At 73.9% G+C, this 55595-nt stretch carries 52 protein-coding genes, 3 pseudogenes and 1 riboswitch (1 of these 56 only partly in view); of the genes and pseudogenes, 17 read left to right on the top strand and 38 right to left on the bottom strand.

The genetic code is table 11. From position 1 onward, the window contains the following. Nucleotides 1–405: 405 nt before the first annotated feature. From ACFF45_RS11915 to ACFF45_RS11905, 3 genes are all read right to left on the bottom strand, one after another. Nucleotides 406–1032, bottom strand: coding sequence for a YigZ family protein (locus tag ACFF45_RS11915; RefSeq protein ID WP_381345513.1), 627 nt, complete (start codon nucleotides 1030–1032; stop codon nucleotides 406–408). Nucleotides 1033–1129: 97 nt separating this feature from the next. Then, nucleotides 1130–1672 carry a SixA phosphatase family protein gene (locus ACFF45_RS11910; protein WP_381345511.1) on the bottom strand — a complete coding sequence of 181 codons (543 nt, stop codon included), beginning with the start codon at nucleotides 1670–1672 and terminating at the stop codon, nucleotides 1130–1132. Further along, nucleotides 1669–2397 carry a hypothetical protein gene (locus ACFF45_RS11905; protein WP_381345509.1) on the bottom strand — a complete coding sequence of 243 codons (729 nt, stop codon included), beginning with the start codon at nucleotides 2395–2397 and terminating at the stop codon, nucleotides 1669–1671. Before ACFF45_RS11905 ends, ACFF45_RS11910 begins: the two co-directional genes overlap by 4 nt. A 123-nt stretch (nucleotides 2398–2520) precedes the next feature. Between ACFF45_RS11905 and ACFF45_RS11900 the strand changes: the two genes are divergently transcribed. Both ACFF45_RS11900 and ACFF45_RS11895 read left to right on the top strand, forming a co-directional pair. Beyond that, nucleotides 2521–2928, top strand: coding sequence for a CoA-binding protein (locus ACFF45_RS11900; RefSeq protein ID WP_381345507.1), 408 nt, complete (start codon nucleotides 2521–2523; stop codon nucleotides 2926–2928). A 38-nt stretch (nucleotides 2929–2966) separates the two neighbouring features. Continuing rightward, nucleotides 2967–4190 (top strand): 4-hydroxybenzoate 3-monooxygenase, encoded by a 1224-nt coding sequence (locus tag ACFF45_RS11895; protein ID WP_381345505.1) that lies wholly within the window; start codon nucleotides 2967–2969, stop codon nucleotides 4188–4190. 13 nt (nucleotides 4191–4203) lie between these two features. On the opposite strand, the gene ACFF45_RS11890 is transcribed toward ACFF45_RS11895, so the two are convergent. Then, the gene (locus ACFF45_RS11890) at nucleotides 4204–4563 is read right to left on the bottom strand and encodes an ArsR/SmtB family transcription factor (protein ID WP_381345503.1); all 360 of its coding nucleotides are present in this window, start codon (nucleotides 4561–4563) and stop codon (nucleotides 4204–4206) included. A 78-nt stretch (nucleotides 4564–4641) separates the two neighbouring features. Between ACFF45_RS11890 and ACFF45_RS11885 the strand changes: the two genes are divergently transcribed. Beyond that, nucleotides 4642–5895, top strand: coding sequence for a cation diffusion facilitator family transporter (locus ACFF45_RS11885; RefSeq protein ID WP_381345501.1), 1254 nt, complete (start codon nucleotides 4642–4644; stop codon nucleotides 5893–5895). Between the two features lie 8 nt (nucleotides 5896–5903). Here ACFF45_RS11885 and ACFF45_RS11880 read toward each other — a convergent pair whose 3' ends face one another. Together ACFF45_RS11880 and ACFF45_RS11875 are read right to left on the bottom strand one after the other, a co-directional pair. After that, nucleotides 5904–6461 carry a YbaK/EbsC family protein gene (locus ACFF45_RS11880; protein ID WP_381345499.1) on the bottom strand — a complete coding sequence of 186 codons (558 nt, stop codon included), beginning with the start codon at nucleotides 6459–6461 and terminating at the stop codon, nucleotides 5904–5906. Between the two features lie 43 nt (nucleotides 6462–6504). After that, complete coding sequence (locus ACFF45_RS11875; protein ID WP_381345497.1) at nucleotides 6505–7077, bottom strand: helix-turn-helix domain-containing protein; 573 nt, start codon at nucleotides 7075–7077, stop codon at nucleotides 6505–6507. A gap of 112 nt (nucleotides 7078–7189) precedes the next feature. Between ACFF45_RS11875 and ACFF45_RS11870 the strand changes: the two genes are divergently transcribed. Beyond that, complete coding sequence (locus ACFF45_RS11870; protein ID WP_381345495.1) at nucleotides 7190–8047, top strand: EamA family transporter; 858 nt, start codon at nucleotides 7190–7192, stop codon at nucleotides 8045–8047. A 2-nt stretch (nucleotides 8048–8049) separates the two neighbouring features. Here ACFF45_RS11870 and ACFF45_RS11865 read toward each other — a convergent pair whose 3' ends face one another. Then, a complete protein-coding gene (locus ACFF45_RS11865) occupies nucleotides 8050–8814 on the bottom strand; it encodes an acyltransferase (protein WP_381345493.1) in 765 nt (254 codons plus the stop codon). A 109-nt stretch (nucleotides 8815–8923) separates the two neighbouring features. Between ACFF45_RS11865 and ACFF45_RS11860 the strand changes: the two genes are divergently transcribed. Continuing rightward, the gene (locus tag ACFF45_RS11860) at nucleotides 8924–9484 is read left to right on the top strand and encodes a gamma carbonic anhydrase family protein (protein ID WP_381345491.1); all 561 of its coding nucleotides are present in this window, start codon (nucleotides 8924–8926) and stop codon (nucleotides 9482–9484) included. Between the two features lie 91 nt (nucleotides 9485–9575). On the opposite strand, the gene ACFF45_RS11855 is transcribed toward ACFF45_RS11860, so the two are convergent. Together ACFF45_RS11855 and ACFF45_RS11850 are read right to left on the bottom strand one after the other, a co-directional pair. After that, the gene (locus tag ACFF45_RS11855; RefSeq protein ID WP_381345489.1) at nucleotides 9576–10226 is read right to left on the bottom strand and encodes a DedA family protein; all 651 of its coding nucleotides are present in this window, start codon (nucleotides 10224–10226) and stop codon (nucleotides 9576–9578) included. A gap of 817 nt (nucleotides 10227–11043) precedes the next feature. Further along, nucleotides 11044–12240 (bottom strand): MBL fold metallo-hydrolase, encoded by a 1197-nt coding sequence (locus ACFF45_RS11850; protein ID WP_381345487.1) that lies wholly within the window; start codon nucleotides 12238–12240, stop codon nucleotides 11044–11046. A gap of 200 nt (nucleotides 12241–12440) precedes the next feature. On the opposite strand from ACFF45_RS11850, the pseudogene ACFF45_RS11845 reads away from it, so the two are divergent. Beyond that, a pseudogene (locus ACFF45_RS11845) lies at nucleotides 12441–13575 on the top strand (Glu/Leu/Phe/Val dehydrogenase dimerization domain-containing protein). A gap of 52 nt (nucleotides 13576–13627) precedes the next feature. Further along, nucleotides 13628–14251 (top strand): TetR/AcrR family transcriptional regulator, encoded by a 624-nt coding sequence (locus ACFF45_RS11840; protein WP_381345486.1) that lies wholly within the window; start codon nucleotides 13628–13630, stop codon nucleotides 14249–14251. A 115-nt stretch (nucleotides 14252–14366) separates the two neighbouring features. On the opposite strand, the gene ACFF45_RS11835 is transcribed toward ACFF45_RS11840, so the two are convergent. Together ACFF45_RS11835 and ACFF45_RS11830 are read right to left on the bottom strand one after the other, a co-directional pair. Continuing rightward, nucleotides 14367–15152, bottom strand: coding sequence for an SGNH/GDSL hydrolase family protein (locus ACFF45_RS11835; RefSeq protein WP_381345535.1), 786 nt, complete (start codon nucleotides 15150–15152; stop codon nucleotides 14367–14369). 214 nt (nucleotides 15153–15366) lie between these two features. Continuing rightward, nucleotides 15367–16365, bottom strand: a complete 999-nt coding sequence (locus ACFF45_RS11830; RefSeq protein ID WP_381345484.1) for a M23 family metallopeptidase — start codon at nucleotides 16363–16365, stop codon at nucleotides 15367–15369. A gap of 4 nt (nucleotides 16366–16369) precedes the next feature. Beyond that, nucleotides 16370–16535, bottom strand: a riboswitch (cyclic di-AMP (ydaO/yuaA leader). Nucleotides 16536–17088: 553 nt separating this feature from the next. Here ACFF45_RS11830 and ACFF45_RS11825 point away from each other — a divergent pair. Further along, nucleotides 17089–17886: a tyrosine-protein phosphatase gene (locus ACFF45_RS11825; RefSeq protein WP_381345481.1), complete on the top strand. Its 798-nt coding sequence runs from the start codon at nucleotides 17089–17091 to the stop codon at nucleotides 17884–17886. A gap of 31 nt (nucleotides 17887–17917) precedes the next feature. Here ACFF45_RS11825 and ACFF45_RS11820 read toward each other — a convergent pair whose 3' ends face one another. From ACFF45_RS11820 to ACFF45_RS11730, 19 genes are all read right to left on the bottom strand, one after another. Next, nucleotides 17918–18037 (bottom strand): DUF6126 family protein, encoded by a 120-nt coding sequence (locus ACFF45_RS11820; protein ID WP_381345479.1) that lies wholly within the window; start codon nucleotides 18035–18037, stop codon nucleotides 17918–17920. Then, nucleotides 18034–18657 (bottom strand): helix-turn-helix domain-containing protein, encoded by a 624-nt coding sequence (locus ACFF45_RS11815; protein WP_381345477.1) that lies wholly within the window; start codon nucleotides 18655–18657, stop codon nucleotides 18034–18036. The genes ACFF45_RS11820 and ACFF45_RS11815 overlap by 4 nt, the downstream gene beginning before the upstream one ends. A 77-nt stretch (nucleotides 18658–18734) precedes the next feature. Further along, entirely contained in the window at nucleotides 18735–20162 is a 1428-nt protein-coding gene (locus ACFF45_RS11810; RefSeq protein ID WP_381345475.1) for an aspartate aminotransferase family protein, read from the bottom strand. Further along, the gene (locus tag ACFF45_RS11805; protein ID WP_381345474.1) at nucleotides 20159–20353 is read right to left on the bottom strand and encodes a hypothetical protein; all 195 of its coding nucleotides are present in this window, start codon (nucleotides 20351–20353) and stop codon (nucleotides 20159–20161) included. Before ACFF45_RS11805 ends, ACFF45_RS11810 begins: the two co-directional genes overlap by 4 nt. 42 nt (nucleotides 20354–20395) lie before the next feature. Further along, complete coding sequence (gene hpnH, locus ACFF45_RS11800; RefSeq protein ID WP_381345472.1) at nucleotides 20396–21418, bottom strand: adenosyl-hopene transferase HpnH; 1023 nt, start codon at nucleotides 21416–21418, stop codon at nucleotides 20396–20398. Nucleotides 21419–21423: 5 nt separating this feature from the next. Continuing rightward, complete coding sequence (locus ACFF45_RS11795; RefSeq protein WP_381345470.1) at nucleotides 21424–22065, bottom strand: phosphorylase family protein; 642 nt, start codon at nucleotides 22063–22065, stop codon at nucleotides 21424–21426. Continuing rightward, on the bottom strand, nucleotides 22062–24245 hold the full coding sequence (gene shc, locus ACFF45_RS11790) for a squalene--hopene cyclase (RefSeq protein ID WP_381345468.1): 2184 nt from the start codon (nucleotides 24243–24245) through the stop codon (nucleotides 22062–22064). Before shc ends, ACFF45_RS11795 begins: the two co-directional genes overlap by 4 nt. 119 nt (nucleotides 24246–24364) lie before the next feature. Further along, nucleotides 24365–25429, bottom strand: a complete 1065-nt coding sequence (locus tag ACFF45_RS11785; protein WP_381345533.1) for a polyprenyl synthetase family protein — start codon at nucleotides 25427–25429, stop codon at nucleotides 24365–24367. Between the two features lie 68 nt (nucleotides 25430–25497). After that, nucleotides 25498–26898 carry a hydroxysqualene dehydroxylase HpnE gene (hpnE, locus tag ACFF45_RS11780; RefSeq protein WP_381345467.1) on the bottom strand — a complete coding sequence of 467 codons (1401 nt, stop codon included), beginning with the start codon at nucleotides 26896–26898 and terminating at the stop codon, nucleotides 25498–25500. Beyond that, nucleotides 26895–27032, bottom strand: a complete 138-nt coding sequence (locus ACFF45_RS11775) for a DUF6380 family protein (RefSeq protein WP_381345465.1) — start codon at nucleotides 27030–27032, stop codon at nucleotides 26895–26897. The genes hpnE and ACFF45_RS11775 overlap by 4 nt, the downstream gene beginning before the upstream one ends. Beyond that, nucleotides 27032–27982 carry a presqualene diphosphate synthase HpnD gene (gene hpnD / locus ACFF45_RS11770; protein ID WP_381345463.1) on the bottom strand — a complete coding sequence of 317 codons (951 nt, stop codon included), beginning with the start codon at nucleotides 27980–27982 and terminating at the stop codon, nucleotides 27032–27034. Before hpnD ends, ACFF45_RS11775 begins: the two co-directional genes overlap by 1 nt. Then, on the bottom strand, nucleotides 27979–28911 hold the full coding sequence (gene hpnC, locus ACFF45_RS11765; RefSeq protein ID WP_381345461.1) for a squalene synthase HpnC: 933 nt from the start codon (nucleotides 28909–28911) through the stop codon (nucleotides 27979–27981). Before hpnC ends, hpnD begins: the two co-directional genes overlap by 4 nt. Nucleotides 28912–29262: 351 nt before the next feature. Beyond that, entirely contained in the window at nucleotides 29263–30042 is a 780-nt protein-coding gene (locus ACFF45_RS11760) for an ABC transporter ATP-binding protein (RefSeq protein ID WP_381345459.1), read from the bottom strand. Next, nucleotides 30035–30964 (bottom strand): ABC transporter permease, encoded by a 930-nt coding sequence (locus ACFF45_RS11755; protein WP_381345457.1) that lies wholly within the window; start codon nucleotides 30962–30964, stop codon nucleotides 30035–30037. Before ACFF45_RS11755 ends, ACFF45_RS11760 begins: the two co-directional genes overlap by 8 nt. 99 nt (nucleotides 30965–31063) lie before the next feature. After that, nucleotides 31064–31936, bottom strand: coding sequence for a glycosyltransferase family 2 protein (locus tag ACFF45_RS11750; protein WP_381345531.1), 873 nt, complete (start codon nucleotides 31934–31936; stop codon nucleotides 31064–31066). An 8-nt stretch (nucleotides 31937–31944) separates the two neighbouring features. Beyond that, on the bottom strand, nucleotides 31945–32724 hold the full coding sequence (locus ACFF45_RS11745; protein ID WP_381345456.1) for a CDP-alcohol phosphatidyltransferase family protein: 780 nt from the start codon (nucleotides 32722–32724) through the stop codon (nucleotides 31945–31947). Then, the gene (locus tag ACFF45_RS11740; RefSeq protein ID WP_381345454.1) at nucleotides 32702–33763 is read right to left on the bottom strand and encodes an iron-containing alcohol dehydrogenase family protein; all 1062 of its coding nucleotides are present in this window, start codon (nucleotides 33761–33763) and stop codon (nucleotides 32702–32704) included. Before ACFF45_RS11740 ends, ACFF45_RS11745 begins: the two co-directional genes overlap by 23 nt. Next, on the bottom strand, nucleotides 33751–34503 hold the full coding sequence (locus ACFF45_RS11735) for a phosphocholine cytidylyltransferase family protein (RefSeq protein ID WP_381345453.1): 753 nt from the start codon (nucleotides 34501–34503) through the stop codon (nucleotides 33751–33753). The genes ACFF45_RS11740 and ACFF45_RS11735 overlap by 13 nt, the downstream gene beginning before the upstream one ends. Then, nucleotides 34500–36275, bottom strand: coding sequence for a DUF5941 domain-containing protein (locus ACFF45_RS11730; protein ID WP_381345452.1), 1776 nt, complete (start codon nucleotides 36273–36275; stop codon nucleotides 34500–34502). The genes ACFF45_RS11735 and ACFF45_RS11730 overlap by 4 nt, the downstream gene beginning before the upstream one ends. 302 nt (nucleotides 36276–36577) lie before the next feature. Here ACFF45_RS11730 and galE point away from each other — a divergent pair, with 302 nt between their 5' ends. The 3 genes from galE to idi all read left to right on the top strand — a co-directional run bounded on the left by galE (nucleotide 36578) and on the right by idi (nucleotide 39440). After that, nucleotides 36578–37549: a UDP-glucose 4-epimerase GalE gene (galE, locus tag ACFF45_RS11725; protein ID WP_381345451.1), complete on the top strand. Its 972-nt coding sequence runs from the start codon at nucleotides 36578–36580 to the stop codon at nucleotides 37547–37549. Between the two features lie 147 nt (nucleotides 37550–37696). Then, the gene (locus tag ACFF45_RS11720; RefSeq protein WP_381345449.1) at nucleotides 37697–38635 is read left to right on the top strand and encodes a cation diffusion facilitator family transporter; all 939 of its coding nucleotides are present in this window, start codon (nucleotides 37697–37699) and stop codon (nucleotides 38633–38635) included. Nucleotides 38636–38846: 211 nt separating this feature from the next. Further along, nucleotides 38847–39440, top strand: a complete 594-nt coding sequence (idi, locus tag ACFF45_RS11715) for an isopentenyl-diphosphate Delta-isomerase (protein WP_381345447.1) — start codon at nucleotides 38847–38849, stop codon at nucleotides 39438–39440. A 3-nt stretch (nucleotides 39441–39443) separates the two neighbouring features. Here idi and ACFF45_RS11710 read toward each other — a convergent pair whose 3' ends face one another. Both ACFF45_RS11710 and ACFF45_RS11705 read right to left on the bottom strand, forming a co-directional pair. Next, nucleotides 39444–39953, bottom strand: a complete 510-nt coding sequence (locus ACFF45_RS11710) for an ATP-binding protein (protein ID WP_381345529.1) — start codon at nucleotides 39951–39953, stop codon at nucleotides 39444–39446. A 175-nt stretch (nucleotides 39954–40128) separates the two neighbouring features. Beyond that, nucleotides 40129–40712 (bottom strand): annotated as a pseudogene (locus tag ACFF45_RS11705) (HdeD family acid-resistance protein). Nucleotides 40713–40778: 66 nt separating this feature from the next. Here ACFF45_RS11705 and ACFF45_RS11700 point away from each other — a divergent pair. The 3 genes from ACFF45_RS11700 (at nucleotide 40779) to ACFF45_RS11690 (ending at nucleotide 44358) form a co-directional block, all read left to right on the top strand. Beyond that, nucleotides 40779–41555 (top strand): enoyl-CoA hydratase/isomerase family protein, encoded by a 777-nt coding sequence (locus tag ACFF45_RS11700; RefSeq protein ID WP_381345445.1) that lies wholly within the window; start codon nucleotides 40779–40781, stop codon nucleotides 41553–41555. 179 nt (nucleotides 41556–41734) lie between these two features. Beyond that, entirely contained in the window at nucleotides 41735–41872 is a 138-nt protein-coding gene (locus ACFF45_RS11695; RefSeq protein WP_167529501.1) for an LPFR motif small protein, read from the top strand. Between the two features lie 98 nt (nucleotides 41873–41970). Then, nucleotides 41971–44358: a Tex family protein gene (locus tag ACFF45_RS11690; RefSeq protein WP_381345444.1), complete on the top strand. Its 2388-nt coding sequence runs from the start codon at nucleotides 41971–41973 to the stop codon at nucleotides 44356–44358. 96 nt (nucleotides 44359–44454) lie between these two features. On the opposite strand, the gene ACFF45_RS11685 is transcribed toward ACFF45_RS11690, so the two are convergent. Both ACFF45_RS11685 and ACFF45_RS11680 read right to left on the bottom strand, forming a co-directional pair. Beyond that, nucleotides 44455–46095, bottom strand: a complete 1641-nt coding sequence (locus ACFF45_RS11685) for an ABC-F family ATP-binding cassette domain-containing protein (protein ID WP_381345443.1) — start codon at nucleotides 46093–46095, stop codon at nucleotides 44455–44457. Between the two features lie 48 nt (nucleotides 46096–46143). Next, a pseudogene (locus ACFF45_RS11680) lies at nucleotides 46144–47157 on the bottom strand (oxidoreductase). Nucleotides 47158–47221: 64 nt separating this feature from the next. Between ACFF45_RS11680 and ACFF45_RS11675 the strand changes: the two are divergent. Beyond that, on the top strand, nucleotides 47222–48190 hold the full coding sequence (locus ACFF45_RS11675; protein ID WP_381345441.1) for an FAD-dependent oxidoreductase: 969 nt from the start codon (nucleotides 47222–47224) through the stop codon (nucleotides 48188–48190). A gap of 81 nt (nucleotides 48191–48271) precedes the next feature. Here the strand turns inward: ACFF45_RS11675 and ACFF45_RS11670 are convergent, their stop codons facing one another. Then, nucleotides 48272–50143, bottom strand: coding sequence for a Xaa-Pro dipeptidyl-peptidase (locus tag ACFF45_RS11670; protein ID WP_381345439.1), 1872 nt, complete (start codon nucleotides 50141–50143; stop codon nucleotides 48272–48274). A gap of 235 nt (nucleotides 50144–50378) precedes the next feature. On the opposite strand from ACFF45_RS11670, the gene ACFF45_RS11665 reads away from it, so the two are divergent. Beyond that, the gene (locus ACFF45_RS11665) at nucleotides 50379–51908 is read left to right on the top strand and encodes a M1 family metallopeptidase (RefSeq protein ID WP_381345437.1); all 1530 of its coding nucleotides are present in this window, start codon (nucleotides 50379–50381) and stop codon (nucleotides 51906–51908) included. A gap of 98 nt (nucleotides 51909–52006) precedes the next feature. On the opposite strand, the gene ACFF45_RS11660 is transcribed toward ACFF45_RS11665, so the two are convergent. Continuing rightward, nucleotides 52007–52915 carry a PfkB family carbohydrate kinase gene (locus ACFF45_RS11660; protein ID WP_381345527.1) on the bottom strand — a complete coding sequence of 303 codons (909 nt, stop codon included), beginning with the start codon at nucleotides 52913–52915 and terminating at the stop codon, nucleotides 52007–52009. A gap of 159 nt (nucleotides 52916–53074) precedes the next feature. Next, nucleotides 53075–54541, bottom strand: coding sequence for an amino acid permease (locus ACFF45_RS11655; RefSeq protein ID WP_381345435.1), 1467 nt, complete (start codon nucleotides 54539–54541; stop codon nucleotides 53075–53077). A 258-nt stretch (nucleotides 54542–54799) separates the two neighbouring features. On the opposite strand from ACFF45_RS11655, the gene ACFF45_RS11650 reads away from it, so the two are divergent. Further along, entirely contained in the window at nucleotides 54800–55507 is a 708-nt protein-coding gene (locus ACFF45_RS11650) for a MerR family transcriptional regulator (protein WP_381345434.1), read from the top strand. Here the strand turns inward: ACFF45_RS11650 and ACFF45_RS11645 are convergent. Continuing rightward, nucleotides 55493–55595, bottom strand: the 3' end of a protein-coding gene (locus ACFF45_RS11645; protein WP_381345432.1) for a 3-hydroxyacyl-CoA dehydrogenase NAD-binding domain-containing protein. It continues 2096 nt past the right edge of the window; 103 of the gene's 2199 nt are visible here — the last part of the coding sequence; the start codon falls outside the window, past its right edge; its stop codon occupies nucleotides 55493–55495. The two genes, ACFF45_RS11650 and ACFF45_RS11645, sit on opposite strands and share 15 nt — an antisense overlap.

Below are 55595 nucleotides of genomic sequence, written 5' to 3'. Positions count from 1 at the left end.
CGACCTGTGGGGCACGGGCACGGTCCGGTGCCGGGCCGCGAGCCGCAGAACCTCATCGGTGCCGGCGATGTCGGCGGGACGCAGCGCCTCGTACGGGTGGAGCAGGCGTCGGAACGAAGAGCGAGGTTCGCTGACTCGGAACCGTGAACGACTGGGTCGGCCAGGGAACCTCCAGCAGCTGCTCGCGCGGCACGGCGTCGGTCCTGCCCTCCTGGCGACGTCGTACGACCGGTTGTCGATCACGCCGCCCTCGGCACTTCCCGCTGCCACCGGGTCCACCGGCCGCGGTGAGGCACGGGGCTCGCTGCTGTGCCGGCACGCCGCCACGCTCCCCAGCGGCGGACGTGACATCGACCGGGTGCGCGACTGCGCCGATCCGTCCTGAACGCCACTCGCCGAGTGGCGTCAGACGTCTCCGTACGCCTCCCCGCCCAGTTCGCACCCCGCGGTGCCGGCCGTGGCGTCGGCGAGCCACGCCCGAAAGGCGTCCACGTCGGCGTCCGGCAGCCCGATCTCGATCGTGACCGCCTCCCCGTAGCGCACGTCCCGCACGTCGCGCCCGGTGGCGCGCAGGTCGTTCTGGACCTTGCCCGCGCGCTGGTGGTCGACGGTCACCGTGGCCAGCCGGAAGCGGCGCCGGGTGCGGGTGCCGAGGGCGTCGAGGGCCTCGCCGACCGCCCCGCCGTACGCCCGGACGAGCCCGCCCGCGCCGAGCTTGACCCCGCCGTAGTAGCGGGTGACGACGGCGACGACGTACCGCATGTCGCGGCGCAGCAGCATCCGGAGCATCGGGACACCGGCGGTGCCGCCCGGCTCGCCGTCGTCGCTCGCCTTCTGGACGGCGGCGTCGGCGCCGATGACGTACGCCCAGCAGTTGTGCGTGGCGTCGGCGTGCTCCTTGCGCACGGCCGCGACGAAGTCCTGCGCCTCCTGCTCGGTGGCGGCCGGGGCGAGGGCGCACAGGAAGCGCGAGCGGCTGACCTCGGTTTCGTGCACGCCCGCGCGGGCGACCGTGCGGTACTCGTCCTGCATCCGGCCAGCCTAGGCGCTCCCCGCGCGTTCCCCTCGACGGGTGAGGCCGCCCGTCGGAGCGGCGGCCCCCGTCGCCGCTCCCTCCCGGAGGGCCTCCCTACGGCTTCCTGCCCCGGGGCACCAGCACCTCCGTCAGCAGCGCCTCGCCGGGCCGCAGCGCGTGCCATCCGCTCCCGTGCCAGGCCAGTACGGCGATCGCCGAGGTGGGGAACTTCGCGCGGACCCGGTCCAGGGTGTCACCGAGGCCGTCCCCGGCAAGCGCCAGGACCAGGTCCTCCAGGCCGGGGTTGTGCCCGACGAGGAGCAGGGTCCGGATCTCGGGCGCGACCGCGTGCACGACGGCGAGGAGGTCGTCGGCGCCGGCCGCGTACAGCCGTGCGTCGTGCCGTACCGGTGGCGGGGTGCCCCACTGGGCGGACGCCAGTTGCCAGGTCTGGCGGGCCCGCACCGCGGTGGAGCACAGGGCGAGGTCCGGCAGGAAGTCGGCTGCGGCGAGCGCGCGTCCGGCGGCCGGCGCGTCCCGGCGGCCCCGGGGCGCGAGCGGGCGCTCGTGGTCGGCGACGTCCGGCGGCCGCGCGGACTTGGCGTGCCGCAGCACGACCAGGCGGCGCAGCGGGCCCGCTCCCGCGCGCGGGATCATTCCGGGGCTCCCAGGTCGCGTGCCAGGTCGACCCCGAGCAGCCGGTCCGCGTAGGCGTACGTCTCGAAGCGGGCGCCGTCCGGCAGGTCCGGCCCGGTCTCCACCTGACGCAGGACGCGCAGGACCGAGGGCAGGTCCAGGTCGTCCTCCCAGGCGGTGCGGAGCCGGCCGCGGACCTCCTCGGGGACCGGCCGCGACGGGTGCCGCGCCCAGCCGGCGACGGCCCGCCGCCAGCGGGCGAGCGTGTCGCGCGCCTCACCCAGGGCCGCGTCGTCGAGCCGGGCGGGCAGGTTCCGGGGCCGGGACAGCAGGGCCAGACGCAGCACGGCCGGATCGTCGTCCGGCACGTCGTCCGGCAGGCCGCGCCCGTGCACGGGGGCCACCGCCACGCGCACCCCGTCGGGACGCGCGCCGCCCTCCTGCACCACATGGACGACCTGCCGCTCCCCGAGCCCGGCCGCCGCCTCGTGGCGGTCCTCGAAGGGCCGGATGCCGAGGGCCGCGGCGGCCGCCCCGAGTTCCGCCCGCTCGCGGTCGCCGGAGAGCAGCCCCCATACGGGCGTACCGCCCAGTTCCAGGGCCCGGACCAGCACGTCGGCGACCAGCAGGACGCGCAGGGCGGTGGCGTCGAGGGCGGGCGCGTGGGCCTCGACACAGGTCAGTCCCCGGCCGGTCGTGGTCGCGTCGACGGGTTCACCGGTCCGGGCGTCGATGATGCGCAGCACGCGTCGAGCCTAGAGCCTGACTCCGGATCACGCCGCCCGCGCGGGACCGGGACGGGAATCCTGGCGCGTGCCCGTCCGTTGCAGTACGTGACGACGAGACGACCCGGCCGAAGGAGGCCTCTGGTGTACGGCGACGACGCGACGGTCCGCAGGATTCTCACCGAGCTGGGCGACACCTGGGCGGTGGTGGGCCTGTCGTCGAACCGGTCCCGCGCGGCGTACGGCGTCGCCCGGGTGCTCCAGCGGTTCGGCAAGCGGATCGTGCCGGTGCACCCCAAGGCGGAGACGGTGCACGGCGAGCGGGGTTACGCGTCCCTGGCGGACATCCCCTTCCCCGTGGACGTGGTCGACGTCTTCGTCAACGGCGACCTCGCGGGCGGGGTCGCGGACGAGGCGGTGGCCAAGGGTGCCCAGGCGGTCTGGTTCCAGCTGGACGTCGTCGACGAGGCCGCCTACGCGCGCACCCGGGCCGCCGGCCTCGACATGGTGATGGACCGCTGCCCCGCCATCGAGATACCGCGCCTCGGCTGACGCACCCCCTGTTGTCCGGCCACCGTCATAATGCTGGCGTGGCCACACCTTCCCCCCGTCCCGGCTCCCCCGCCGCCCTGCGGTCTCCGGTCGTCGTCCTGGGCGCCGGGCCCGCCGGACTGACGCTCGGCAACGTCCTGCGGGCCGCGTCCGTCGACTGCGTCGTCCTGGAGGCGGAGAGCAGGGAGTTCATCGAACGTCGCCCGCGCGCCGGGGTGCTGGAGGAGTGGGCGGTGCGCGGCCTCCAACGGCGGGGCCTGGCCGCGAACCTGCTGGAGCGGGCCCAGCGGCACACCCGGTGCGAGTTCCGCTTCGCCCAGGAGCGGCACCGGCTGTCGTACGCCGAACTGACGGGGCGGCACCACTGGATCTACCCGCAGCCGCTGCTGGTGACCGACCTGGTGCGCGAGTACGCCGACGTACGCGGCGGCGACATCCGCTTCGGCGTGCGGGACGTCCGGCTGCACGACCTGGACACGGACCGGCCGGCGGTGTCGTACACGGACCCGCGGACCGGCGAACGCCACTTCCTGCACTGCGAGTTCGTGGCCGGCTGCGACGGGGCGCGCGGTGTGACGCGCGCCGCGCTGCCGGCGGAGCGGGTCCGCGTCGCGCGGCACGACTACGGCATCGGCTGGCTGGCGCTGCTCGCCGAGGCGCCGCCGTCCTCCGACTGCGTGGTGTTCGGCATCCACCCCAGCGGGTTCGCCGGGCACATGGCCCGCAGCCCCGAGGTGACCCGGTACTACCTCCAGTGCCCGCCCGGCGACGACCCGGACGACTGGCCGCACGAGCGTGTCTGGGCCGAGCTCCGGGAGCGGCTCGGCGCACGGGGCGCGCCGCCGCTCACCGAGGGCCGGCTGATCGAGAAGCGGGTGCTCGACATGCACAACTACGTGGTCGAGCCGATGGCGTTCGGGCGGCTGTACCTCGCCGGGGACGCGGCCCACCTCACCGCGCCGATCGCCGCCAAGGGCATGAACCTCGCGCTGCACGACGCGTTCCTGCTCGGCGACGCGCTCGTCGCCTGCCTCACGCGGGGCGACGCGAGCGGGCTGCGCGGCTACTCGGCCGACTGCCTGGAGCGGGTCTGGGACTACCAGGAGTTCTCCCAGTGGCTGTCCGACGTGTACCACGGGACGGCGTCGGGCGATCCGTACCGGGCGGGCACCGCACTGGCCCGGCTGCGCCGCCTGTTCGCCTCACCCGTCGCCGCGTCCGCGTTCGCGGAGCAGTACCTCGGCGAGGACCCCGGGCGCTGAGCGGGCACCGGCGTCAGTCGTGCTCCGGCCGCCCGGTGAGCCGGTGGTCGGCGAGGTTCAGCGCCTCGTCCACGACCCTGCGCAGATGGCCGTCGCGCAGCGCGTAGACCACCCGGCGGCCCTCCTTGCGCGTGGTCACGAGCCCGGCGAGGCGCAGCCGCGCCAGGTGCTGGCTGACCGCGGGCCGGGCCGCGCCGCAGGCCTCGGTGAGCGTCGAGACGTCCGCCTCTCCGCCGCTCAGCGCGTGCAGCAGCGTGAGCCGGGTGCGGTCGCCGAGCAGGGCGAGGAGTTCGGCGGCGAGCGCGAACTGCTCCTCGCCGGGGGTGCGCGGATGCGTATCGTGCGCAGGTGATAGGTGCATGCGTGCGCTCATACGCACATAATGATGCCGAGGACGGCCCACGTCCAGCGACGCGCACCGCAGAGCGACGCGCACCGGAAGGGGAGAACCGTGAGCGAACGGCACGACCACGGGCACCGGCACGACCACGGGCACCGGCACGAGCACCGCCACGCGCATCACCACCACGATCGCCACAGCCACGACCTCCGCGATCACGACCACCGGCACCACGACCACCGCGACCAGGATCACCACGACGACGCCCACCGGCACCACGACCACCGCGACCAGGGTCACGGCCACACGCATCCCGGCATCACCCACCCCGGCGGCCACTCCCGACCCGCCCCCTCCCGCCTCCGCCGCCTCATACATCGCCGGCTCCCCCACCGCCTCGCCCATCTCCTCACCCCGCATTCCCATGACACCGCCGACAAGGTCGACTCCGCGCTGGAGTCCTCCGCCCGCGGCATGCGCGCCCTGTGGGTCTCGCTGGCGGTGCTCGGCGTGACCGCGCTGGCGCAGGCCGTCGTGGTGGTGGCGTCCGGCTCGGTGGCGCTGCTCGGTGACACCGTGCACAACGCGGCGGACGCGCTGACGGCCGTACCGCTGGGCATCGCCTTCGTGCTGGGCCGGCGCGCGGCGACCCGCCGTTTCACGTACGGCTACGGGCGCGCGGAGGACCTCGCGGGCATCGCGATCGTGCTGACGATCGCCGCGTCGGCCGCGTTCGCGGGGTGGGCGGCGATCGACCGGCTGCTCGATCCGCGCCCGGTGCAGCACGTCCCGGCGGTCGCGGTGGCGGCCCTGGCCGGTTTCGCGGGCAACGAGTGGGTCGCCCGCTACCGGATCCGTGTCGGCCGCTCGATCGGCTCGGCGGCGCTGGTCGCCGACGGGCTGCACGCGCGGACCGACGGCTTCACCTCGCTGGCGGTGCTGCTGGGCGCGGGCGGCTCGGCGCTGGGCTGGCGACTGGCCGACCCGATCGTGGGGCTGGTGATCACCGCGGCGATCACGCTGGTGCTGCGGGACGCGGCGCGGGAGGTGTTCCGGCGGGTGCTGGACGCCGTGGACCCGGCCCTGGTGGACCGGGCCGAGCGGGCGCTGCGGGCGGTGCCCGGCGTGCGCGGGGTGGGTGAGTTGCGGCTGCGCTGGATCGGGCACCGGCTGCGGGCGGAGGTGGCGGTGGTCGTGGACGGCGAGGTGACGGTGCGTCAGGCGCACGCGATCGCCGTCGAGGCCGAACACGCCCTGCTGCACGCCGTACCGCGCCTCACCGCGGCCCTGGTGCACGCGGATCCGGCACCCACGCCGGGTGCGGCGGATCCGCATCTGCCGCTGGCCCACCACGCCACGGCGTGAGGCCGGGGTCAGGCGACCCCCAGGCCCTCCAGGACCACCGCGCCCGGCAGTTCGGCGAGGGCCTTGCCCGGCACCAGCAGCTTGCCGCGCCGCCGGCCGCTGCCGACCAGGACGTACGGCAGGTCGACCACGGCCGAGTCGACCAGCACCGGCCAGCCCTCGGGCAGTCCGACCGGGGTGATGCCGCCGTACTCCATGCCGGTCTCGCCGGTCGCCGTGTCCATCGCGGCGAAGGAGGCCTTGCGGGCGCCGAGCTGCCGGCGGACGGCGCCGTTGACGTCGACGCGGGTGGCGGAGAGCACGACACAGGCGGCCAGCGTGGTCTCGCCGCCGCGCTTGCCCGCGACGACCACGCAGTTGGCGGACTGCTCCAGCAGCTCCTGCCCGTAGTGCTCGACGAAGACGCTGGTGTCCGCCCACTGCGGGTCGGTGTCGACGTAGACGATCTGGTCGGCGGGGACGCTGCCGCGCCAGTGCCGTACGGCGTCGGCCACCGGGCCGGTCAGCTCGGTGAGGCAGTCGGGGGCGGGCATCGCCCGGTCGAAGTCTCCGATGGGTGCGCGCATGACGGCACGTTAACAGCCGCCGCGCGTCCCGTGCGGGCGCGTCTCACTGCACGGGCGGCACCGACACGGCCAGCACCATCTCCATCGGTACGGCACCGTCGTTGCCGTACGTGTGCGGCACCCCGGCGTCGAAGGAGGCGCTGGCCCCGGCCGGGACGCCGTACGGCACGCCGTCGACGGTGAGGGTCAGTTCGCCGGCGGTGACGTGCACGAGTTCCACCGTGCCGGCCGGGTGCGGGTCGGAGGAGCTGCTCTCGCCGGGCATCAGCCGCCAGTCCCACAGCTCCAGCGGTCCGGGCGCCTCGGCGCCGGCGAGCAGCCGGTTGTAGCTGCCCGCGTCGGTGTGCCACATCCGTACGGCCTGGCCGGCGGGGACGATCCGGACCTTGGGGCCCTGCTCGTAGTCGAGCAGGGTGGTGATGCTGACGCCCAGCGCGTCACCGATCTTGACGACCGTGCCGAGGCTGGGGTTGGTCCGGGCCTGTTCGATCTGGATCAGCATGCCGCGGCTGACCCCGGCACGGGCGGCGAGGGTGTCCAGGGTGAACCCGCGCTCGGCGCGCCAGCGTTTGACGTTCCGCGCCAGGGACCGGGTCAGCAGGTCGAGGTCCGACACACTCCGTCCATCCTCTCGGGGCCGTCCATTATCTTGAATGACAGTGTTCAGTTCATTGAACTATTGTGTGCTGCACTCAATCGTTCACCGCACTGTACTGCGAGGTTCCCCGATGACCGCACTGTTCGCCCTGGCCACCAGCCTGCTGTGGGGCCTGGCCGACTTCGGGGGCGGACTGCTGACCCGGCGCACGCCCGCGCTGACCGTGGTCGTCGTCTCGCAGTCGATCGCCGTGGTCGCGCTCGGCGCGGTCGTGGCCGCGACCGGCGGCTGGAGCGAGGCGGGACCGCAGCTGTGGTTCGCGGTGGCCGCCGGACTGGTCGGCCCGGTCGCGTTGCTGGCGTTCTACAAGGCGCTCGCCCTGGGCCCGATGGGGGTCGTCTCACCGCTGGGGGCGCTCGGCGTCGTGGTCCCGGTGGGCGTGGGCCTGGCGCTGGGCGAGCGTCCGGGACTGCTGCAGATCGCCGGGATCGCGGTCGCCGTCGCCGGGGTGGTGCTCGCGGGCGGGCCGCAGCTGCGGGGTGCGCCGGTGCAGCGGCAGGCCGTCCTGCTCACGCTGCTCGCGGCGTTCGGCATCGGTGCGGTGATGGTCCTGATCGCGGAGGCGTCGACGACGCTCACCGGGCTGTTCCTCGCCCTGTTCGTGCAGCGCGTCACCAATGTCGTCGCGGTCGGCACGGCGCTGTACGTCTCGGTGCGGCGCGGCTCCCCCGCCCTGTCCGCCGACGGCTTCCCCTGGAGCGCCCTCCCGGTGCTCGCCTTCGTCGGCCTGGCGGACGTGGTGGCCAACGGCGCCTACTCGATCGCCGCCCAGCGCGGCCCGGTCACCGTCGCCGCCGTCCTCGCCTCGCTCTACCCGGTGGTGACGGCGCTGGCCGCCCGCGGCTTCCTCAGCGAACGGCTGCGGGCCGTGCAGGCGGCGGGCGCGGGACTGGCCCTGGCCGGGACCCTGCTGCTGGCGACCGGCTGAGGTCAGGCCTCAGGATCCAGTGCGGCCAGGCGCGCCGCCGTCTCCGCGTCGAGATCCGCGAGCGCCGTCAGCTGCTCGGGGGTGACGCCCTCCGGTATCGGCACGGGCGCCGGCGTCCGCAGTGGCGGCTGCCAGCCCCCGGCGGGCGTCCAGCGCCGTACGACCCGCGCGGGCGCCCCCGCCACCACGGCGTGGTCGGGGACCGCCCCGCGCACCACCGCCCCGGCTGCCACCACCACGTTCCGTCCGATCCGCGCGCCCGGCAGGATCACGGCACCGGTGCCGATCCAGCAGCCCGGACCGATCTCCACCGGTTCCATCCGGGGCCACTGCTTGCCGATGGGCTGGTGCGGATCGTCATACGAGTGGTTGGTGGACGTGACGTAGACGTACGGCCCGACGTAGCAGTCGCTGCCGATGGTGACGGTCGTGTCGGCGATGACGTGACTGCCCCGGCCGAGCACGACACCGTCCCCGATGCGCAGGATGGGCTCCGGACCGAGGTCGAGGTCGGGCATCAGACCGGCCGTCAGGGTGACCTGCTCGCCGATGACGCAGTGGGCGCCGAGGTGGATCCAGGGCTCCCCGAAGACCGTGCCGAGCGGGAAGGCGAGCCTGGTACCCGTTCCCATGGCGCCGAAGCGGAACCGTCCCGGGTGCTCGGCGGTCACGGACCCCGTGCGCTGGACCCAGGCCCAGCCCGCGTGAACGGCCCGCTGCACTTGACGGCGGCGCCAGGACGAGAACGTGTTCTTGCGCTTCGGCACCCGCTCACGGTACTCAGCGCGGGGTGCCGCCATGAGGGCACGGGCCTGTGATCTTCGCCCCACGTCGTGGCGTACCGTGCCCCCGTACGGCACGACGAGGGAGACGAGGATGACGCGGCAGGCGCTGATCACCGGTATCGGCGGAAAGCAACCCCGGGTCGGCCCGGGGGCGTTCGTCGCACCGACGGCCGCGGTGATCGGGGACGTGACACTGGGGGCCGGAGCGAGTGTCTGGTACGGGGCCGTGCTGCGCGGGGACGTCGAGCGGATCTCCGTGGGGGCGAGCAGTAATGTGCAGGACAACTGCACACTGCACGCCGATCCGGGGTTCCCGGTGAGTGTCGGTGAGCGGGTGTCCATCGGGCACAACGCCGTGGTGCACGGGGCGACCGTCGAGGACGACTGCCTGATCGGGATGGGCGCGACCGTGCTCAACGGGGCGGTGGTCGGGGCGGGTTCGCTGGTCGCCGCCCAGGCGCTGGTGCCGCAGGGAATGGTGGTGCCGCCGGGGTCGCTGGTGGCGGGCGTGCCGGCGAAGGTACGGCGGGAGCTCAGCGCCGAGGAGCGGGAGGGCATCACGCTGAACGGGACGATGTACGCGGAACTCGGCGGGATGCACCGGGCGGTGTACGGCGAGCGGGAGGACGGGGAGCAGGAGGGCGCGACGTAAGGGGACAGGACCAGGGGGACGGGGACCAGGAGCAGTCAGCGGGTCCGCGGGCCGCCGGGGTCGCGCGGTGCCGCGCGGTCCCGGCGTACGTCTACTCGCATGCGGCGGCCGGCTCCCGCTCCACCGCCGGCTGTCCGGCCGCGGCCTTCTTCGCCCTGCGCTTCAGGACGAGCATCGACGTCAGGCCGATCAGGACGGCCAGCACCAGGCCCACCCAGGAGAAGCGCTTCAGCCACGCCTCGGCCACGACACCCACGTAGTAGATGACCGCCGTCGTGCCGCCCGCCCACAGGATGCCGCCGAAGACGTTGGCGATCAGGAACTTCCAGTACGGCATGTGCAGCACACCCGCGAGCGGTCCCGCGAAGATGCGGAGCAGGGCGACGAAGCGACCGAAGAAGACGGCCCACATGCCCCACTTCTCGAAGGAGCGCTCGGCGGTGGCGATGTGCGCCTCGCTGAAGTGCCTCGGGAACTTCCCGCCGAGCCAGGCGAGCAGCGGGCGGCCGCCCTTGCGGCCGATCGCGTAGCCGAGGGAGTCGCCGACGATCGCGCCGGCGCTGGCGCACGCGCCGAGCACGAACGGGTCGACGTCGCCGTGCTGCGAGGCGAGCAGCGCGGAGGAGACGAGGATGATCTCGCCCGGCAGCGGGATGCCCAGGCTCTCCAGGCCGATGACCACTCCCACCAGCGTGTACACGGTGACCGCGGGTACGGTCTCGAGCCACTCCTGGACGTGCACGCCGCTTCCTCCAGAATCGCGTCCCTGCCTGCGCACGGCGTGCGCCCGCTCCCGGGCGCACGCCGTGCAGCCTACCGGGTCACGACGACACTCCCGGGTCCTGCGGATCACCCGTGGTCCACGCGGCCGGGGCGCCGCGCGGCGCCGGAGGCACCCGGGCGCGATCCCGGCCCGGGCGGGCGGAGAAGGCCGGGCCCTCTTCCGGGCGGCGCTGACCCGGCAGGGCGAGCCCCTGGGCCCGGGCCACGCCGTGCCGTGCGCCGGCGGCACGTCGGCGACCGGCCGTTCGCGGTCCCGCTCGGCGACGACCTGATCGACCCGCGCGGGACCCTGCTCAGCCACATGCCGCCTGAAGGCCGGCTCTCACCGGCCCTCGCTTCCCATGGGGCGTACCCATCACACGCCATCCGCGCGAGCATCTGCGCGAGCACGGTATCCGGGTGGTCGTCCCCGAACGCTCCGACCGGATCGCCGGCCGGCAACGCCGAAGATCGGCCGGCGGGCGGCCGCCCGCCTCCGATCCAGAGCGGTACCAGGCCCCGCAACGTCGTCGCATGACGCTCCAGCAGGATCGAACGGTTCCAAGCCGTGGCCACCCGCTACCTCGCCGGCCTCCGACTCGCCTTGCTCACCCTCTGGCTCCCTGAACCCTGATCGTTCCGTCAGGCACGGCCCCGCTCAGCGCTCCACGGCTCTGCGCAGGGACGTGCTCCACCCTGGGCGCCCCGTCCAGGGCCCGGACGGCACCGTCGCGCTTCTCGACCGGGAGACGCTCCAGCATCCGGCCCCCTCTTCCCGAGCTCCTCCCCGACCGACGTCACCGCTCACCCGCAAGGTCGGGATCACTCCTGCTCGTCCCGACCACATCCGCCACACCCCGCGGACGCCGCCACGCATGCGCGATCGGCTGCGACACCGCCCGCCACCACGGCTCCGCCGGCAGCTCCCCGGCCGGCTCGAAGGGCCGGCCCGGCCGGGGCAGCGCCACCAGCGCTCCGGCCGCCTCGGCGGCGTCCTTGGTCCACTCGCCGGGCTCCGCCCAGGGGTGCGGCGCCAGGTTGAAGGTCGCCCAGTGGATCGGCAGCAGCACCCCCGACCCGGCCTGGCCGAGTTGCAGGTCCAGATGGGCCCGGACGCCTTCCTCGGGCGTCATGTGGATGTCCGGCCAGAAGTCGCTGTAGGCGCCGAGCTGGATCATCGTGGCGTCGAACGGACCGTGGTCGGCGCCGATGTCCCGGAAGCCCGCGAAGTACCCGGTGTCACCGCTGTGGAAGACGCGGTGCCGCTCCCCCGCGACGACCCAGGACGCCCAGAGCGTGTGCTGGGTGTTGCGCAGGCCGCGGCCGCAGAAGTGGCGGGCCGGGGTGGCGGTCAGGGTCACCGCGCCGACCTTGGCCGACTCCTGCCAGTCCAGCTCGCGCAGCCGGCCGGCGGCCACGCCCCAGTGCTCCAGGTGGGCACCCACGCCGAGCGGCACCGCGAACACCGTGTCCGTGCCGGCCAGTGCCTTGATCGTGGGCATGTCCAGGTGGTCGTAGTGGTCGTGCGAGATGACGACGGCGTCCACCGGGCCGAGCGCCGTCAGGGGCAGCGGCACCGGGTGCAGCCGCCGGGGCCCGGCGAACGCGAACGGGGAGCAGCGCTCGCCCCACACGGGGTCGAACAGCACCCGCTGTCCGTCGATCTCCGCGAGGACGCTGGAGTGCCCCAGCCAGGTCAGCCGCAGGCCGGTGGCGGGCGGCCGGGCGAGATCGGCGGCCGTGGTGGGGTGCAGCGGCACCGCGCCGTGCGGGACGCGGCGGTTGCGGGCGTCCTTGTCGACGTAGGTCCGGGCGAAACCGAGCGCCGAACCCGACGGGCGGATCCGCGAGGGCCCGCCCGGGTTCTGGAAGACACCGTCCTGGAAGTGGGGCGATCTGCGGATGCGCGCCATGCGCTCACCGCTCGGCTCCACGCCGAAGGCCGCGGGCTGCAGTGCGCGGAGCCCGGAGCTCAGGGAACGGGAACCGGCCACGGTACCTCCAGGTGGAATCGGTGGGATCTCCATTATGGTGCGCCCCACCGACAGCACCCGCCGCCCGGCCCCTGTACTGACCTGTGATTCAGCAGGGAAGGTCGCGCCCGGTGACCGCCCCCGCCCGCGAGGAGCTTCCGTGACCGTCCCCCCTCCGGTCGCTCACCTGGACCGACCACGTCACGGGCCGTCAGAACTTCCTGGTCGTGGACCGGCTGGTGCGCGGTGTCGCCGGCGGCGGCCTGCGGATGCGCCCGGGCTGCGCCCTGGAGGAGGTCGCCGGGCTGGCCCGCGGCATGACCGTGAAGAGGCCCGTCACTACGACCCCGCGGCCCGTTACGTCCCGCTCGGCGGCGCCGAGGGCGGCATCGACTGAGCGGATCGGCGCGACCCGCGCGACCCGGGGGCGTACGGACTCCTGGTGCGCTGCCTGCGGGCGGTCCGGCCGTACGTCGAGTCCTTCCGGATCACAGGCGAGGACCTCGGGCTCGGCCAGGACGTGGTGGCCTGGGCCGTCGCCGAGGCGGGGCTCGTGTCGTCGAGCCAGGCGGTGTTCCCGCTGCTGGCGGACGAGGCGGCGGCACGGCGGCGGCTCGCCGACGCGTTCGCGGTCGAGGCGGACGGCATCGGACTCGGCGAGCTGGCCGGCGGCTGCGGGGTGGCGGAGTCGGTGCTCACCGCCCTGGACCGGGCCGGCGTGCCGTACGCGGGCACGCGGGTGGCCGTGCGGGGCCTGGGCGCCATGGGCGGCGCCACCGCCCGCTTCCTCACGCGCGCGGGTCTCACGGTCGTGGCCGTCGCCGACGTCAAGGGCACGGTCGCCAACCCGGCGGGCCTGGACGTCGACGCGCTGCTCGCCGCGCGGGACGCCCACGGCACGGTGGACCGCGCCGCGCTGCGGCCCGGCGACCGCGAACTGTCCGGCGACGCCTGGCTGTCCGCCGACGCCGAGGTGCTGGTGCGCGCCGCCGTCCCGTACGCGGTCGACCTCACCAACCAGGACCTGGTCACCGCCCGCTGGATCGTGGCGGCGGCCGACATGCCCGTGGTAGCCGGGGCGGAGGCGTCGCTGACCGCCTGCGGGGTCACGGTCCTGCCCGACCCGACGTGGTGGTGAACTCGGCGACGAACGCCTGGTGGTGGTGGACGCTCTTCGGCGACGTCGGCGCGGTGGCCGACGAGGCGTTCGCGCACATCCGGCACGCGATGCGCGCCCTGACCGGTCGGGTGCCGGCGCGCGCGGAGGCGGACGGGAGCACGCCGCGTGCCGCCGCGCACGCCGTCGCCGCGGGCCGGCTGCCGCTGCTCGCGGAGCGCTTCGGGTCGTACCGCTGACGCGGGCGTCGCCGCCCGGCCACGGGCCGGACCCGGCCGTTAGGGTGACGGGGTGGCGAGAGTGCGGTTGAGCGTGGCGGAGCGGCGCGAGGAGTTGCTGCGCGCCGCCGTGGAGCAGATCGAGGCGCGGGGCGTGGCGGCGGTGCGGATCGCCGACGTGGCGTCCGCGCTCGGTGTGAGCAACGCGCTGGTGCTGTACCACTTCTCCACGAAGGAGAACCTGGTCGCCGCCGCGTTCGCGTACGCGGCCGAGGGTGACCTGGCCCGCCTGGGCCGGGTGCTCGGGCGGCGCACCACGGCCCTGCGCCGGCTGCGGTCGGCGGTGCGCTGGTACGCGCCGACCGGCCCGGCCAAGGGCTGGCGGCTGTGGATCGAGGGCTGGGCGGCGGCGCTGCGCGAGCCCGCGCTGCGGGAGGTCACCCGGGATCTCGACAGGCGGTGGAAGGCGGCCCTCGCCGAGGTCATCGCGGAGGGGGTGGCGGCCGGCGAGTTCCGCTGCGCCGACCCGACGGGCACGGCCCTGCGCCTGACCGCCCTGCTCGACGGGCTCGCCGTGCAGCTGACGTCCTACCCGGGGGCGGTGTCACGCGCGCGGGCGCAGGAGTGGGTGGACGAGGCGCTGGCCCGGGAACTGGGCCTGGTGGAGGCGGAGGTGCCGGCGGCCCGGCGGCACTGAGCCGCCGTGCCGCGTGCGGCCGGCGCTCCCGTGGTCCGCGCCGGTCGCGGACGGCCCCGCGGCGTCCGCGGGGGTCCGCTCCGGGCGCGGCGCCCCGGGGGCGCGTCGGGCGGCCTCAGGCCACCGACGCGATCCGCATCTTGATGTCGTCGGGCGACAGCGTGCCCTTGGCGATGACGTGGTCGCCCGACGACTCGCCGCGCAGCCGCCGGCCGATCCACGGCACCAGGTACTCGCGTGCCCACTGGACGTCGTCCCGCCGCACCTCGAAGGTGCCGCGCGGCGGCAGCGGCGGCCAGGGCTGCTCGGGGTCGGCGGGCACGGCGAGGCCGAGCGCCTGGCCGGCGCGCAGCGCCACGCGCGTGTGCCCCTCGGGGGACAGGTGCAGCCGGTCGCCGTCCCAGGCGCGGCGGTCCCGCACGGACTTCAGCGACCACAGGTCGAGCACCGGGCAGCCGTACCGGTCGGCGATGGCCCGCACATGCCCGTTGTAGGTGGCGATCTTGCCGCGCAGGTGCCGCAGCACGGGGACGCCCCGGGTGTCGAAGCCGGTCGTCACCAGCACGGTTCCCGCGGCTGCGGTCAGCGCGGCGACCGCCCGTTCGAAGCGCTCCGCCACGTCGTCCGGGTCGGTGCCGAGGCGCAGGATGTCGTTGCCGCCGGCGCAGAAGGAGACCAGGTCCGGCGCGAGTTCGGCGGCCCGTGGCACCTGCTCGGCCACGATCTGGTCGAGCAGCCTGCCGCGTACGGCGAGATTGGTGTACTGGAAGTCGCCCTCGGGTCGGCGGTCCGCGAGCAGTACGGCGAACCGGTCGGCCCAGCCGACGAACGCCCCGCCGGGGCCGGGGTCGCCGACGCCCTCGGTGAAGCTGTCCCCCACCGCCACGTACGACCCGATCACTGATCTGCTGTCATTCTTCGAATCGTCTGCCACGTCGGACCATCATTCCGTTTCGAATGTGACCTACGCGACCGTAGGGCGGAGTTGACGGACGGTGAGAAAGGCCACGGCCAAAGAATTGGTCAATGACGGAATAAGACCCGGTGACCGGGACGCCGAAGGCCGGCCCCGGGGATCGGGGACCGGCCTTCGGCGGTGCGTGCGGTGCGGTGGGTCAGCCGACGGAGACGCCCTTGGAGCGGAGGTAGGCGACCGGGTCGACGTCCGAGCCGTAGTCCGGCGTGGTGCGGATCTCGAAGTGCAGGTGCGGGCCGGTCGAGTTGCCGGTCGAACCCGACAGGCCGACCTGCTGGCCCGCGGTCACGCTCTGGCCGCTGGAGACGGAGAGCGCGGACAGGTGGGCGTACTGCGCGTAGTAGCCGTCGGCGAGCCTGACGACGACCTGGTTGCCGTACGCGCCGGCCCAGCCCGCGGAGACGACCGTGCCCGCGCCGACGGCCTTCAGCGGGGTGCCGCTGGGGGCGGCGAAGTCGACGCCGGTGTGGTAGCCGCTGGACCACATGCTGCCCGCGACGCGGTAGGCGGTGCCGACGCCGGCGCCCTCCACGGGGGCGGAGAAGCCGGTGGCGGCGGCCTGGGCGCCGGTCGCGGCCGGGGAGGAGCCGGCCTGCTGAGCGGCGGATTCGTCCGTGGGCTTCGAGGACTGCCGCGTCGCCGACGACTCGGCCGGGGAGGACGGGGCGGACGACGAGGAGGAAGAGGAAGAAGGGGATGAAGCGGACGAGCGCTTGTCATCGCTCGCCGCGGCCTTCTGGCCGAGGGTGAGCCTCAGGCCGGGGTGGATGAGCGACGGGTCGTCACCGACCACCTCCCGGTTGTCCTCGTACAGCCGCTGCCAGCCACCGCTGACGTGCTGCTCCTCGGCGATCTTCGCGAGGTAGTCGCCGGCCCTCACCGCGTACGTCCGTACGTCCGTCCCGGCGGCGGACGCCGACGCGGCGGCGGCCTGCCGGACGGCCGTCCGCTCGGCCGGGGCCGACCGGACGGCCTGGTCCGCGGCGGACTGGGGGGTGGCGGACTGGGGGGTGGCGGCGTGGGCGCCGGCGGCCCCCATCAGCGGCAGGGCGAGTGCGGCGCCACCGGTTCCGGCGGCGGCGATGGAACGGGTGAAGCGCTGGGTCTTCGGACGGCGGTGCTTACCCTTCGCGGGCATGGCGAATTCCTCTCCGGCGCCTGCGAGGTGAGCTGTCGGGTGCGGACTGGAGATGCCCGGCCGCGTCGGGACGCGGCTTTACCCCGAGCCGTTCCGGAGACCGGAACAGGCGTTTCTACCTGTGGGTCCCCCGCTCCTGCCGAACACGGGTGAGTTAGCGCGGGCACCGGGCGGCGGCAGGATTCGGCGTCCGTCCGGATCGGTGTGGAACGTAAGCGACCGCGACGCGGCGGGACAAGCGACGAGTTCCGCCGCAACGCCGTTTTCGTGATCCGTTCACCGGAATCCCGGTCACACTCCGTGCATTGCGGCAGGGGTGTTTCTCCTGAATACCCTTGATGAGCATGTGAATTACGTGAACATGCCGAGCCACGCTCGGTCACGGATATGACGCTGCTCACGTGACCCTGCCCCAGGTGGCCTTACATCAGACAGAGTTGGAGCAAATAGCCCAATTCGGACAGGCGGCCCAGATATGACACTTGCGAATAACAGCCACGCCGAGACCGTCTCGCCTCTCCACTCACGGCCCACGGCGCGGCGACGCGCCCCCCTGCGGCGATTTGCCCCTATTCGCACCGTTCACTCGACGGGCATGTGCCTGCCCGAACTCCCCCGCGACCGCCTGTGGACCACACAGGATGGCGGCATCTCGTGCCGTATCGTGCAGGTGGACGTGCCCGTCGACGAGCCGCGCCGACGGGGCCGAGGGAGGGAGCCCCCGTGACGCAGCAGGTGCCGTCGACCGAGCCCGAACTGGCCGGAGTGCGCAACTTCCGTGACGTGGGCGGACTGCCGACCGTGGACGGGCGCCGGGTGCGGCACGGAGTGCTGTACCGCAGCGGCCACCTCGCGCACGCCACCGCCGAGGACGCCGCGTTCCTGGCCTCGCTGGGCCTGCACACGGTCTTCGACTTCCGCAACGCCGCGGACCAGAAGCTGGAGGGCCCGGACATCGGGCTGCCGGGCGTGCGCAACGTCAACCTGCCGCTGACCGACCCGGCGGACGGCGCCGAGTTCTGGAAGATGGTCCGGGAGGGCGACGTGGAGCACCTGCGCGGGATCCTCGCCGACGGCAGGGCCGCCGGCCGGATGATCACCTCGTACCGCGCGATCATCAAGGAGCGCACCGCCGAGCACTCCCAGGTGCTGCACGCGCTCGCCGAGGACAGCGTCCCGGCGCTGATGCACTGTGCGGCGGGCAAGGACCGCGCCGGGCTGTCGATCGCGGTCACGCTGCTCGCGCTGGGTGTGGAGCGGGAGGCGATCCTCGCCGACTACCTGGAGTCCAACGCCAAGCACCGCCGCTACCAGGTGCACCGCAGCGGCAGCTCCGCCTCCGCCCACTCCCCCGAGGTCATGGAACTGCTCAGCCCGCTCTTCGACGCGCGTGCCGAGTATCTGACGGCGGCGCTGGAGACCGTCGAGGAGACCTGGGGCGGCGTCGACGCCTACCTGGAGCAGGGGCTGCGCCTCGCCCCCGAGACCCGGGAGCGGCTGCGCGGGCGCCTGCTCGACTGACCCCCGCCCGGGCCCCCGCCCGCTGACCCGGCTACTTGGCCCCCGTCTCGAACAGCAGGTAGAGGAACGCCGCGAAGAGGTGCCCCGCGACGACGTAGACCAACAACCGGACCCAGATGGCCCGGGGAAGCTTCTGCTCGATGTCGCTCATGGGGTGTCTCCCGTGGTGGGGCCGAGGCACAGCGCGGCCGTGGGGCTCTGCAGCAGGGTGTGGACGAACAGGAGGTCGACCCCGCCCGGGTCCTGGGCGGCGATGCGGTGCGGGGTCAGCGAGTCGAAGTGGGCGCTGTCGCCCGGGTCGAGCCGGTGGCCGGCGTCCCCCAGGCGCAGCCGCAGCCGTCCCTTGAGGACGTACAGCCACTCCTCACCGGGGTGCACGCGCACGATGTCGCCCTGCGAGCCGTGCGGCACGTGCACCCGCAGCGCCTGCATGCCGCGCGCGGACGCGCCGGCCTGCCAGTACGTCCAGCCGCCCGCGCCGGTCGGCTCCATCTCGGCGGCGCGCACGACGGCGTCCCGGTCGGCGACCGTCTCGCCGAGCAGCTCCGACACGGTCGTACCGTAGACCCGGGCGAGCGCCAGCAGCATCGGCAGCGAGGGCTGGCGCCGGCCGGTCTCCAGCCGGGACAGATGGGCGGGCGACAGCCCGGCGGCACGGGCGGCGGCCTCCAGCGTGAGGGACGCCCGGCGGCGCAGGTCACGCAGGTGCGGGGCGACCGCCGGCAGCGGGCCGGCCGGCTCGCTGCCGGGCCCGGGGGCGGAGGGGTTCATGCCCCCATTCAGCCCGGCTCTTGCCCGTGAGGCAAGTTTCTTGCCTCAGAGGCAAAGCCCCGCCGTCCGCCGGCCGGTCAGCGGTTGGCCACCGCCTGCTTCACCAGCGTCTTCCCGAAGTCCCACACCAGCCCGCCGCCGCTGTGCGCGTCGTCCATCACGGCCGTGAAGGCGTCCACGAACCGGTCCACCTCCCGCTCCCCGATGATCAGCGGCGGAATCAGTTTGATCACCTCCAGGTGGTCGCCGGAGACCTGGGTGAGGATCCGGTGCCGCTGCAGCAGCGGAACGACGACCATCTGGGCGAAGAGCCCCTTGCGGGCGGCCTGCAGCACGGCCCAGCGGCTGCGCAGCTTCAGCGACCGGGGCCGCCCGAACTCGATACCGATCATCAGTCCCCGGCCGCGCACGTCCGCGAGCATCTCGTAGGTGTCCGTCAGCGCGGCGAGCCGGGACCGCAGCAGCTCGCCGGTGGCCCGGGCGCGCGCGACGACCCGCTCGTCCTCCATGACGGACAGCACCGCCAGACCGGCCGCCATGGCCTGGGCGTTGGACCCGAAACTGGCCGAGTGGACCAGCACCCGGTCCATGGACGAGTAGACCTTCTTGAAGATCCAGTCCTTGCCCAGCGTGGCGCCCACCGGCACATAGCCGCCGGAGAGCGCCTTGGCCACGCAGACCAGGTCCGGCTCGACGCCGTCCTCGTGCTGGTAGGCGTAGAAGTCGCCGGTGCGGCCCAGGCCGGTCTGCACCTCGTCCGCGATGAGCAGCGCCCCGTGCCGGTGCAGCAGCTCCTGCGCGGCGCGCAGATAGCCGGGCGGCGCCTCGTGCACGCCCTTGCCCTGGATCGGCTCCACGATCAGCGCGGCGACGTCGCCTCCGGCCAGCTCCCGCGTCAGGGCGTCGAGGTCGCCCAGCGGTACGGCCGTGTCGGGCAGCAGCGGGGCGAAGCCGTCCCGGAAGCCCGCCTCGCCGTTCACGGACAGCGAGCCGGTGGTCAGGCCGTGGAAGGCGTGCGCGCAGTACAGGACCCTGGGCCTGCCGGTGGCGAACCGGGCGAACTTCAGCGCCGTCTCCACGGCCTCCGTACCGCTGTTGCCGAAGAAGACCCGGTCCAGGTGCGGGCTGTGCGCGAGCAGCCGCTCGGCCAGCAGTCCGGGCAGCGGCTGGCAGTCGAACCGGGTCAGGTCGGCGAGCCCGGCGTCCAGGACGTCGTGCAGCGCCTTGCGCACCACGGGGTGGTGGCGGCCCAGGCCCATCACCCCGAACCCGGCGAGCATGTCCAGGTACTCGTTGCCGTCCGCGTCCCAGAAGCGGGCGCCCTCGGCCCGCTCGTAGACCTTGTCGAAGCCGATGGTGTGCAGCATGCGCGGCAACTGGGGGTTCAGGTAGCGGGCGTGCAGCGCGTAGCGTTCGGCCCCGCGGCCGGCGAGCAGCGCGCCGAGGTCGAACTCCCCGCCGGGCGCCGGCTCGGCGGGCTGGGACGCGGATTCCGCGGTGGTCATGGACGGGCCTCCTCGGACGGCGCGGACAGCGATTCCCCGGCGACGGCGTCCTTCGCGGACTGTCCCGGTACGACGGTCTGTGCGGCCGGCCCGTGCGGTACGGCCGCCCCGGCGCCGGACGCGTCGCCGACCTGCGCCGCGGACGGCGCCTTCAGGTGACGTGGTGCCCGGACCTGCTCCGTGTGCGTCACGCTCGGCCCCCTCTCGGTTGCGTGCCCCGCGTCAGTTCACCGTCACTGCCGGTTCCCGGAGACCGTCTCGCGCAGGGCGCGCAGCGACTCCTTCAGCGACCCCATGGTGGCGAGGACGGCGGTGGGCTCGTAGCCGCAGTGCGCCATGCAGTTGGCGCAGCGCGGATCCTTGCCGCGGCCGTACTTGTCCCAGTCGGTCTCCTCGACCAGTTCGCGGTACGTGGGCACGTACCCGTCGCTCATCAGGTAGCAGGGGCGCTGCCAGCCGAACAGGGAGTAGTTGGGGATCGCCCACGCGGTGCACGGGAAGTCGACCCTGCCCTCCAGGAAGTCCAGGAAGAGCGGGGAGTGGTTGAGCCGCCAGCGGCGCCGGTTGCCGCCCGCGAAGGCCTTCTTGAACAGTTCGCGGGTCTGTTCCACGCCCAGGAAGTGCTCCTGGTCGGGCGCCTTCTCGTAGGCGTAGGCGGGCGAGATCATCATCTCGTCCACCTGGAGGTCGTCGTTGAGGTAGTTGAGTACCTCGATGACGGTCTGCGGCGTGTCGGTGTTGAAGAAGGTGGAATTGGTGGTGACTCTGAAGCCGCGCCGCTTGGCCTCCTTGATCGCCGCCACCGCCTCGTCGAACACCCCCTCCTTCGCGACCGACTCGTCGTGCCGCTCGCGCAGGCCGTCGATGTGCACGGCGAAGGCGAAGTAGGGGGAGGGCGTGAACCTGTCCATCTTCCTGCGCAGCAACAGGGCGTTGGTGCACAGGAAGACGTACTTCCGCCGGGCCACCAACTGCCGGACGATCTCGTCGATCTGAGGGTGCATCAGCGGCTCGCCGCCCGCGATCGACACCATCGGCGCACCGGACTCCAGCACCGCTCCGACCGCCTGCGCGACCGGCATGCGCTGCTTCAGCACCCCGGCCGGGTGCTGGATCTTGCCGCACCCCTCGCACGTGAGGTTGCAGGCGAACAACGGCTCCAGCTCGACGATGAGCGGGAACTTGTCGCGTCTGCGGAACTTCTGCTCAGCCAAGTACGTAGCGACCTTGACGGACTGGCGCAGCGGCATGGCCATCGGGCTCACCTCCTGGGGAGCAGCACATTACGGTGCCATTCGAAGAACACTGGAAGAAGGGAACGAAGGACGCGGAAGGCGGATATTCCACCGCGCACCGTGCTGATACGGACGAGTTCGTGTTCTGGAGCGTCCACGACCACCCGGACGGCCGCAACCGGGCGTGTTCCCGCACGCCCGGCGCTCAGGAGCGTCGCGGCCGACTCCATGTCGACCGCGATCGCGCCGGTGGCCAGCAGGCCGGCCCGCTCCTGGCCCCGTACGACGTGGTCGGAGCCGGTGACCGGGCCGGTGTGCACGGTGCGGCCGGGCACCGCACGCGTGAGCTCCCTGACGAGCGGGCCGGTGCCGGCGCAGGCGGTGGTGCCGCGCGGGTCCCGGGTCTCCGCGGCGACGACCAGGTCGCCGGGGTGCATGCCGGGGGCCAGCCCCGCGCAGAAGCCGGTGGCGAGCACGGCGGCGCCGGCGAGCGCCGGGTCGGCCAGCGCCCGCGCGACGGAACGCTCGGCGGCGCCGGGCCCCATCCCCGTGCGCAGCACGGCCACCGGCCCGTGGGCACCCTCGCGCTCCCCCAGCCGCAGCGCCAGGCGCTCGATGCCGAGCGCACAGGCGATCAGCAGCGGCGCCGGAGCGGAGGGGGTGCTCATCCGCTGCCCTTGGCCTCGGCGGCCGGCCGCCGGCCGACCGGCCCGGCCTGCGCGGCCGGCGCCACCTCGGCGGCCTCCGCGGCCCCCGTGATCTCCTCGATGTCCGCGCCCTCAACGATCTCAGCGATCTCCGCGATCTCGACGGCCTCCGCGACCTCGACGATCTCCGCCACCTCCGCGACCGTCGGCGCCGGTTCCCCGGCCTGCGCGAAGGGCTCGCCGTGCACGTACCGCCCCAGCGCCGTGAGCGGGAAGACCTGCCGGTAGAGGTGGTAGTTGATCGAGAAGTCCCACGGGAAGCCCGTGCCCGTGAAGTACGGCTCGTCCCAGGAGCCGTCCTCCCGCTGGGTCGCGGCCAGCCACGCGACACCGCGTTCCACCGCCCGGGAGTTGCGCTCCCCCGCCGCCAGCAGCGCCATCAGCGCCCACGCGGTCTGCGAGGCGGTCGAGGCGCCCTGGCCGCTCCACCGCGCTTCGTCCCGGTAGGAGCGCAGGTCCTCGCCCCAGCCGCCGTCGTCGTTCTGCACGCTCTCCAGCCAGGCCACCGCCCGCCGGATCGCCGGGTGCGCGCCGGGGAACCCGGCGGCGGCCAGCGCGGGCACCACCGACCCCGTGCCGTACACGTAGTTGACGCCCCAGCGCCCGAACCACGAGCCGTCCGGCTCCTGTCGGTCGAGCAGCCAGGCGATGCCGCGCCGGGTGCGCGGGTCGTGCGCGAGGCCCTCCACCGCGAGCATCTCCACGACGTGCGCGGTGACGTCCGCGGACGGCGGGTCGATGACCTCGCCGAAGTCGCAGAACGGCAGCCGGTTGGGGAACGGGCTGGTGTTGTCGACGTCGAAGGCGCCCCACGCGCCGTCCTTCGACTGCATGCCGAGGTTCCAGCGCACCCCGCGCGCGATGGCCTTCTCCACCCGCTCCGGGTCGTGGTGCCGCACCCTGCGCAGCGCGAGGACGACCTCGGCGGTGTCGTCGACGTCGGGGTAGTTGTCGTTGTGGAACTCGAACGCCCAGCCGCCCGGCGGGAGATGGGGGCGGCGTACGGACCAGTCGCCGGGCCGCACGACCTGCTCCCCGAGCATCCAGTCGGCCGCCTTCACCAGCTGCGGATGGTCGGCGGGGACCCCGGCGTCGGCGAGCGCGATGGTCGCCAGGCAGGTGTCCCACACCGGCGACTGGCAGGCCTCGATCATCCGGGCCCCGTCCTCGCGCCAGACCGCGTACCGGTCGAGGGACCGCAGCCCCTCACGCATCACCGGGTGCTGGAGGTCGTAGCCGAGCAGGTGGAGGGCGATGAGCGAGTACACGGCCGGCGGCTGGATGCCGCCCCAGCAGCCGTCGTTCTCCTGCCGTTCGACGATCCAGCGCGCGGCCGTCCGCATCGCCGCCCGGCGCAGCCTCTTCGGCACGATCCTGCGCAGGGCGTGCAGGGCCCTGTCCAGCCGCTGGAAGGCGCCGTCCCAGCTCACCGCGGGGGCGGGCGGGCGCACCGGGTTGGGGTCGGCCGGATCGGTGTGCAGCTCGTCCAGCGGGAACGGCGCGGGCCGCACCGGGCGCGTGGCGGAGACGATGCTCAGCGGGACGATCGTCTGCCGGGCCCAGCAGCCGAAGTCGTAGATGTTGAGCGGGACCCACTTGGGGAAGAAGATGAGCTCGGGCGGCAGTTCGGGCAGGTCCTCCCACTTCCACCAGCCGAACAGGGCGAGCCAGATCCGGGTGAAGACCCGGGCCGCCGCGATGCCGCCGCGGGCGCGGATCCACTCCGCCGCCCTCGCCATGTGCGGCGCCTCCGGCGCGTCGCCGGCCAGCCGCAGGGCGACGTAGGCCTCGATGGTGGCGGAGAGGTCGCCCGGGCCGTCGTGGAACGTGGCCCAGGTGCCGTCCGGGCGCTGCTCGCCGCGGACGAAGAGGGCGGCGGCGGCGGTCGTGGCCTCGTCCCGGATGCCCAGGAACTGGCGGAGCAGCAGGTCTTCGGCGTCCATGGTGACGTTGGTCTCCAGGTCGCCCTTCCACCAGCCCTCGGCGTCCTGCCGGGCGAGCAGGAAGTCGGTGGCGCGGCGGACTGCGCGCTGGGCGGCTTCCTGGACCCCGGCCGCCGGCGGGGTGGTGCTGTCTGTTTCGCTGGCCGCGGCAGCGCGGGGCGGTACGGCCCCGGTGCTTCCGTCGGTCGTCGCTGTCATGGCTTCCCCTTCGTGCAGTGCTGCAAGCGGTGCGTCTGCTGTGGGTCCGCCGTCGGCCGGTGCGCGTCCTGGCGCGGCACCGGCCGGCGACTACGCGAGGGCTATTCGACCGATAGTGATCATCTCTTTCGTACGACGACGAAGTCGGCGAGCGCCACGAACTGCCGCCGGACCGGGTCGGGCATCTCGACGGCGTTCAGGGCCTCGATGGCGACGGTGTGCTGGCGGCGTGCCTCTTCGGCGGTCCACTCGCGGCCGCCGGCCTCCTCGATCAGGGCGGCGCGGGCCGCGAACTCCTCCTCGGAGAAGTGCTCCACGTCGCTGTTCTTGGCGTCGGCGGCGAGCAGTTCGCCGAGCCGCTCGGAGGCGCTGCCCCCGGCCGCGAGGGCGGCCACCACCGGCAGCGACTTCTTGCGCTGGCGCAGGTCGCTCCAGGTCTGCTTGCCGGTGGCGACCGGGTCGCCCCAGATGCCGAGGAGGTCGTCCACGGCCTGGAAGGCCAGGCCGAGGTGGTAGCCGTACTTCTCCAGGGTGTCGGCGGTGCGGTCGTCCGCGCCGCCGAGCACGGCGCCGATGGAGCTGGCGCAGGCCAGCAGGGCGCCGGTCTTGTTGCCCTCCATCTCCAGGCACTCCCCGACGCTGACGCGGTCGCGGTGCTCGTAGGAGATGTCCTGGGCCTGGCCGTCGATCAGGGCGCGGCTGGCGGTGGTCAGCCGGCGGGTGGCGCGGCCGGCCTCGACGGTGCCCAGTTCCAGCAGGACCTCGTTGGCCAGCGCGAACAGGGCGTCGCCGACCAGGATGGCCTGGGCGGGGCCGTGCACCTTCCAGACGGTGTCGCGGTGCCGGCGCTGCTCGTCGCCGTCCATCAGGTCATCGTGCAGCAGGGAGAAGTTGTGGACCAGTTCGACGGCGACCGCGCCGGGCACGCCGGCCTCCGGCGCGGCTCCGGTGACCTCGGCGGACAGCACGGCGAGGGCGGGGCGCACGGCCTTGCCGCCGTCGCCGTCGGCGGGGTTGCCGGCGGCGTCGATCCAGCCGAAGTGGTACGCGGCGACCGTGTCCATGGGAGGCGCGAGGCGGTCGACGGCCGCCCGCAGCACCGGTGTGGCCAGGGTCCGGCCGCGCTCCAGGAGCGCGGCCACGTCCACCGCGGTCTCTCGAGCGGCCTTCGAGGCCGGGGGCACAGTGGACACAGTCTCTCCTCTTGTTGCGGTGCCGGAGGTGCGGGGCCCCGCCGCGCGCTGCTCGGTCCTCACGCCGCCTCCTCGACGTCGAAGAGATGGCGGGGGCGGGGCCGGCCCAGGGCACGCAACGCGGCGTCCGCCGCGCCGATGCCGCTGCGGACCGCACTCTCCATGGTCGCGGGCCACCCGGTGGCGGTCCACGCTCCGGCCAGGTACAGGCCGGACGCCTTGGTGCGGGCGCCGGGCCGCAGCCGTCCGACGCCGGGAGCGGGAGCGAAGGTCGCGGTGCGCTCCCTGGTCACGAAGAAGTCCCGCACCCCGGCCCCGCGGGTCCGCGGCAGCAGGCGCTCCAGCTCGGGCAGGTACCGCCCGCGCAGTACGGCCACGGGCGCGTCGATCTCGTCCTGGGCGGCCGACTGGGACAGCGCGAGGTACTGGCCGGTGCGCAGCCCCGACGCCTCGGTGCGGTCGAACACCCACTGCACGGGCGTGCCGAGGGCGGTGAGGAAGGGCACGTCGACGACCGCGCGGTCGTAGACGACGTGGATGTTGAGGATGGGGGCGGTGCCGATGCGCAGCAGCCGCCCGGGGTCGTCGAGGGCGCCCTGCGGCAGCAGGTCGTGGGCCTCGCGCTGGGGTACGGCGAGCACGACCGCGTCCGTGTCGACGACCTCGCCGGGCACCTGGACCCGCCAACGGCCGTCGTCGGTGCGGGAGAGGGAGGCGACGCGGGTACGGACCCTGGTGCGCACGCCGGCGGAGTCGAGCGCCCCGCGGGCCAGCCGGTCGTGCAGGTCGCCCAGCGGGACGCGCGCCCAGCCGATGTCGGCCGCGCCCGGCTCGGACAGCAGGCCGGTTTTGAACACCGTCGCGGCGAGCCCCAGGGAGGCGTCGCCCGCGACCGCGTTGAGGGTGGCGACCCCGACCAGGTCCCACAGGGCCTCGACGGCGCGGCGCGACTGGCCGTGCGCGGTCAGCCAGCTGCCGAAGTCCTGGGCGTCCAGCGCCGGATCGGCCGGGTCGAGCCCTTTCAGCGCGAGCGCGGCCCGGCCCACCCTGGCGCGCTCGGCGAGCGAGAGGTGCGGATACGTCGCGAGGCTGCGGCCCAGGTGCAGGGGGACCGGCAGCGGGTCGCGCCGCAGCCTGCCGAGCCGCCGGCCGGCGGGCCTGGCGACGTCGACGACGGGCACGTCGAGGCGGTCCTGGAGCGGGGCCAGCGCCGCGCCGCCGATCCGGTCCAGGAACCAGCGGTAGGCGGTGCAGCAGCGCAGGTAGACGTGCTGGCCGTTGTCGACGGTCAGGTCGCCGCGCCGGAAGGAGAAGGCCAGACCGCCCAGCCTCGGCCGGCCTTCGAGCAGGGTGACGCGCACCCCGGCGTCGGCGAGCGCGAGCGCGGCGGTGACTCCGGCGAGCCCTCCGCCGACCACCACCGCGTCCCGCGCGGGCCCGGACCGCATGCCGTCGGTCATCGTGCGCCCTCCCCCGCGCGCCCGCCGGGACGTGCCGCCGTACCCGGGCGGGCCGTCACCGTCGGGGACGCGCACCGGCCGCGGAGGGTTGCCCACCGCTCGCCGCCGGCCCCGCCCTGCGCCACGGTGTCCATCAGGCGCGCCTCCTGACGGACCGCCGGGTGATGTGCCGGGTGTCCAGGCCGGACAGGCCGCGCACGGCGACGTAGGCCTTCTCGCGGCCGGGCAGCGAGACCCGGCCGCGCAGCACGGCCTCGGGGTCGCGCTCGATGCGGTCCAGGAGGCGGCGGTAGATGCCGGCCATGGCGGCGACGCAGGCGCCGCTGCGCCGGTCGAGCATGGGCAGCAGCTGGTAACCCTCCGCGAACAGGGCGCGGGCCCGGCGCACCTCGAAGTGGACCAGGCCCACGAAGTCGGAGCCCGCCGGCGGCACCGGCCCGTCGAACCCGGCGGAACAGCCGAACTTGGCCAGGTCGTCGGCGGGCAGATAGGTGCGTCCGCCCTCGGCGTCCTCGCGGACGTCCCGCAGGATGTTGGTGAGCTGGAGTGCGAGCCCGAGCGTGTCGGCGTATTCCGGCGCGCGCTCGACGCCGCGCGCCCCCGGTTCCGTGCCGAACACGCCGAGCGAGAGCCGGCCGATGGCGCCTGCCACGCAGCGGCAGTAGGCCTTCAGGTCGTCCCAGGTCTCGTACGCCTCGCCGCGGACGTCCATCAGGACCCCGTCGATCAGCTCGTCCAGACCGCCGAGCGGGATCGGGAAGTGCCGGGCGGCGTGGGCGAGCGCGACGCCGACCGGGTCGGTGTCGTCCTCGCCGACCGCGTCCCGGCGGATCCGGTCGAGCAGCGCCCGGGTGTCCTCCAGGCGGGCGTACTTCACCTCGCCGGTGAGCGCGCCGTCGCCGATGTCGTCGACCCGCCGGGAGAAGGCGTACAGCGCCGACATCGCGCGGCGCTTGGGCGTCGGCAGCAGCCGGATGCCGTAGGCGAAGTTACGGGCCTGCTGTCCGGTGACGGCCTCGCAGTAGCTGTAGGCGGCGAGTACCGGTGCGGACACGTGCGGCGCGGACTCCACGGTCCCGGTCACCCCTCTCCTCGCAGGATCACGCCCACCTCACGCAGCAGCCGGAGCTTGCCGGGCGCGGGCGGGCCGGGAAGTACGTCGTAGTCGGCGGCGGCGATCGCCCGGACGGCCGCCCTTCCGCCCGCCACGAACCCCGCGAGCAACAGCCTCAGCCTGCCGTGCACGCTGCCCACCAGGGGCGCGCCCTCGTCCAGCAGGTCGCGGGCGCGCTGCGCCTCGTACGCGATCAGCGCGCGCACCGACGCGCCCGCGGTCGGCGCGGCGAGGTCCGCCTCCCGGACGTGGAACCGCCGCATGTCCTCGGCGGGCAGGTAGACGCGGTCGCGGCCGAGGTCCTCGGCGACGTCCTGGAGGTGTTCGACGATCTGCAGGGCCGTGCAGATCGCGTCCGAGCGGCGGATCCGCTCGGGGGTGGAGGTACCGGTGACGGCGAGGACGAGCCGGCCGACGGGGTTCGCGGACAGCTCGCAGTAGGCGAGGAGGTCGCCGTAGGTCTCGTACCGCTGGACGGACTGGTCCTGGCGGTTGGCGGCGATCAGGCCGAGGAACGGCTCGGGGGTGAGCGAGCGGCGCCGGACGGTCGGCTGCAGGCGACGCAGCAGCGGGTGGCGCGGGGTGGAGTCGAAGACGCGGCGCAGATCGGCCTCGAAGGCGTCCAGCAGGGCGAGCCGGTCCTCGGCCCGTTCGGGCGGCACGCCGAGCAGGCGGGCGTCGGCACCGCCGGGGGCGAGGTCGCCGTCGCCGATGTCGTCCACGAGGCGGGCGAACCCGTAGACGGCCGTCAGGTCGGCGCGCCAGGCCCGGGGCAGGAAGAAGGGGGCCACCGGGAAGTTCTCGGCGGTGGCCTTGTCGAGCGTCGCGCGCTCGGGGTCGTCCGTGCGCGGCGGGGCGGTTCCCGTCACCGCTCGCTGCCCGGGGCGGGGACGGCACATGTCTGGCGGAGCTGGGAGGTTTCCGTAGCCATTGCCGTCATATCTCCCGTTCTACACTGCTGACGCAATACACACTATTTCGGACACGCCGCCCGGCGGTCCGGCGGCGGTCCGGGGAGCGGGTGTCGCGCATTATCGCCCTACTTGCCGCGTTTCGGCACCGGTACAGCTTACGTTGTACAACCCGGCGCGGACCGAGGGGGTGTCCAGCGCATCACAAGAACACACCGATTGACTTCAGGATTCCTGCGCCTGACCGGAGTTGACGCTTCTTTTGCGGGCCGCGCAGGCGTTCTTTGCCGACGGGCAGGGCCCCGCCGGAGCGGTTCCGGCAGGGCCCTGAACGGCCTGCTACTTGCCCGTGAACTTCTCGTACTCCTTGAGGACCTCGCCGGTGGGTCCGTCCATGCGCAGCTCGCCGCGCTCCAGCCACAGCACGCGGTCGCAGGTGTCCCGGATCGACTTGTTGTTGTGGCTGACCAGGAAGACGGTGCCGGCCTGCTTGCGCAGTTCGCGGATGCGTTCCTCGGAGCGCCTCTGGAACTTGCGGTCACCGGTGGCCAGCGCCTCGTCGATCATGAGGACGTCGTGGTCCTTGGCGGCGGCGATGGAGAAGCGCAGCCGGGCGGCCATGCCGGAGGAGTAGGTGCGCATCGGCAGGGTGATGAAGTCGCCCTTCTCGTTGATGCCGGAGAAGTCGACGATGTCCTGGTAGCGGTCCCTGACCTGCTCGCGGGACATGCCCATGGCGAGGCCGCCCAATATGACGTTGCGTTCGCCGGTCAGGTCGTTCATCAGGGCGGCGTTCACCCCGAGCAGGGAGGGCTGGCCGTCGGTGTAGACCTTGCCGCTCTCGGCGGGCAGCAGCCCGGCGATGGCGCGCAGCAGGGTCGACTTGCCGGAGCCGTTGGAGCCGATCAGGCCGATGGCCTCGCCCCGGTAGGCGGTGAAGGAGACGCCCCGCACGGCGTGCACCGTGCGCACGCCGCGCTCCTCGCGCCGCTTGAGGATGCGGCTGAGGGCGGCGGTGGCGCTGCCCTTGCCGGTCTTGGCGCCGTTGACGCGGTAGACGATGTGCAGGTCGTCCGCGATGACGGTGGGGACGCGGTCCCCGGTGGGCCGGTCAGCCACGGCCGTACCTCTCCTCCGCCTTCCAGAAGTACACGAAGCCGCCCAGGGCGAACAGCACGGCCCAGCCGCCGGCGATCGCCCAGACGTGGTCGGGGAGGTTGGCGGAGCCGTAGCCGTCGATCAGCGCGAAACGCATCAGGTCCATGTAGACCGCGGCCGGGTTCCACTGGAGCACGTTGGCGATCCAGGACGGCTTGTCGGCCAGCATGATCGGGATGGAGTACATGACGCCGGAGGCGTACATCCAGGTGCGCATCACGAACGGCATCAGCTGCGCCAGGTCCGGGGTCTTGGCGCCGGCCCGGGCCATGATCAGCGCCAGGCCGGTGTTGAAGCAGAACTGGAGCGCCAGCACCGGCAGGATCAGTACCCAGGACAGGTCCGGATAGCTGCCGAAGGCACAGGTCACGGCGAACAGCACGATCATCGAGAACAGCAGCTGCTGGAGCTGCTGGAGCGCGAAGGAGACCGGCAGCGAGGCGCGCGGGAAGTGCAGGGCGCGCACCAGGCCGAGGTTGCCGGAGATCGCGCGGACGCCCGCCATCACCGAGCTCTGCGTGAAGGTGAACACGAACACGCCGGTGACCAGGAAGGGGATGTACACCTCCCGCGGCATGCCCCGGTCGGCCTCCAGGATCACGCCGAAGACGAAGAAGTACACGGCCGCGTTCAGCAGCGGTGTGACGACCTGCCAGAGCTGGCCGAGCTTGGCCTGGCTGTACTGGGCGGTCAGCTTCGCCCGCGAGAAGGCGAGGATGAAGTGGCGCCGGTCCCAGAGCTGGCGGACGTACTCGGCGAGGGAGGGGCGGGCGCCGCTCACGGACAGCCCGTACTTCGCGGCGAGCTCCGCCGCGGACAGTCCCTCGTCGGGTGACACGGGCGCGGTCACCGCGACTGTGCCGTCGTGTGTGGTCTCACTCACTATCGAAACTTTCGTCTTCGGGATCCGCGGCCTGTGCGGGCCGGGCGACAGCCCCCGCGGCCGAGCGTTGCGCCCCGCATGCTCTCAGGGCCGAGCTTGTCAGATGACGGGAGGTCGGCCCAGTCGAGTCAGCCGCCACACCGTACGCCACTTCATGGGCCGGCGGGGACCACAGGGCGACGCCCAGCCCTCCCGGAAGCCGCCGAACCACGCCCGCAGGGCCGGCCGCGAGGGGCGGCGCAGCAGGGTGAGGGCGAGCCAGCATCCCAGGTAGACGGGGACGAGGGGGGCGGGCAGGTTGCGGCGGGCGAGCCAGACGCGGTTGCGGGCGACCATCCGGTGGTAGACCGCGTGCCGGGAGGGCGCGGTGGTCGGGTGGTACAGCACCATGTCGGACCGGTAGTCGATCAGCCAGCCCGCGTCCTGGGCCCGCCAGGCCAGGTCGGTCTCCTCGTGCGCGTAGAAGAACGCCTCGGGCAGGCCGCCGACCTCGGCGAAGACCCGGGTGCGGACCGCGTTGGCGCCGCCGAGGAAGGTGGTCACCCGCGAGGAGCGCATCGGGTCGGACGCGCGCAGCCGGGGGACGTGCCGGCGCTGGGTGACGCCGGTGTCCGGGTCGGCTATGCGGAAGCTGATGATGCCGAGCTCGGGGTCGGCCTCGAAGGCCCGGCGGCACAGCTCGGCGGTGTCCGCGCGGGCGAGCAGGCCGTCGTCGTCGAGGAAGAGCAGTATGTCGACGTCCCGGCCGCTGGGGCCGAAGGCCTCGATGCCGACGTTGCGGCCGCCGGGGATGCCGAGGTTCTCCGGCAGCTCGACGGTGCGCACCCCGGCGGGGACCTCGGGCACGGGCGAGCCGTTGCCGACGACGACCACGTCTATCGGGTCGCCGTCCTGCCGGGCGACCGACTCCAGCAGCGCGCGGAGCTCCTCGGGGCGGTTGCCCATCGTGATGACGACCGCCCCGACCCGCAGCCCCGGGCTCACCGGAGCCTGCTCGACGCGAGGACGGACACCAGGTGCAGCACCGTCTGCAGCAGCGCGATCCCGGCGAGCACGGCGACGCCGAGCCGGGTGAAGAACAGGTCGCCGCGGACCGCGTCCAGGACCGCGAGGACCAGGATGAGCAGGGAGGCCTCGATGCCGAGGATCAGCCGGTGGAACTTGAGCGCGGCGGCGGCCCGGCGGGCCAGCGCCATGCCGGAGGAGCGCGGCTCGGACGCGGCCTCCTGCACCGGCGGCAGCCCGCCCTGGTGCCGGGCGACGCCGACGAGGTCGGTCTCGGCCTTGATCAGGACGGCGCCGAGGGCGGCGAGGGTGCCGAGGAAGGCCCACAGCCAGTCGATCCGCCCGGTGCCCCACAGGTCGGCGGCGCGCAGCCCGAGGCCGACGAGGACGGCCGCGTCGGTCAGGTAGGCGCCGACCCGGTCCAGGTAGACGCCGCCCAGCGAGAACTGCTGCTTCCAGCGGGCGATCTCGCCGTCGACGCAGTCCAGCAGCAGGTACAGCTGGACCATCAGCACGCCGAGCAGGGCGCCCGGCACGCCCGGCACCAGCAGGGCCGGGGCGGCGAGTACGCCGAAGACGGTCATCAGGTACGTGAGCTGGTTGGGCGTGACCCGGGTGTTCACCAGGTAGCGGTCGACCCGCAGCGACACCTCTCGCATGTAGAGGCGTCCCGCCCAGTGCTCACCGCTGCGCCGGTCCTTCACCCCGGCGGGGTGGACGACGGGGCGGAGTTCAGCTACCGATGGCCTTGACATAGTCGGCGTAGATGTCCTTGATCTGGTGGGTGTGCAGGTCGAGGTGTTCGAGGATCGTGTAGCGGCCGGGCCGGGTCTCCGGGGCGTACTCCACGACCCGGACGAACTCGTCGGGGGTGAAGCCGATCTCCTCCGGCAGCACCGGCAGTCCGTGCCGGCGCAGCACCTCGGCCATGTTCACCGACTCCTCGTGCGCGCCGCGCAGGTACATCGCGAAGGCCGCGCCGAGCCCGCACTGCTCGCCGTGCGCGGCCGCCCGCTTGGGGAAGAGCAGGTCGAAGGCGTGGTTGATCTCGTGGCAGGCGCCGGAGGACGGGCGGGAGTCGCCCGACACCGACATGGCGATGCCGCTGAGGACCAGCGCCTCGGCCAGTACCTGGAGGAAGTCGTTGTCGCCGATGCCGCCCGGATGGCGCAGCACGGCCTCGCCGGCCTGGCGGGCCATGGCCGCGGCGAGGCCGTCGATCTTCTCGCCGTTGACGCGGTGGGCGAGTTCCCAGTCCCGGATCGCGGAGATGTTGGAGACCGCGTCGCCGATGCCGGCCCGGACGTAGCGGACCGGGGCCTCGCGGATGACGTCCAGGTCGATGACGACGGCGATCGGGTTGGGCACGCCGTACGAGCCGCGGCCGGCGTCGTTGTCGAGGGTGGCGACCGGGGAGCACAGACCGTCGTGCGCGAGGTTGGTCGGTACGGCGACCAGCGGGAGGCCGACCCGGGCCGCGGCGAACTTGGCGCAGTCGATGATCTTACCGCCGCCCAGCCCGACGAGCGCGTCGAAGTGGCCCGCCTTCATGTCGGCGGCCAGCCGGACGGCGTCGTCCAGGGTGCCGCCGTCCACCTCGAACCAGGTGGCGCCGGGCAGCTGGGGGGCGACGCGGTCGCGCAGCCGCGCGCCGGAACCGCCGCTGACGGCCACGGCGAGCCGGCCCGAGTGGGATATCCGCTCGTCGGCGAGGACGTCGGCCAGGTCATCGAGGGCACCCGGGCGGATGTCCACGACGACCGGCGACGGGATGAGCCGGGTCAGTAGCGGCACGCGATCTCCCGCCCCCGGGCCAGGTCGTCGTGGTTGTCGATCTCGACCCACGGCACGTCGCCGATCGGGGCCACGTCGATCCGGAAGCCGCGGTCCACCAGCTCCTGGTAGCCGTGCTCGTAGAACTGCTGCGGGTCGGTCTCCCAGACGGTCCGCAGCGCGTCCGCCAGTTCGGGGGCGGCGTCGCCCTCGATCAGGGAGACGCCGATGTACTCGCCGGTGGCCTCGGCGGGGTCCATCAGCTTGGTGATCTTCCGCACGCCCCGCTCGGGGTCGACGACGACCTTCATCTCCTCGTCCGCCAGCGACTTGACGGTGTCGAGGGCGAGGATGATCCGCCTGCCCTCGCCGCGCGCGGCGAGCAGCGTCCTCTCCACGGAGACCGGGTGCACGGTGTCGCCGTTGGCGAGGATCACGCCGTCCTTCAGCGCGTCACGGCCGCACCACAGGGAGTAGGCGTTGTTCCACTCCTCGGCCCTGTCGTTGTCGATCAGGGTGAGCTTCAGGCCGTACGTGCGCTCCAGCCCGTCCTTGCGCGCGTAGACGGCCTCCTTGCGGTAGCCGACGACGATCGCGGCCTCCGTCAGGCCGATCTCGGCGAAGTTGGCGAGGGTGAGGTCGAGCACCGTGGGACCGTCCTCGTCGCCCGCGGGCCCCACCGGCACCAGCGCCTTGGGCAGGGTGTCGGTGTAGGGGCGCAGACGCCGGCCGGCGCCGGCCGCCAGCACGAGGCCGATCATGCGGGTTCTCCTTCGTCGTGTACGGCGGGTGCGCCCTGTCGGTGGGCGGACACCCAGAACCGGATGCTCTCCAGGAGCACCACCAGGGCGACGGCCACGGCGAGGACCGTGAGCGCGGCCGTGAACTGCGCGGCGGTCAGCACCACGGCGAGCACCACCACCACCAGGGTCCGGCCCTCGTGACCCCCGATCGCCCGCACCAGCCGGCGCGGGGGCGCACCCGCGCCGCCGCGGATGCGGTAGACCGTGTCGTAGTGATGGTAGGCGACGGCCGCAACCAGTCCGAAAGCCGCGGGAAGTGCCCCGTTAACCTCTGATTCAGCTGCCAGGATCAGCACGGTCCCGTACTCGGCGGCCCGGAAGAAGGGCGGAACCAGCCAGTCCAGCGCGCCTTCGAGAGGCCGTGAGACGGCGGCCGCGGAGAGCGCCACAGAGCCGAGCGCGGCGAGCAGGGTCGGCCAGGCGGCGCCCCAGAGTGCGGCGGAGATCACCACGAGCAGCGCGCCGGCGCCGGCGGACAGCGGCGCCGGGACGGGCACCGCGCGCGCGAGCGGTGCCACCAGCGGCCCGCTGTCGGCCAGGTCGGCCAGCGCCCGTGCCGCGCGGTCCGTCCGCGCGGCCCCGCGGGTCAGCGACCGCAGGACGCGGCCCGCCGTGGTGTAGGCGGCGGCGAAGGCGCAGCCGACGAGCAGGACGGAGAAGGTGACGCGCGGGGTGGTGACGGCGGTGAGGACCGCGATCAGCGCCCACCGCTCGCCGATCGGCAGCACGATCATCCGGCGCAGCCACACCGTCCACCCGACGCCGTCCAGCCGGCCGGAGAGCGCGGCGGTGGGGCTGGTGTTGGCGGTGGCGTCGTGGTTGGCCTCGGTGAAGGAGAAGTCCACGACGTGCCGGCAGGTCTGCAGGACCATCGCGCCCAGGGCGAGGGCCCACACGTCGTCGCCGCCGCGGGCCGCGCCGAGCGCGAGCCCCGCGTAGTAGGCGTACTCCTTGGCCCGGTCGAAGGTGGCGTCCAGCCAGGCGCCGAGGGTGGAGTACTGCAGGGAGTAGCGGGCGAGCTGGCCGTCGGTGCAGTCCAGCACGAAGGACGCGATCAGCAGCACGCCGGCGGCGACGAACCCGCCCCGGGTGCCGGTGGCCGCGCAGCCCGCCGCGATCAGCGCGGTGAGCAGGGAGGCGGTGGTGACCTGATTGGGGGTCAGGCCCCGGCGGGCGCACCAGCGGGCGATGTAGCGGGAGTAGGGGCTGATGAAGAAGGTGGTGAAGAAGCCGTCGCGGGCCTTGACGGCCGACTTCAGGCGGACGGCCTCGTCGTCGACGGCGGTGACGGCCTGCCGCGCCTCGTTGCGGGCCTGCGGGTCGGCGGGGACGGCGGCGACCAGGCTGCCGAGCTCGGGCCGGTGCACGTCGGCGTCGAGCGCGCCGGCGATCCGGTCGGCGAGGCTGTCCACCAGCAGCGCGCCCGGCGCGGCGGTCTCGCGGACCAGCGCGTGCGTCAGGGCCCGGCGGCCCGCGGGCTGGGCGGTCACGGCGCCGGGGATCGCGGCGAGCGGGAAGCGCGGGTCGGTCAGGCCCAGGCGCAGCGCGTGCAGATGGCCGACGAAACGGGCGTCGACGACGGCGACGCGCCGGTCACCCGGCACCTGGGCGAGGAGGGACTCGGCGTCGGCCGGATCGGCGGCGCTGCGCACCTCGAAGCCGAGCGACCGCAGATCGCCCTCGATCGACGATCCGGGGACCGGCTGACCGGTGAGGATGGCGGTCGGCAACCGTACTCACTCCCTGGGGGCCGACGTCTCCGCGCCGGTCGCGTGCATGGTGGGGCGCCCTGGGGGCAGACGGGGCTGCACCCGGCGGGCGGCATGTCGGCAGAGGTTATCGGATGACGGGAAGCTCGTGTTCACCGCCCGTTAACGGTCCGGTCGACCCGGCCTGCTGGGACCTCCGCATGATCATCATCGGGGACGCCGGGGCCGACGGCCAAACCGCCCGTGCGGAACCGGGCAGGGTGTGGCGTACCGGACGGGCGCGGGGCCGGTGCGCCAGCCGGCCGGGATTAGGGTGGGCGACCATGACATGGCTGATCACCGGCGGCGCCGGATACATCGGGGCACATGTGGCGCGGGTCATGGCCGGGGCCGGGGAACGCGTCGTCGCGCTGGACGACCTCTCGGCCGGGGTGCCCGCGCGGCTCCCGGCGGAGGTCCCCCTGGTGCGGGGCTCGTCCGCGGACGGCGCGGTGCTGCGGCGGGTGCTCGCCGAGCACGCGGTGACCGGCGTGGTGCACCTCGCGGCGCGCAAGCAGGTCGGCGAGTCCGTCGAGCGGCCGACGCGGTACTACGCGGAGAACGTCGGCGGTCTGGCGACCCTGCTGGACGCGGTCGCCGAAGCCGGGATCCGGCGCTTCCTCTTCTCCTCCTCCGCGGCCGTCTACGGCAACCCCGATGTGGCGCTCATCACGGAGGACACGCCGTGCGCCCCGATGAGCCCGTACGGCGAGACCAAGCTCGCCGGTGAGTGGCTGGTGCGCGCGGCGGGCCGGGCGCACGGCATCGCCACGGTGTGCCTGCGCTACTTCAACGTGGCGGGCGCGGCCGCTCCGGACCTGGCCGACACCGGCGTCTTCAACGTGGTCCCCATGGTCTTCGACCGGCTGACCCGCGACGAGGCCCCGCGGATCTTCGGCGACGACTACCCGACGCCGGACGGCACCTGCGTCCGCGACTACATCCATGTCGCCGACCTCGCCGACGCGCACCTCGCGGCGGCCCGGCGGCTGTCCGCCCCGGACGCGGCGGGCGACCTGACCGTGAACATCGGGCGCGGCGAGGGCGTCTCGGTGCGCGAGCTGGTCACCCTGATCGGCGAGGTGACCGGCGACCGGCGTCCCGCCGTGGTCGAGGCGCGCCGCCCGGGGGACGCGCCCCGCGCGGTCGCCTCGGCCGCCCGGGCCGCCGCGGAACTGGGCTGGACCGCCCGGCGCGGGGTGCGCGAGATGGTCGAGTCCGCGTGGCGGGGCTGGCTGCTGCACCACGGCCGCTGAGCCCCTCGCCGATCACCGCGGTGCGCCGACCTGGTGTTCGTTTTCGCAGGTCACGGCACATGACAACGGTGTTCAGTGCCGCGTTGCCGGATACCCCCGCCCCGTAGTTCACTGGGTCGGGACCCGATCGACAGGAGGCGGCTTGCCATGGGGGCTGGGCACGATCACGGGCACGCGCACGGCGCGCCGGTCACCGGTACGGCGGCCGCGGCGTACCGGGGCACACTGCGGATCGCGCTGTCCATCACGCTCACCGTCATGGTGGTCGAGGTCGTCGGCGGTGTGCTCGCCGACTCCCTGGCGCTGATCGCGGACGCCGCGCACATGGCGACCGACGCGCTCGGCCTCGGCATGGCGCTGCTCGCGATCCACTTCGCCAACCTGCCGGCCAGCGCGCACCGCACCTTCGGGTACGCGCGCGCGGAGATCCTCGCCGCGCTCGCCAACTGTCTGCTGCTGCTCGGGGTCGGCGGCTACGTGCTGTACGAGGCGATCCAGCGGTTCGTCACGCCGGCCGGCACCGAGGGCGGGCTGACCGTGGTCTTCGGCCTGGTCGGTCTGGTCGCGAACATGATCTCGCTGTCGCTGCTCGTGCGCGGCCAGAAGGAGAGCCTGAACGTGCGCGGCGCCTTCCTCGAGGTCGCCGCCGACGCGCTGGGCTCGGTCGCGGTGCTGGTCTCGGCGGTGGTGATCCTGACCACCGGCTGGCAGGCCGCCGACCCGATCGCCTCGCTGGTCATCGGCCTGATGATCGTGCCGCGCGCCCTGCGGCTGCTGCGCGAGACGCTCGACGTGCTGCTGGAGTCGGCGCCGAAAGACGTCGACATGGCGGAGGTGCGCGCCCACATGGTCGCGCTGGACGGGGTGGAGGACGTCCACGACCTGCACGCCTGGACGATCACCTCGGGCCTGCCGGTGCTCTCCGCGCACGTCGTGGTCCGCTCCGACGTCCTGAACGCCATAGGGCACGAGAAGATGCTCCACGAGCTGCAGACGTGCCTGGGCGACCACTTCGACGTGGAGCACTGCACGTTCCAGCTGGAACCGGGCGGCCACGCGGAGCACGAGGCCCGGCTGTGCCACTGAGGGCGTTTTTCGCGCGGGACCCCGGCGCGCAACGGTCCGGCGCGCGCCCCCGACCTCCTCCCTGCCGCCCGCGGCGGACGGTTCCTGACTTCGCGCGCCGGGCACGATCACCTACCGGGCCCCTCCGTCCGGTGCCGACGCGCCGGGAAGTGCCGGGAGTGCCGGATTCGTACGGCAGACTGGGGCGCGAGGAACGAGGCGAAGGATGGGTATGCCGATCACACCTGCCACCGCGACGCACAGCTCGTCGAACGGCACCGCGGAAGCGATCCTGCTGGAACTGGTCGACGAGAACGGCGTGACGATCGGCACGGCTGAGAAGCTCGCCGCCCACCAGCCACCGGGCCGGCTGCACCGGGCGTTCTCGGTGTTCCTCTTCGACGAGTACGGCCGGCTGCTGCTCCAGCAGCGGGCGCTGGGCAAGTACCACTCCCCCGGTGTGTGGTCGAACACCTGCTGCGGCCACCCCTACCCGGGCGAGGCCCCCTTCGCGGCGGCGGCCCGGCGCACCCACGAGGAACTCGGCGTCTCCCCGTCGCTGCTCGGCGAGGCGGGCACGGTGCGCTACCACCACCCGGACCCCGCGTCGGGCCTGGTGGAGCAGGAGTACAACCACCTCTTCGTCGGGCTGGTGCAGGCGCCGCTGCGGCCGGACCCCCAGGAGGTGCATGCCACCGCGTTCGTCACCCCGGACGAGCTGGCGGCGCGGCACGCCAAGGACGCCTTCTCGGCGTGGTTCATGACGGTGCTGGACGCGGCCCGGCCCGCGATCAGGGAGCTGACCGGTCCGTCCGAGGGCTGGTGAGCCTCAGACGGGCCGGGCGGGGCCGAGCGGCAGGGCGGCCCAGATCACCTTGCCGCCCCTCGCCGTGTGCTCGACGTCGCACACCCCGCCCGCCTCGCGGGTGATCTCCCGCACCAGGAGCAGTCCCCGGCCGCCGGTCCGGCCGTGATCGGCCTCCAGGGCGGTGGGGCGGTAGGGGTGGTCGTCCTCCACCGACACCCGCACCCACTCGGCGCCGAAGGCGACCTCCACGGCGAGCATCGGCGAGAGCACCGCCGCGTGCCGTACGGCGTTCGTGACCAGCTCGGAGACGATCAGCAGCAGTCCCTCGACCACGTCCTCGGCGGCCGGCACCCCCTGCCGCGCCAGCAGATCCCGTACGGCGTGCCGGGCCTGCGGGACCGAGGCGTCGACGGCGGGGGCGGTGAACCGCCACACCCCCTCGTACGGCAGTGGTTCGCGCGCGTGCGGCTCGACGGGTGCGTCCAGGCCGCCTTCTGGGCGTGGGGCGGGCCCGCGCCCGTGGTCGTCCATCGTCAGGTCGCCACCCTTGTGCTCGGTTGTCACCACACGTCGAGTGTTGGCACCGCGCCGCTCTCCGCCGGAGAACTGAACACAAGTCAGCGAATATCGAGCGCTTGTGACCGTTGGCGTATGACACGGTCAGATGTCGGACTGCATCCTGTCCCGCCGGTGCCGACTTCGCGAACTATTCGGCTTGTACGGGTTTCGTGGTGTCCTCCACCATGCTCACCACCCGGCGTCCGCCGAAGCCGGTGGCGATCAGGCCCAGGCCGTCGAAGAGCAGGGCCAGCGAGAAGAACGTACCGATGACGTACTGGCTGCTGCTCGGCCAGGAGGCCAGCACAAGGACGCCCAACAGCAGGTCGAACGCGCCCAGCAACAGGCTCCAGCCGAACTGCGGGCCGCGCACCACCAGGCTGCCGACCAGCCGGAAGAGCCCCGCGCTGAGGAAGAGCAGGGCGGCGAACATGGCCAGCCGGCGGTCGCCTCCGGGCTCCTCAGCACCACCACGCCCGCCGCGATGTTCAGCGCGGCGACGATCACCGCGAGCCAGAAGAAGTTGCTGCCCCGCCCCTCGACGGCGTGCAGCAGCCCGACCAGGCCGCCGATCAGCAGCAGCCAGCCGAACAGGACCATGGAGGTCAGGGTGGCCAGGCCGGTGTACACGAGCCCGACCAGGCCGGCGACGGCCAGGAGCACACCGAGCGCGACCAGCCGGCTGAAGCCGCGCCGCAGTCTCGTCTTCTCGTCCTTCGCGCGTCCGGGCATCGGCCGGCCTCCTCTCCGGGACCCCACGTCGACCGTACGGAGCGGGATACGGCTAGCATCCCGCGCATGGAGCCCCAGTTGCAGCACCGCGTCGCCGAATCCGTGGCCACCGTCGTGATCGCCCACCCGGCCAAGCGGAACGCCATGACGGCCGCGATGTGGCGGGCGCTGCCTCCGCTGCTGGACACCCTGGCGGCCGATCCCGCGGTACGGGCCCTGGTACTGACGGGCGAGGGCGGCACGTTCTGCGCCGGTGCCGACATCTCCACGCTGCGGGCCTCGCCCGCCGAGGCGCAGGGGCTGTCCGTGCTGGCGGAGGAGGCGCTGGCGGCGTTCCCGAAGCCGACGCTGGCGGCGGTCCGCGGGCACTGCGTGGGCGGCGGGGCACAGCTCGCGGCCGCCTGCGACCTGCGGTTCGCCGAGGAGGGCGCGCTGTTCGGGGTGACCCCGGCGAAGCTGGGGCTCGTGTACCCGGCCTCCGCGACCCGGCGGCTGGTGTCGCTGGTGGGGCCGGCCACCACCAAGTACCTGCTGTTCTCCGGCGAGCTGATCGGCACCGGGCAGGCGTTGCGCACCGGGCTGGTGGACGAGGTGCTGCCCGAGGGGCGGCTCGGCGAGCGGGTCGCCGAGTTCACCCGGGTCCTGGTGTCGCGCTCGCAGCTGACGCAAGCCGCGGCGAAGGAGTTCGCCGACGGGCGCACCGACCGCGACGCCCACTGGGCGGAAGCGGCGCGGGCCGGCGCCGACCCCGCCGAGGGCGTCGCCGCGTTCCTGGAGCGCCGGCCGCCGCGCTTCACCTGGACGGTGCCCGCGCCCGGATCCGCCCGGCACCACGGGGCATGACCGGCGTCCGGCGCGGTACCCGCAGAGCACGGGAGACAGGGAGACAGGGAGACAGGGAGACAGGGAAGAACCCCAGCAATCCAGGAAACCCAAGAAACCGTTGACCTGGAAACCCTGGAAACCCTGGAAACCGTGGAAACCCTGGAAACAGCGAACAGGCAACACGAAAGGGGAATGACGTGTTCCGTGCCATCGCGGATGTCCTCAGGCAGATCGGCGGTGCCGTCGCCACGGTCGTGACGCTGCCCTTCCGGGCCGTCGCCCGCTTGCTCGGCGGCGCTTCCGGGGCCGGCCGGCGCGGCGCGCGGCGCGTCTGAGACCCGCCGCGCCGCCGCGACCCGCCCTGGTCCCCCGATGCCGGTGCCACCTGCCACAATTGCCGCGCAACCCGAAGTGGAGAAGGCGGTACCGGATCGTGACGACACCCGGGTCCCTGGGAGTAGGGTCCATCGAAGGCAGGATCGCCGAGGAACTCGGCGTAAGGGAGCGGCAGGTCAAGGCTGCCGTGGAACTGCTCGACGGCGGTTCGACGGTGCCCTTCGTCGCCCGCTACCGCAAGGAAGCGACCGAGATGCTCGACGACGCGCAGCTGCGCACGATCGAGGAGCGGCTGCGCTACCTGCGGGAGCTGGAGGAGCGGCGGACCGCCATCCTGGAGTCGGTGCGCGAGCAGGGCAAGCTCACCGAGGAGCTGGAGGCGCGGATCCGGGGCGCGGAGACCAAGGCGCGCCTGGAGGACGTCTACCTGCCGTACAAGCCCAAGCGGCGCACGAAGGCCCAGATCGCGCGTGAGGCCGGTCTGGAGCCACTGGCCGAGGGGCTGCTCGGCGACCCGGCGATCGAGCCCCTCGCGGCCGCCGCGCCGTTCGTCGACGCCGGCAAGGGCGTGGCCGACGCGCAGGCCGCCCTGGACGGCGCCCGGGCGATCCTCACCGAGCGGTTCTCCGAGGACGCCGACCTGATCGGCGAGCTGCGCGAGCGCATGTGGGTGCGCGGACGGCTGGTCGCCAGGGTGCGCGAGGGCAAGGAGGAGGCGGGCGCCAAGTTCGCGGACTACTTCGACTTCGCCGAGCCGTTCACCGCACTGCCCTCGCACCGCGTCCTGGCGATGCTGCGCGGCGAGAAGGAAGAGGTCCTCGACCTCGTCCTGGAGCCGGAGGAGCCGACGGAGGGTCCCTCGTCGTTCGAGGGGATCATCGCCGCCCGGTTCGGGATCGCCGACCGCGGGCGGGCCGCCGACAAGTGGCTGACGGACACCGTGCGCTGGGCCTGGCGGACCCGCGTCCTGGTCCACCTGGGCATCGACCTGCGCCTGAGGCTGCGCACCGCCGCCGAGGACGACGCGGTCGGCGTGTTCGCGGCGAACCTGCGCGACCTGCTGCTCGCCGCCCCGGCCGGCACGCGCGCGACGCTGGGCCTGGACCCCGGCTTCCGTACGGGCGTGAAGGTCGCCGTCGTGGACGCCACCGGCAAGGTCGTCGCCACCGACGTGATCTATCCGCACGTTCCGGCCAACAAGTGGGACGAGGCGATCGCGAAGCTGGCCCGGCTCGCCCGGGAGCACGCGGTGGAGCTGGTCGCGATCGGCAACGGCACCGCGTCCCGCGAGACCGACAAGCTCGCCGGCGATCTCGTCAGCCGGCACCCGGAGCTGAGGCTCACCAAGGTGATGGTGTCCGAGGCGGGCGCGTCGGTGTACTCGGCGTCCGCGTTCGCCTCGCAGGAACTGCCCGGGCTGGACGTGTCGCTGCGGGGCGCGGTGTCGATCGCGCGCCGCCTTCAGGACCCGCTCGCCGAGCTGGTGAAGATCGACCCCAAGTCCATCGGCGTCGGCCAGTACCAGCACGACCTGTCCGAGGTGAAGCTGTCGCGCTCGCTGGACGCGGTGGTCGAGGACTGTGTGAACGGCGTCGGCGTCGACGTCAACACCGCCTCCGCGCCGCTGCTCGCGCGCGTGTCGGGCATCTCCTCCGGACTCGCCGAGAACATCGTGGCGCACCGGGACGCCAACGGCCCGTTCACGTCCCGCTCCCAGCTGAAGAAGGTGGCGCGGCTGGGTCCGAAGGCGTACGAGCAGTGCGCGGGCTTCCTGCGGATCCGGGGCGGCGACGACCCGCTGGACGCGTCCAGCGTGCACCCCGAGGCGTACCCCGTGGTCCGGCGGATGGTGAAGACCAGCGGCCAGGAGGTGGCCGCGCTGATCGGCAACACCGGGGTGCTGCGCTCGCTGCGGCCGCAGGACTTCGTGGACGAGACGTTCGGCCTGCCGACGGTCACCGACATCCTCAAGGAGCTGGAGAAGCCGGGGCGCGACCCGCGGCCGGCGTTCCGGACGGCCACCTTCAAGGAGGGCGTCGAGAAGCTCTCCGACCTGGAGGCGGGGATGGTCCTGGAGGGCGTGGTCACCAACGTGGCCGCGTTCGGGGCGTTCGTCGACGTCGGCGTCCACCAGGACGGCCTGGTGCACGTGTCCGCGATGTCGAAGACGTTCGTCAAGGACCCGCGGGACGTGGTGAAGCCCGGCGACATCGTGAAGGTGAAGGTCCTCGACGTCGACGTCCCGCGCAAGCGGATCTCCCTCACCCTGCGGCTGGACGACGAGGCCGCGCCCCAGGAGCGGGGCTCCGGCGAACGCCGTCAGCAGCGCGGCGGGCGCCCGCCGCAGCAGCGGCAGGGCGGCCGCGGTGGTCACGGGGGCGGCGGTGCCCGCCAGGCATCGGCTCCGGCCCCGGGCAACAGCGCGATGGCCGACGCCCTGCGCCGCGCGGGCCTGCTCGATCCCGGCAAGGGCGGCCGGCGCTGAGCCGCCCGGGCCCGGGCCACCACCGCCGGCCGCGCCGGTGGTGGCCCGGGCCCGGGGTGTTTCCCAGGCTCCTCGGGGGCGTCGCCCCGCGCTCCGCTAGCGCTCGGTCACCTTCCCGTCGGCGACCTCCAGCCGGCGGGTGACGCGGACGGCGTCCAGCATGCGGCGGTCGTGGGTGACCAGCAGCAGCGTGCCGGTGTAGGCGTCGAGCGCCGACTCCAGCTGCTCGATGGCGGGCAGGTCGAGATGGTTGGTCGGCTCGTCCAGCACCAGCAGGTTGACGCCCCTGCCCTGGAGGAGGGCGAGGGCCGCGCGGGTGCGCTCGCCCGGGGAGAGGGTGGCCGCCGGACGCAGCACGTGACCGGACCTCAGGCCGAACTTGGCCAGCAGGGTGCGCACCTCGGCCGGCTCGGTGTCGGGGACCGCCGCGCAGAACGCGTCGAGCAGGCTCTCCGGGCCGTGGAACAGCTTGCGGGCCTGGTCGACCTCGCCGACGAGCACCCCGGAGCCGAGGGCGGCGTGCCCGGCGTCCAGCGGGACACGGCCGAGGAGCGCGCCGAGCAGGGTCGACTTGCCCGCGCCGTTGGCGCCGGTGACCGCGACCCGGTCGGCCCAGTCGATCTGGAGGGAGAGAGGGCCGAGCGCGAAGCCGCCGCGCCGGACCTCGGCGTCGCGCAGCGTCGCGACGACCGCGCCGGAGCGGGGCGCGGAGGCGATCTCCATGCGCAGCTCCCACTCCTTGCGCGGCTCCTCGACCACCTCCAGCCGTTCGATCATGCGCTGGGTCTGCCGGGCCTTCGCGGCCTGCTTCTCACTGGCCTCGCTGCGGAACTTGCGGCCGATCTTGTCGTTGTCGCCGCCCGCCTTGCGGCGGGCGTTCTTCACGCCCTTGTCCATCCAGGCGCGCTGCATCTGCGCCCGGTCCTGGAGGGCGGCCTTCTTGTCGGCGTACTCCTCGTACCCTTCCCGCGCGTGCCGCCGGGCCACCTCGCGCTCCTCCAGATAGGCCGCGTAGCCACCGCCGTAGAGGGTGGTCCGCTGCTGGGCGAGGTCGAGTTCGAGGACCTTGGTGACCGTGCGCGTGAGGAACTCACGGTCGTGGCTGACGACGACGGTGCCGGCGCGCAGGCCGCCGACGAAGCGTTCGAGGCGCTCCAGGCCGTCCAGGTCGAGGTCGTTGGTGGGCTCGTCCAGCAGGAAGACGTCGTAGCGGGAGAGCAGGAGGGAGGCGAGGCCGGCGCGGGCCGCCTGGCCGCCCGAGAGGGACGTCATGGGCTGGTCGAGACCGACGGCGAGGCCGAGCGAGTCGGCGACCTCCTCGGCCCGTTCGTCCAGGTCGGCGCCGCCGAGACCGAGCCAGCGCTCCAGGGCGGCGGCGTAGGCGTCGTCCGCGCCGGGCGCCCCGTCGACCAGCGCCTGGGTGGCCGCGTCCATGGCCCGCTGGGCCTCGGCGACGCCGGTGCGGCGGGCCAGGAACTCCCGGACCGTCTCGCCCGGCCTCCGCTCCGGTTCCTGGGGCAGGTGCCCGACGGTGGCGGTGGGCGGGGACAGGTGCAGCTCGCCCTGCTCGGGGGCGTCGAGCCCGGCGAGCATCCGCAGCAGCGTGGACTTCCCGGCGCCGTTGGCGCCGACCAGCCCGATCACGTCGCCGGGCGCGACGACCAGGCCGAGGCCGGCGAAGAGGGCGCGGTCGCCGTGCCCGGCGGCGAGGTTCTTGGCGACGAGGGTGGCAGTCATCAGGGTGCCGATCCTAGAGGGTGTCCCGCCCGGCTTCCGCGCCGGTGCTCACCGTGCCACCGCCGCCTCCGGCACGCTCCCCGCCGTCCGCGCCACCCCGCAGGCCTCGCCCCGGACGGCCTGGGCGTCCAGCGGGACGCGGTGGCGGCCCGGTTCGCGGAGCCCGTCGAAGACCTCGTGGGTGCGGGTGCGGAAAGGCCGGCCGAGGCGGTACGCGGTGAGCCGGACGCGGCAGGCCGGGCTGACCTCCGCTTCCGCCTCGCCGTCGGCAGCGGCCAGGCGGGTGAGGCGCCGCTCCACCGGGCTGCCATCGAGACCGCGTTCGATCTGGGCGACCGGCAGCGGGGCGACCGGGGCGAGTCCGTCGGCGTACGCCACCGCGACCCCGGCGCGGGCGAGGGCCCGGCGCACCGCCGCGCGCTCCGGCTCGCCGGCCCCGCGGCCGAAGGCGACCGCGCCGTAGCCGCGCAGTTTCCCCGGCGGGTACGCCGTCGGCGTCCCGGGTGATGTCGGCACCGATGCCGATGGTGCGCAGCGCGGCGGCGAGCCGGGCGAGCAGGGCGGCGCGGGCGCCGATCCGCAGGACGCGGCGGCTGCCGGGACGCCGGCGCCGAGCAGGGAGGTCAGGGCCGCGCGGTACCCGGCGCCCTGGAAGCGGAACGGGCCGATGCCCCGGTGGCCGTTCGGCTCCGGGTCGGCCCGCTCGGTGGTCTGCCCGGCGAAGTCCCGCCACACGTGGTCGTCGCCGGCCCGCCCGATCACCGCGGTGACCGCGCCGCACGCCAGGTCGGCGCACTCGGGGCAGCCGTGGCTGACGTACCGCTCCGCCGGACAGCGGCGCCTCGGCCGCCGGCAGGCCGCGCACCTGGGCGGTGAAGACGGCGGGCGGCACGTCGGCGGCGAGCGGCGAGACGGCGTCCGGGTCGCAGAGCCGGAACAGCAGCGGGCGCCCGTCGACGACGAAGTCCACGAGGTCCCGGCGCATGGGGCAGGCACCGGCCTCAGGACTCCACCGGCACGCATCGCCGGTGCCGGGCCGAAGGTCGCGCACGCGGCAGGCATACGGTGAGTCTCCCCACCGTCGCGCGCTCTGATCGCGGCATGACACATCCGCTACGGTCCGCGCATGACGAACGGGACGAGGGACGACGTGGTGGTCGTCGGCGGGGGCGTCGTCGGGCTGACGACGGCCGTGGTGCTGGCCGAGAGCGGGCGGCGGGTACGGGTGTGGACGCGGGACCCCGTCGAGCGGACCACCTCGGCGGTCGCGGGCGCGCTGTGGTGGCCGTACCGCGTCGAGCCGCTCCGGGCGGCGCGCGGCTGGGCACTGCGCTCCCTGGACGTCTACGAGGAGCTGGCCCGGCGCCCCGAGGTCACCGGCGTACGCCTGGTCGAAGGGGTGATGGGCGGAACCGGCCTGGACGAGACCAGGGCCTGGGCGGCGGGCCGGCTGCGGGGGCTGCGCGTGGCGACGCCCGAGGAGTACGCCGGGCCGGCGGGGCTGTGGGCGCGGCTGCCGCTCATCGACATGCCGGCCCATCTGGCCTGGCTGCTGCGGCGGCTGGCGGCCGCGGGCGGGGTGGTCCAGCAGCGCGCGGTGGCGGCGCTGGCGGAGGCGGACGCGCCGGTGGTGGTGAACTGCGCGGGGCTGGGCTCGCGGGAGCTGGTGCCGGACCCGTCCGTGCGGCCCGTGCGCGGGCAGCTGGTCGTGGTGGAAAACCCCGGGATCCGCACCTGGGTCGTCTCCGAGGACGCCCGCGGCGGGCTCGCCTACGTCCTCCCGCACCCGGACCGGCTGGTGCTGGGCGGCACCTCGGAGGAGGACGCGTGGTCACCGGTGCCGGATCCCGCGGTGGCCGAGGCGATCGTCCGGCGGTGCGCGGCCCTGCGTCCGGAGATCGCCGGGGCGCGCGTGCTGGACCACCGGGTGGGGCTGCGGCCGGCACGGCACGCGGTGCGGCTGGAGCGCGACGTGCTGCCGGACGGGCGGGTGCTGGTGCACAACTACGGTCACGGCGGCGGGGGCGTGACGGTCGCGTGGGGGTGTGCGTGGGAGGCGGCCGGGCTGACGGGGGCAGTGGGGTTTCCCGGGTGAGCCGGTGACCGGCCGGGGTGAGCCGGTGACCGTGCCCGTGGGCGGCGCGGCCGGGATGGCCGCGCCGCCCCCCGGGGTGGGTCAGCCGGTGGCCCGGGTGAAGGCGGTCGCGCCGCCGGTCAGGGGGACGCGGGCGGAGGTGCGGGACAGGTCCAGGGTGAGCGTCGGGGTGTCGGCCGGAGGGTCGATGAGGTCCCTGTCGGTGCCCGCGATGATCAGGGCCAGCCGGTGGCCCGCCGGGACGACGTGGTCGGTGGCGGCCAGGTCGAGGGTGATGGTGTACGGCCGGCCCGGTGTGAGCGGGCGGCCCGACAGGGCGGAGGCGTGGTTGCCGAGGTCGGCCCAGCCGCGGCTGACGACCGTCCGGCCGACGTCGGCCGGCTTGGCCCGGGTCTCCTGGTAGCAGGCGCTGTCGCCGGTGGTGGAGGCTCCCCAGCAGGTGCGCTCGGGAAGGGTGGTGATGCCCTCGGCGGCGTCGGCGTAGTCGCGGACGGTGGCGGGGCCGAGGTCCACGAGGACGGCCGACAGGTGGGCGGTGGGGGTGCTGGGGGTCGCGGTGACGGTGACCTGGGAGGAACCGGACAGGCGCAGGTCCCGGGTGAGGGGGCGGGTGACGAAGCCGGCCTTGTCGGGGGTGGTCCGGTCGGTCTCCGCGGCCCAGTCGGTCTCGCCGCGCGCCGGGTCGTCGGTGAAGGTCTCGGTGCCCGTGCCGGGGCGCAGGCCCAGGGTGCCGACGCCGGGCAGGGTGCCCCGGGCGGGACGCAGACGCACGGTGGCGGTGCCGCGGGGCGGCCAGGTCTTCGCGGTGACCCACTGGTCGGGGTGGCGTTCGACGTCGGCCATGGGTTCGCGGTCGATGCCGTTGTCGTAGCCGAGGAGTTCGTGGTCGAACCAGCGGTGCAGGGTCCGCACCCAGGTGGCGCGGCGGAAGTCGAACGGGTCGACGTGGCCGGTCTGGGAGAGCCAGATCTTGCGCTGGACGCCGTTTCGGGCGAGGGCGTCCCACCACGGGCCGACGTGCTGCATCCGCACGTTGAGGTCCTGCATGCCGTGCACCAGGAAGACACTGGCCCTGACCCTGCTCGCGGCGCGGACGTGGTCGCGCTCGGTCCACAGCGGCGTCCAGTCGCCGGTGCGCGGGGCGCCGTCGGCGAGTCGGCGCTGCACGGCGCCGCAGCGGGCGCGGGCCCCGGGACTGTTGACGCGGTCGGCCAGCCGGTCCGGGCCGGAGCCGTACAGCGGGGCGCCCTCGGCGAAGTAGTAGGCGTACCAGGAGGAGATGGCGCCGATCGGCACGATGGTCTCCAGGCCCTCGACACCGGTGGCGGCGACGCCGTTGGCGATGGTGCCGTCCCAGCTCTTGCCGATCATCCCGGTCCTGCCGTTGCTCCAGCCGGCGTCGGCCGTGGTGGTGCCGGTGCGGGTGGTGTAGGCCGTGCCGCGCCCGTTCAGCCAGTCGACGACGGCCTTGGCGGACCGGACGTCGGAGCGGCCGCCGACGTCGACGCAGCCGTCGGAGCGGCTGGTGCCGGCGAGGTCGACGGCGGCGAAGGCGTAGCCGCGCGGTACGAAGTAGTTGTCGTAGTACAGCGGGGTCTGCACGACGTGTCCCTCGGCGTCGTACGTCTTGCGCTGGCTCTCGTTGCCCCGGCCGCAGCACGCGTAGTACGGGCCGGCCTCCAGGATGACGGGCACCTTGCGGCCCTGCCGGTCGGGTTCGCGCGGGCGGACGACGTCGACGGCGACCCGGTCGGTCCTGCCGTCGCCGTCCCCGTCGAGGCCGGTGTCCACCCAGACGGCCTCGCGGACGGCGGAGTCGTACGCGTAGACGGGCCGGCTCTCCCGCGGGGTGCCGTGTGCGGTGGCGGGGGTGAGCAGGGTGGCGGCGAGGGCGGCGGTGGCCGCCGTGGCGAGCGGTCTCCACAGGGTGGTGAGGCGCGTGCGTGTCGGCATGCGCCGGACGGTACCGCCGTCAACTCCGGTGCAGAAGAGGACGGCTGAGCATCACTCGGACGGCCGAGCGCCGCCTCGCGGCGCGGCCGCGGGCCCGGAGGCAGGTGCTCGGGCCGTCCGGGTGTATGACGGCCGAATGGCGATCTTGTGACATCGGATGTCGTGGACAGGCCCGTGGCGCCCGGGTCTGAATAGGCTCCGAACGGTCAAGCCACCCCGACGACTTGGAGCTCCAGTGCACCGCAGAATCATCACGCCGGGCGCACTCGCGGCGGCCTCCCTCCTGCTGGCGATCCCGGCATCGGCCGCGAGCCACTCCCCCGGCGCCCCGGGCATCGGTGACCCCTACTACCCGGCGTACGGCAACGGCGGATACGACGTCTCCCACTACGACCTCAGGCTCACGTACCAGCCGGCGGACGACCGGCTGGCGGGCACGGCGACCCTGCTGGCGCGCACCACGCAGGACCTGTCCCGGTTCAACCTGGACTTCCTGCTGGACGTGAGCGAGGTGCGGGTCAACGGCTCGAAGGCGGCGTTCGCCACCTCGGGCGAGCACGAACTCCAGATCACTCCGAGCAGGCCGCTGGCCGAAGGGACCTCCGTCACCGTGGTGGTGCGCTACAGCGGGGTGCCGTCGTCTAAGCGGGCGTACGGCTTCACCAGCTGGCTGCGGACGGCGGACGGCGGGGTCGCGGCCGGTGAGCCCGAGTCGGCGTGGTGGTGGTACCCGAGCAACGACCACCCCCGGGACAAGGCCACCTTCGACGTCTCGGTGCAGGTGCCGGACGGCACCCAGGCCATCTCCAACGGCACGCTTCAGGCGACGAGTTCCCGGGCCGGCTGGACCCGCTACAGCTGGCGGTCCGACAAGCCGCAGGCCACGTATCTCGCCACCCTCGCGGTGGGCCGGTTCGACGTCACGAGGGCGACGACGGACAGTGGCATTCCGGTCATCAACGCCTACAGCAAGGATCTGGGCGGCCACGACGGCGCGGCACGCGCCAGCATCGAGCGGACCGGCGAGATCGCCGACTGGCTGACCGGCTACTTCGGGCCGTATCCCTACAACGCGCTCGGCGGATACGTGCCGAACACCACCACCGGGTACGCGCTGGAGACGCAGACCCGGCCCTTCTACAGCCCGCGGCAGTTCGCCAACGGGGCGAACACGTCCCTGGTCGTGCACGAACTGGCCCACCAGTGGTACGGCGACCTGGTGTCGGTGTCCCAGTGGCGGGACATCTGGATCAACGAGGGCTTCGCCCGGTACGCGCAGTGGCTGTGGTCCGAGCACGAGGGCGAGGGCACGGCCCAGGAGATCGCGGACTACGTGTACGCGTCGCGCCCGGCGGACGACCCGTTCTGGACGGTCCGTCCCGGCGACCCGGGGCCCGAGAACCAGTTCCACCTGGCCGTGTACGACCGGGGCGCGCTGGCCCTGCAGGCGCTGCGCAACGCGATCGGTGACGAGGACTTCTTCGCGATCCTGAAGGGCTGGCCGCACACGTACGCGCACGGCGACGCCTCGGTCGACGACTTCGTCCGGTACGCGGAGCGTGTCTCCGGCGAGCGGCTGACCGGGCTGTTCGACACCTGGCTGTTCCAGCCGTCGAAGCCGGGCGCGCCGGCGGCGGCGGACGCCGCGCTCCCGACCCGGGCGGCGGGCACGGAGGGTGCGCCGCGGCAGCCGGCGTCGTGGAAGAAGATCGCGGCGACCAACGGCGTCCACGACCACGGGGACGCGCACGGGCACACCCGCTAGTCCCCGCCAGTGCGAAGGCGGCGCGCCGCGGCGGGGACCGGTGTCCCGGCCCGGCGCGCCGTCCGCACCGCACGGAACGGCCGCTCGCGCCCACGCGGTCAGGCGTCCGCCCCGGCCGCGCGGGCGAGCAGTCCGTCCCGCCCGATCGCGTCCGTCCGGGTCGACGGCACCGTGCACGCGTGGGCGCCGGCCAGCGCGCCGTACAGGGCGCATCTCCGGGGCGGTTCACCGTTCAGGTGGCCGAAGAGGAAGGCCGCGGCGAAGGCGTCGCCCGCGCCGTTGGAGTCCACCACCGGGGCCGGCGGCCGGACGGCCGGGACACGGGTCAGCTCGCCGTCGGCCAGCAGGTGGGCGCCCTCGGCGCCGGCGGTGGCGACGGCCACCCGGGCGCGGCCGCGCCCGGCGATCCGGCGCAGGGTGCGCCCGGGGTCGGGCAGCCGGGCGGCGGACACGAAGACCACGTCCGCCGCCCGGGCGAACGTCTCGTGGTAAGGGTTCTCGCCGTCCCAGTCGTGCAGGTCGGTGGAGATCGTCACGCCGCTCTCGCGCAGCACGGGCAGGGCGTGCGCGCACGGCTGGGTGATGGAGACGTGCACGTGGCGGCTCCGGCCGGCCAGCTCCCGGAGCGTGGCCTCGGGCAGCCGGTCGTCGGGGTGGCCGCGGCTGCTGTCGTACAGGGACAGCCGGCGGCCGTCGGGGCCGACCAGGTTGACCGCGCGCTTGGTGCCGGCGGGCTGCGGGACGGCGGTGAGCGCGATGCCCCGCTCCCGGTGCAGCGCGCGGACCAGCTCGCCCTCGGGGTCGTCGCCGAGCAGGTCGAGGTGGTGGGTGCGCAGGCCCAGCGCGGCCAGGCCGAGGGCGACGAAGTCGCCGGTCTGGCCCGCGCGGGTGCGGATCCCGTCGTGGATCATGTAGCTGTCGGCGTACGGGAGCGGCAGCTGCGGTACGTGGACGATGGTGTCGACGCCGGCGCCGCCCAGCACGAGTACGTCGATGTCGCGGCTCAGCTCCGAACCTCCCCCTGGTCGTGGACCGTCGCCGGGGCACCGCGGCGCGCCGGCCGCTCACACCGGTGAGCGGGCGGGCGGCCGTGTGCCGCCGGCCGGGGCGCAGCCTATCCGCTGCGGCCCGGGTGAGAGCGGGTCCGCCGCCGGCCCGCCGGCTGCCTACCCGGTCGGCCCGGTCAGCTCCTGCTTCGCCGTGCGCGACACGCGGCGGCGGACGGCGAACCAGCCGCCGACCAGCAGCACCGCGATCAGCGGCACGAGCAGCAGGGTCTTGCGGCCGACCTCGGGGTCGTTCGCCATCATGCCGAGGCAGGCGAGCAGGAAGGCGATGGTGGCGATCTCCGTGACCGGGCTGCCGGGGAGACGGAAGTGCGGCCGCTCCACCAGGCCCGCCCGGGCGCGCCGGACGAAGACCAGGTGGCAGACCATGATGATCACCCAGGTGCTGACGATGCCGAGGGAGGCCACGTTCAGCACGATCTCGAAGGCCTGGGCCGGCACCAGGAAGTTCAGGCCGACGCCGAGCACGCACACCGCGCAGGTCAGCAGGATGCCGCCGTAGGGCACCTGGCTGCGGTTCATCCGGGCGGTGAACCTCGGGGCCGAGCCCGCCATCGCCATCGAGCGCAGGATGCGGCCGGTGGAGTACAGGCCCGAGTTCAGGGACGACATCGCGGCGGTCAGGACGACCAGGTTCATCACGTCCCCCGCGGCCGGGACACCGATCCTCGACAGGACGGTGACGAACGGGCTCTCGTCGGCCGAGTAGACCGAGCCGGGCAGCAGCAGGGCCAGCAGGACCACCGAGCCGACGTAGAACAGGCCCACCCGCCACATGATCGAGTTCACCGCGCGCGGGACGACCTTCTCCGGTTCGGCGGTCTCGCCCGCGGCGACACCGACCAGCTCCAGCGCGGCGTAGGCGAAGATCACGCCCTGCACGACCAGGACGACCGGCATGACGCCGTGCGGGAGGACGCCGCCGTTGTCGGTGATCACGCTCGGGCCGGGCGTCGTGCCGCCGACCTCGTGCCGGGTGACCAGCAGGAAGATGCCGACGAGCAGGAAGGCCACCAGCGTGGCGACCTTGATGATCGCGAACCAGAACTCCATCTCGCCGAAGATCTTCACCGAGATCAGGTTCACCGCCAGGACCACCGCCAGGGCGATCAGCGCCAGCACCCACTGCGGGATGTCGGTGAACAGGCTCCAGTAGTGCGTGTAGAGCGCGATCGCGGTGATGTCGGCGATACCGGTCGTCGACCAGTTCAGGAAGTACATCCAGCCGGCGACGTACGCGCCCTTCTCGCCGAGGAACTCGCGCGCGTACGACACGAAGGACCCGGACGACGGCCGGTACAGGACCAGCTCGCCCAGCGCCCGGACCACGAAGAAGGCGAAGACGCCGCAGACCAGGTAGGCCAGGGCGAGCGCCGGGCCGGCGCTGTGCAGGCGGCCGCCGGCCCCCAGGAAGAGGCCGGTGCCGATGGCGCCGCCGATGGCGATCATGTTGACGTGGCGGGCCTTGAGGTCCTTGCTGTAACCGGCGTCGCCCGCGTCGGCGGGCGTCGTGGGCGCCCCGTTCCCGGCGGCGGTCCTGGCCGTGTCCACGGCGTCGTTGCTCACGGGTGGTACCACTCCCTGGTGCGCCCGAGCGTCGTGCGCCCGGGTGTCCGTACGTGACTCCGGTCCGTCCCCGCGCTCGTGACGTGGCACGGACCGAGGCAGCACTTTCCCACACGCATCACCTCGCGGGCGGTGGTCCGGGTCGCGGGGCATCACTTCGCACAGGGTCGCCGCACGACCACCGCATGATCACCCCGGGTCCGCCACCGTGTGCCCATGGGGTTTCACAGCACCGGTGGGACAGCGATACTGCTGCACATGACGACCGACGCCGGGGAGCCGAGCCTCACGATCGACGAGCTGGCCGCCCGGGCGGGCGTCACGGTGCGCACCGTGCGCTTCTACGCCGGCAAGGGACTGCTCCCGCCCCCGGTGCTCGGTCCCCGCCGGGTGGGCCGCTACGGTCCGGTCCACCTGGCGCGGCTGGCCCTGGTCGAGGAGTTGCAGCGGCAGGGCCTGACCCTGGCGGCGATCGAGCGGTACCTGCGGCAGCTGCCGCCGGACCTCACCCCGCACGACCTGGCCCTCCACCGCGCGGTGGTGGCCTCGTGGGCGCCGGACGCGGTGGAGACGGTGTCGCGGCGGGAGCTGGAGCGACGCGCGGGACGGCCGCTGGGCCCCGAGGACCTGGCGCGCCTGTCGGCGATGAACGTCGTCGGCGCGGCCGGCGAGGACGCGTTCCGGGTCGACCCCGGGCTGCTGCGGCTGGGCGTCCAGCTGCTCGACGTGCCGCTGTCGCACGAGGCCGTCCTCGCGGCGCGCGCGGTGCTCGTGGAGCACTCCCGCGCCGCGGCCCGCGCCCTCGCGGAGCTCTTCCGCGGCGAGGTGGCCGACCGCGCCGCCGGGGACGTGAAGTCCCTGTCGGCGCACATGCACCCGCTGGTGGTGCAGGCGCTGCTGACGGCGTTCCAGCGGTCGCTGCGGGAAGAGCTGGGCGAGTGGCCCGGCGGGTCAGGAACGGACTGAGTCGGTGAACCGCTCGCCCTTCCCGGCCTTCTCCACCAGCAGCGCCGGCGGCTCGAACCGCTCCCCGTAGCGCTCGGCGAGCTCACGG

The organism is Streptomyces cinereospinus (assembly GCF_042430725.1).
Lineage (GTDB): Bacteria > Actinomycetota > Actinomycetes > Streptomycetales > Streptomycetaceae > Streptomyces > Streptomyces cinereospinus.
Note: the sequence above shows the minus strand (reverse complement) of the source record. Positions and strands in the feature narration are given on the sequence as shown.

Bases quoted from the DNA above. Each gene is read 5' to 3' on its own strand.
- ACFF45_RS11915 (WP_381345513.1), bottom strand. From the start codon at position 1,032: ATGCAGGACGAGTACCGCACGGTCGCCCGCGCGGGCGTGCACGAAACC.
- ACFF45_RS11910 (WP_381345511.1), bottom strand. From the start codon at position 1,672: ATGATCCCGCGCGCGGGAGCGGGCCCGCTGCGCCGCCTGGTCGTGCTG.
- ACFF45_RS11890 (WP_381345503.1), bottom strand. From the start codon at position 4,563: ATGAGCGCACGCATGCACCTATCACCTGCGCACGATACGCATCCGCGC.
- ACFF45_RS11880 (WP_381345499.1), bottom strand. From the start codon at position 6,461: ATGCGCGCACCCATCGGAGACTTCGACCGGGCGATGCCCGCCCCCGAC.
- ACFF45_RS11870 (WP_381345495.1), top strand. From the start codon at position 7,190: ATGACCGCACTGTTCGCCCTGGCCACCAGCCTGCTGTGGGGCCTGGCC.
- ACFF45_RS11860 (WP_381345491.1), top strand. From the start codon at position 8,924: ATGACGCGGCAGGCGCTGATCACCGGTATCGGCGGAAAGCAACCCCGG.
- ACFF45_RS11830 (WP_381345484.1), bottom strand. From the start codon at position 16,365: ATGCCCGCGAAGGGTAAGCACCGCCGTCCGAAGACCCAGCGCTTCACC.
- ACFF45_RS11820 (WP_381345479.1), bottom strand. From the start codon at position 18,037: ATGAGCGACATCGAGCAGAAGCTTCCCCGGGCCATCTGGGTCCGGTTG.
- ACFF45_RS11815 (WP_381345477.1), bottom strand. From the start codon at position 18,657: ATGAACCCCTCCGCCCCCGGGCCCGGCAGCGAGCCGGCCGGCCCGCTG.
- ACFF45_RS11810 (WP_381345475.1), bottom strand. From the start codon at position 20,162: ATGACCACCGCGGAATCCGCGTCCCAGCCCGCCGAGCCGGCGCCCGGC.
- hpnH (WP_381345472.1), bottom strand. From the start codon at position 21,418: ATGGCCATGCCGCTGCGCCAGTCCGTCAAGGTCGCTACGTACTTGGCT.
- ACFF45_RS11795 (WP_381345470.1), bottom strand. From the start codon at position 22,065: ATGAGCACCCCCTCCGCTCCGGCGCCGCTGCTGATCGCCTGTGCGCTC.
- shc (WP_381345468.1), bottom strand. From the start codon at position 24,245: ATGACAGCGACGACCGACGGAAGCACCGGGGCCGTACCGCCCCGCGCT.
- hpnE (WP_381345467.1), bottom strand. From the start codon at position 26,898: ATGACCGACGGCATGCGGTCCGGGCCCGCGCGGGACGCGGTGGTGGTC.
- ACFF45_RS11775 (WP_381345465.1), bottom strand. From the start codon at position 27,032: ATGGACACCGTGGCGCAGGGCGGGGCCGGCGGCGAGCGGTGGGCAACC.
- hpnC (WP_381345461.1), bottom strand. From the start codon at position 28,911: ATGTGCCGTCCCCGCCCCGGGCAGCGAGCGGTGACGGGAACCGCCCCG.
- ACFF45_RS11745 (WP_381345456.1), bottom strand. From the start codon at position 32,724: ATGTCAAGGCCATCGGTAGCTGAACTCCGCCCCGTCGTCCACCCCGCC.
- ACFF45_RS11735 (WP_381345453.1), bottom strand. From the start codon at position 34,503: ATGATCGGCCTCGTGCTGGCGGCCGGCGCCGGCCGGCGTCTGCGCCCC.
- galE (WP_381345451.1), top strand. From the start codon at position 36,578: ATGACATGGCTGATCACCGGCGGCGCCGGATACATCGGGGCACATGTG.
- ACFF45_RS11720 (WP_381345449.1), top strand. From the start codon at position 37,697: ATGGGGGCTGGGCACGATCACGGGCACGCGCACGGCGCGCCGGTCACC.
- idi (WP_381345447.1), top strand. From the start codon at position 38,847: ATGCCGATCACACCTGCCACCGCGACGCACAGCTCGTCGAACGGCACC.
- ACFF45_RS11710 (WP_381345529.1), bottom strand. From the start codon at position 39,953: ATGGACGACCACGGGCGCGGGCCCGCCCCACGCCCAGAAGGCGGCCTG.
- ACFF45_RS11700 (WP_381345445.1), top strand. From the start codon at position 40,779: ATGGAGCCCCAGTTGCAGCACCGCGTCGCCGAATCCGTGGCCACCGTC.
- ACFF45_RS11685 (WP_381345443.1), bottom strand. From the start codon at position 46,095: ATGACTGCCACCCTCGTCGCCAAGAACCTCGCCGCCGGGCACGGCGAC.
- ACFF45_RS11675 (WP_381345441.1), top strand. From the start codon at position 47,222: ATGACGAACGGGACGAGGGACGACGTGGTGGTCGTCGGCGGGGGCGTC.
- ACFF45_RS11670 (WP_381345439.1), bottom strand. From the start codon at position 50,143: ATGCCGACACGCACGCGCCTCACCACCCTGTGGAGACCGCTCGCCACG.
- ACFF45_RS11650 (WP_381345434.1), top strand. From the start codon at position 54,800: ATGACGACCGACGCCGGGGAGCCGAGCCTCACGATCGACGAGCTGGCC.